The 56,630-nt window shown below is 60.1% G+C and carries 52 protein-coding genes, 1 tRNA gene and 4 pseudogenes (1 of these 57 running past the window's edge); 20 read left to right on the forward strand and 37 right to left on the reverse strand.

Annotated elements, in window-relative coordinates:
* Window positions 1–75 (forward strand): annotated as a pseudogene (locus C1A35_RS36160) (elongation factor Tu); the annotation flags it as partial.
* 15 nt (window positions 76–90) lie between these two features.
* On the opposite strand, the gene C1A35_RS32815 reads toward C1A35_RS36160, so the two are convergent.
* A complete protein-coding gene (locus C1A35_RS32815; protein ID WP_104668429.1) occupies window positions 91–627 on the reverse strand; it encodes a GrpB family protein in 537 nt (178 codons plus the stop codon).
* Window positions 628–881: 254 nt separating this feature from the next.
* Here C1A35_RS32815 and C1A35_RS32820 point away from each other — a divergent pair.
* Window positions 882–957 (forward strand) — tRNA-Trp (locus C1A35_RS32820).
* A gap of 221 nt (window positions 958–1,178) precedes the next feature.
* On the opposite strand, the gene C1A35_RS32825 is transcribed toward C1A35_RS32820, so the two are convergent.
* Entirely contained in the window at window positions 1,179–1,412 is a 234-nt protein-coding gene (locus C1A35_RS32825) for a helix-turn-helix transcriptional regulator (RefSeq protein ID WP_065376971.1), read from the reverse strand.
* A 351-nt stretch (window positions 1,413–1,763) separates the two neighbouring features.
* Window positions 1,764–2,180: a hypothetical protein gene (locus C1A35_RS36165; protein ID WP_158665227.1), complete on the reverse strand. Its 417-nt coding sequence runs from the start codon at window positions 2,178–2,180 to the stop codon at window positions 1,764–1,766.
* 577 nt (window positions 2,181–2,757) lie between these two features.
* On the opposite strand from C1A35_RS36165, the gene C1A35_RS32830 reads away from it, so the two are divergent.
* The gene (locus tag C1A35_RS32830; RefSeq protein ID WP_104668430.1) at window positions 2,758–4,617 is read left to right on the forward strand and encodes an AAA family ATPase; all 1,860 of its coding nucleotides are present in this window, start codon (window positions 2,758–2,760) and stop codon (window positions 4,615–4,617) included.
* Window positions 4,618–4,703: 86 nt separating this feature from the next.
* On the forward strand, window positions 4,704–5,330 hold the full coding sequence (locus C1A35_RS32835) for a nucleotidyltransferase domain-containing protein (RefSeq protein ID WP_104668470.1): 627 nt from the start codon (window positions 4,704–4,706) through the stop codon (window positions 5,328–5,330).
* 293 nt (window positions 5,331–5,623) lie between these two features.
* On the opposite strand, the gene C1A35_RS32840 is transcribed toward C1A35_RS32835, so the two are convergent.
* Entirely contained in the window at window positions 5,624–6,040 is a 417-nt protein-coding gene (locus C1A35_RS32840) for a RidA family protein (protein WP_234823105.1), read from the reverse strand.
* 178 nt (window positions 6,041–6,218) lie between these two features.
* On the opposite strand from C1A35_RS32840, the gene C1A35_RS32845 reads away from it, so the two are divergent.
* Both C1A35_RS32845 and C1A35_RS32850 read left to right on the forward strand, forming a co-directional pair.
* Window positions 6,219–6,995, forward strand: coding sequence for a ceramidase domain-containing protein (locus tag C1A35_RS32845; protein ID WP_104668432.1), 777 nt, complete (start codon window positions 6,219–6,221; stop codon window positions 6,993–6,995).
* A 149-nt stretch (window positions 6,996–7,144) separates the two neighbouring features.
* The gene (locus C1A35_RS32850; protein ID WP_065376968.1) at window positions 7,145–7,504 is read left to right on the forward strand and encodes a hypothetical protein; all 360 of its coding nucleotides are present in this window, start codon (window positions 7,145–7,147) and stop codon (window positions 7,502–7,504) included.
* 102 nt (window positions 7,505–7,606) lie between these two features.
* On the opposite strand, the gene C1A35_RS32855 is transcribed toward C1A35_RS32850, so the two are convergent.
* The 6 genes from C1A35_RS32855 to C1A35_RS32880 all read right to left on the reverse strand — a co-directional run bounded on the left by C1A35_RS32855 (window position 7,607) and on the right by C1A35_RS32880 (window position 11,979).
* Complete coding sequence (locus C1A35_RS32855; RefSeq protein ID WP_104668433.1) at window positions 7,607–7,891, reverse strand: copper-binding protein; 285 nt, start codon at window positions 7,889–7,891, stop codon at window positions 7,607–7,609.
* Between the two features lie 24 nt (window positions 7,892–7,915).
* Complete coding sequence (locus C1A35_RS32860) at window positions 7,916–8,395, reverse strand: cupredoxin domain-containing protein (protein ID WP_104668471.1); 480 nt, start codon at window positions 8,393–8,395, stop codon at window positions 7,916–7,918.
* Window positions 8,396–8,434: 39 nt separating this feature from the next.
* Window positions 8,435–9,784: a multicopper oxidase family protein gene (locus C1A35_RS32865; RefSeq protein WP_104668434.1), complete on the reverse strand. Its 1,350-nt coding sequence runs from the start codon at window positions 9,782–9,784 to the stop codon at window positions 8,435–8,437.
* Between the two features lie 14 nt (window positions 9,785–9,798).
* Window positions 9,799–11,262 carry a TolC family protein gene (locus C1A35_RS32870; protein WP_104668435.1) on the reverse strand — a complete coding sequence of 488 codons (1,464 nt, stop codon included), beginning with the start codon at window positions 11,260–11,262 and terminating at the stop codon, window positions 9,799–9,801.
* A complete protein-coding gene (locus tag C1A35_RS36895) occupies window positions 11,259–11,486 on the reverse strand; it encodes a hypothetical protein (protein WP_104668472.1) in 228 nt (75 codons plus the stop codon). The genes C1A35_RS32870 and C1A35_RS36895 overlap by 4 nt, the downstream gene beginning before the upstream one ends.
* An 88-nt stretch (window positions 11,487–11,574) precedes the next feature.
* Window positions 11,575–11,979 (reverse strand): hypothetical protein, encoded by a 405-nt coding sequence (locus C1A35_RS32880; RefSeq protein ID WP_104668436.1) that lies wholly within the window; start codon window positions 11,977–11,979, stop codon window positions 11,575–11,577.
* Between the two features lie 168 nt (window positions 11,980–12,147).
* On the opposite strand from C1A35_RS32880, the gene C1A35_RS32885 reads away from it, so the two are divergent.
* Window positions 12,148–12,600, forward strand: a complete 453-nt coding sequence (locus tag C1A35_RS32885; protein WP_104668473.1) for a YqaA family protein — start codon at window positions 12,148–12,150, stop codon at window positions 12,598–12,600.
* A gap of 25 nt (window positions 12,601–12,625) precedes the next feature.
* On the opposite strand, the pseudogene C1A35_RS32890 reads toward C1A35_RS32885, so the two are convergent.
* A pseudogene (locus C1A35_RS32890) lies at window positions 12,626–13,122 on the reverse strand (DUF305 domain-containing protein).
* Between the two features lie 567 nt (window positions 13,123–13,689).
* On the opposite strand from C1A35_RS32890, the gene copM reads away from it, so the two are divergent.
* The gene (gene copM, locus C1A35_RS32900) at window positions 13,690–14,106 is read left to right on the forward strand and encodes a CopM family metallochaperone (RefSeq protein WP_104668437.1); all 417 of its coding nucleotides are present in this window, start codon (window positions 13,690–13,692) and stop codon (window positions 14,104–14,106) included.
* Window positions 14,107–14,175: 69 nt separating this feature from the next.
* On the opposite strand, the gene C1A35_RS32905 is transcribed toward copM, so the two are convergent.
* Together C1A35_RS32905 and C1A35_RS32910 are read right to left on the reverse strand one after the other, a co-directional pair.
* Window positions 14,176–14,397, reverse strand: coding sequence for a DUF2933 domain-containing protein (locus C1A35_RS32905; RefSeq protein WP_104668438.1), 222 nt, complete (start codon window positions 14,395–14,397; stop codon window positions 14,176–14,178).
* Window positions 14,394–14,860, reverse strand: a pseudogene (locus C1A35_RS32910) (HAD-IC family P-type ATPase); the annotation flags it as partial. The pseudogene C1A35_RS32910 and the gene C1A35_RS32905, both read right to left, overlap by 4 nt.
* Window positions 14,861–15,259: 399 nt before the next feature.
* Between C1A35_RS32910 and C1A35_RS32915 the strand changes: the two are divergent.
* Window positions 15,260–15,766: a cytochrome c gene (locus tag C1A35_RS32915; protein ID WP_234823106.1), complete on the forward strand. Its 507-nt coding sequence runs from the start codon at window positions 15,260–15,262 to the stop codon at window positions 15,764–15,766.
* A gap of 9 nt (window positions 15,767–15,775) precedes the next feature.
* Here C1A35_RS32915 and C1A35_RS32920 read toward each other — a convergent pair whose 3' ends face one another.
* The 4 genes from C1A35_RS32920 to C1A35_RS32935 all read right to left on the reverse strand — a co-directional run bounded on the left by C1A35_RS32920 (window position 15,776) and on the right by C1A35_RS32935 (window position 18,353).
* On the reverse strand, window positions 15,776–16,294 hold the full coding sequence (locus tag C1A35_RS32920) for a hypothetical protein (protein ID WP_337442011.1): 519 nt from the start codon (window positions 16,292–16,294) through the stop codon (window positions 15,776–15,778).
* Between the two features lie 2 nt (window positions 16,295–16,296).
* Window positions 16,297–16,476 carry a hypothetical protein gene (locus C1A35_RS32925; RefSeq protein WP_234823104.1) on the reverse strand — a complete coding sequence of 60 codons (180 nt, stop codon included), beginning with the start codon at window positions 16,474–16,476 and terminating at the stop codon, window positions 16,297–16,299.
* A 307-nt stretch (window positions 16,477–16,783) separates the two neighbouring features.
* On the reverse strand, window positions 16,784–17,860 hold the full coding sequence (nirK, locus tag C1A35_RS32930; RefSeq protein WP_104668442.1) for a copper-containing nitrite reductase: 1,077 nt from the start codon (window positions 17,858–17,860) through the stop codon (window positions 16,784–16,786).
* 271 nt (window positions 17,861–18,131) lie between these two features.
* Window positions 18,132–18,353 (reverse strand): heavy-metal-associated domain-containing protein, encoded by a 222-nt coding sequence (locus C1A35_RS32935; RefSeq protein WP_104668443.1) that lies wholly within the window; start codon window positions 18,351–18,353, stop codon window positions 18,132–18,134.
* Window positions 18,354–18,562: 209 nt separating this feature from the next.
* Between C1A35_RS32935 and C1A35_RS32940 the strand changes: the two genes are divergently transcribed.
* The gene (locus tag C1A35_RS32940) at window positions 18,563–19,210 is read left to right on the forward strand and encodes a Spy/CpxP family protein refolding chaperone (protein WP_104668444.1); all 648 of its coding nucleotides are present in this window, start codon (window positions 18,563–18,565) and stop codon (window positions 19,208–19,210) included.
* A 442-nt stretch (window positions 19,211–19,652) separates the two neighbouring features.
* Here C1A35_RS32940 and C1A35_RS32950 read toward each other — a convergent pair whose 3' ends face one another.
* The 13 genes from C1A35_RS32950 to C1A35_RS36180 form a co-directional block, all read right to left on the reverse strand.
* Window positions 19,653–20,537 carry a DMT family transporter gene (locus tag C1A35_RS32950; RefSeq protein WP_104668475.1) on the reverse strand — a complete coding sequence of 295 codons (885 nt, stop codon included), beginning with the start codon at window positions 20,535–20,537 and terminating at the stop codon, window positions 19,653–19,655.
* Between the two features lie 250 nt (window positions 20,538–20,787).
* On the reverse strand, window positions 20,788–21,972 hold the full coding sequence (locus C1A35_RS32955; protein ID WP_104668445.1) for a methionine adenosyltransferase: 1,185 nt from the start codon (window positions 21,970–21,972) through the stop codon (window positions 20,788–20,790).
* Window positions 21,973–22,018: 46 nt separating this feature from the next.
* On the reverse strand, window positions 22,019–23,617 hold the full coding sequence (locus tag C1A35_RS32960) for an ABC1 kinase family protein (RefSeq protein WP_104668446.1): 1,599 nt from the start codon (window positions 23,615–23,617) through the stop codon (window positions 22,019–22,021).
* Window positions 23,618–23,644: 27 nt separating this feature from the next.
* On the reverse strand, window positions 23,645–24,187 hold the full coding sequence (locus tag C1A35_RS36905; protein WP_063891485.1) for a hypothetical protein: 543 nt from the start codon (window positions 24,185–24,187) through the stop codon (window positions 23,645–23,647).
* 47 nt (window positions 24,188–24,234) lie between these two features.
* Complete coding sequence (locus C1A35_RS32970) at window positions 24,235–24,909, reverse strand: methyltransferase family protein (protein WP_104668447.1); 675 nt, start codon at window positions 24,907–24,909, stop codon at window positions 24,235–24,237.
* A gap of 139 nt (window positions 24,910–25,048) precedes the next feature.
* Complete coding sequence (locus tag C1A35_RS32975) at window positions 25,049–26,356, reverse strand: glucoamylase family protein (protein ID WP_104668448.1); 1,308 nt, start codon at window positions 26,354–26,356, stop codon at window positions 25,049–25,051.
* 45 nt (window positions 26,357–26,401) lie between these two features.
* The gene (locus tag C1A35_RS36170) at window positions 26,402–26,548 is read right to left on the reverse strand and encodes a hypothetical protein (RefSeq protein ID WP_158665228.1); all 147 of its coding nucleotides are present in this window, start codon (window positions 26,546–26,548) and stop codon (window positions 26,402–26,404) included.
* A gap of 141 nt (window positions 26,549–26,689) precedes the next feature.
* Entirely contained in the window at window positions 26,690–28,876 is a 2,187-nt protein-coding gene (locus tag C1A35_RS32980) for a heavy metal translocating P-type ATPase (protein WP_104668449.1), read from the reverse strand.
* A gap of 156 nt (window positions 28,877–29,032) precedes the next feature.
* Entirely contained in the window at window positions 29,033–29,989 is a 957-nt protein-coding gene (locus C1A35_RS32985) for a ribose-phosphate pyrophosphokinase (protein WP_104668450.1), read from the reverse strand.
* The gene (locus tag C1A35_RS32990) at window positions 29,986–32,331 is read right to left on the reverse strand and encodes a heavy metal translocating P-type ATPase (RefSeq protein ID WP_104668451.1); all 2,346 of its coding nucleotides are present in this window, start codon (window positions 32,329–32,331) and stop codon (window positions 29,986–29,988) included. The genes C1A35_RS32985 and C1A35_RS32990 overlap by 4 nt, the downstream gene beginning before the upstream one ends.
* A gap of 80 nt (window positions 32,332–32,411) precedes the next feature.
* Window positions 32,412–33,968 carry a thymidine phosphorylase family protein gene (locus C1A35_RS32995; RefSeq protein WP_104668452.1) on the reverse strand — a complete coding sequence of 519 codons (1,557 nt, stop codon included), beginning with the start codon at window positions 33,966–33,968 and terminating at the stop codon, window positions 32,412–32,414.
* Window positions 33,965–34,141 carry an MBL fold metallo-hydrolase RNA specificity domain-containing protein gene (locus C1A35_RS37150; protein ID WP_158665229.1) on the reverse strand — a complete coding sequence of 59 codons (177 nt, stop codon included), beginning with the start codon at window positions 34,139–34,141 and terminating at the stop codon, window positions 33,965–33,967. Before C1A35_RS37150 ends, C1A35_RS32995 begins: the two co-directional genes overlap by 4 nt.
* Before the next feature lie 38 nt (window positions 34,142–34,179).
* A complete protein-coding gene (locus C1A35_RS36180; protein WP_158665230.1) occupies window positions 34,180–34,548 on the reverse strand; it encodes a YHS domain-containing protein in 369 nt (122 codons plus the stop codon).
* Window positions 34,549–35,445: 897 nt separating this feature from the next.
* Between C1A35_RS36180 and C1A35_RS33000 the strand changes: the two genes are divergently transcribed.
* From C1A35_RS33000 to C1A35_RS33015, 4 genes are read left to right on the forward strand one after another with little or no spacing between them, the layout of a single operon-like run.
* Window positions 35,446–35,724, forward strand: coding sequence for a DUF2933 domain-containing protein (locus C1A35_RS33000; RefSeq protein ID WP_104668453.1), 279 nt, complete (start codon window positions 35,446–35,448; stop codon window positions 35,722–35,724).
* A 29-nt stretch (window positions 35,725–35,753) separates the two neighbouring features.
* Window positions 35,754–36,461 carry an ABC transporter ATP-binding protein gene (locus tag C1A35_RS33005; RefSeq protein ID WP_104668454.1) on the forward strand — a complete coding sequence of 236 codons (708 nt, stop codon included), beginning with the start codon at window positions 35,754–35,756 and terminating at the stop codon, window positions 36,459–36,461.
* A 3-nt stretch (window positions 36,462–36,464) separates the two neighbouring features.
* Entirely contained in the window at window positions 36,465–38,828 is a 2,364-nt protein-coding gene (locus tag C1A35_RS33010) for an ABC transporter permease (protein WP_104668455.1), read from the forward strand.
* 4 nt (window positions 38,829–38,832) lie between these two features.
* Window positions 38,833–40,068: an efflux RND transporter periplasmic adaptor subunit gene (locus C1A35_RS33015; RefSeq protein WP_104668456.1), complete on the forward strand. Its 1,236-nt coding sequence runs from the start codon at window positions 38,833–38,835 to the stop codon at window positions 40,066–40,068.
* A gap of 123 nt (window positions 40,069–40,191) precedes the next feature.
* Here the strand turns inward: C1A35_RS33015 and C1A35_RS33020 are convergent, their stop codons facing one another.
* Window positions 40,192–40,596, reverse strand: a complete 405-nt coding sequence (locus tag C1A35_RS33020) for a MerR family transcriptional regulator (RefSeq protein WP_199773092.1) — start codon at window positions 40,594–40,596, stop codon at window positions 40,192–40,194.
* A gap of 54 nt (window positions 40,597–40,650) precedes the next feature.
* Between C1A35_RS33020 and C1A35_RS33025 the strand changes: the two genes are divergently transcribed.
* Entirely contained in the window at window positions 40,651–41,439 is a 789-nt protein-coding gene (locus C1A35_RS33025) for a MauE/DoxX family redox-associated membrane protein (protein ID WP_104668457.1), read from the forward strand.
* Window positions 41,440–41,723: 284 nt separating this feature from the next.
* Window positions 41,724–42,488, forward strand: a complete 765-nt coding sequence (locus C1A35_RS33030; RefSeq protein ID WP_104668458.1) for a competence protein CoiA — start codon at window positions 41,724–41,726, stop codon at window positions 42,486–42,488.
* Window positions 42,489–42,551: 63 nt separating this feature from the next.
* On the opposite strand, the gene C1A35_RS36185 is transcribed toward C1A35_RS33030, so the two are convergent.
* Window positions 42,552–42,689: a hypothetical protein gene (locus tag C1A35_RS36185; RefSeq protein WP_158665231.1), complete on the reverse strand. Its 138-nt coding sequence runs from the start codon at window positions 42,687–42,689 to the stop codon at window positions 42,552–42,554.
* Between the two features lie 550 nt (window positions 42,690–43,239).
* Here C1A35_RS36185 and C1A35_RS33035 point away from each other — a divergent pair.
* Complete coding sequence (locus C1A35_RS33035) at window positions 43,240–43,812, forward strand: pyridoxamine 5'-phosphate oxidase family protein (protein ID WP_104668459.1); 573 nt, start codon at window positions 43,240–43,242, stop codon at window positions 43,810–43,812.
* 144 nt (window positions 43,813–43,956) lie between these two features.
* On the opposite strand, the gene C1A35_RS33040 is transcribed toward C1A35_RS33035, so the two are convergent.
* From C1A35_RS33040 to C1A35_RS33060, 5 genes and pseudogenes are all read right to left on the reverse strand, one after another.
* Entirely contained in the window at window positions 43,957–45,432 is a 1,476-nt protein-coding gene (locus C1A35_RS33040) for a KAP family P-loop NTPase fold protein (protein ID WP_158665232.1), read from the reverse strand.
* 230 nt (window positions 45,433–45,662) lie between these two features.
* Window positions 45,663–47,003, reverse strand: a complete 1,341-nt coding sequence (locus tag C1A35_RS33045; RefSeq protein WP_104668478.1) for a type II toxin-antitoxin system HipA family toxin — start codon at window positions 47,001–47,003, stop codon at window positions 45,663–45,665.
* Window positions 46,993–47,277: a helix-turn-helix transcriptional regulator gene (locus C1A35_RS33050; protein WP_065376950.1), complete on the reverse strand. Its 285-nt coding sequence runs from the start codon at window positions 47,275–47,277 to the stop codon at window positions 46,993–46,995. Before C1A35_RS33050 ends, C1A35_RS33045 begins: the two co-directional genes overlap by 11 nt.
* 305 nt (window positions 47,278–47,582) lie before the next feature.
* A pseudogene (locus tag C1A35_RS33055) lies at window positions 47,583–47,864 on the reverse strand (thermonuclease family protein); the annotation flags it as partial.
* A 322-nt stretch (window positions 47,865–48,186) separates the two neighbouring features.
* A complete protein-coding gene (locus tag C1A35_RS33060; protein WP_065376972.1) occupies window positions 48,187–48,435 on the reverse strand; it encodes a helix-turn-helix transcriptional regulator in 249 nt (82 codons plus the stop codon).
* Between the two features lie 274 nt (window positions 48,436–48,709).
* Here C1A35_RS33060 and C1A35_RS33065 point away from each other — a divergent pair, with 274 nt between their 5' ends.
* The 3 genes from C1A35_RS33065 to C1A35_RS33075 form a co-directional block, all read left to right on the forward strand.
* Window positions 48,710–55,165, forward strand: coding sequence for a hypothetical protein (locus C1A35_RS33065; protein WP_104668461.1), 6,456 nt, complete (start codon window positions 48,710–48,712; stop codon window positions 55,163–55,165).
* 28 nt (window positions 55,166–55,193) lie between these two features.
* Window positions 55,194–55,847, forward strand: a complete 654-nt coding sequence (locus C1A35_RS33070; protein ID WP_065376948.1) for a hypothetical protein — start codon at window positions 55,194–55,196, stop codon at window positions 55,845–55,847.
* A gap of 214 nt (window positions 55,848–56,061) precedes the next feature.
* A protein-coding gene (locus tag C1A35_RS33075) for an ATP-dependent nuclease (RefSeq protein ID WP_158665233.1) crosses the window boundary here: on the forward strand, window positions 56,062–56,630 show its 5' end (the start). Its footprint extends 1,138 nt past the window's final position; only the first 569 of its 1,707 coding nucleotides appear in the window; it begins with the start codon at window positions 56,062–56,064; its stop codon lies off the right edge, out of view.

Below are 56,630 nucleotides of genomic sequence, written 5' to 3' on the forward strand. Positions count from 1 at the left end.
GAAAAGCTGCGCTTCGCGATCCGCGAAGGCGGCCGTACCGTCGGCGCAGGCATCGTTGCCTCGATCGTCGAGTAATCTGCCGACTTGAAGTCAGCAGGAAGGCCCCGCCGGCGACGGCGGGGCCTTTTTTGTTGGGGAGGATGCCAGCACGGCTTCGATGAAGGCGCGCTTGCCGCCGGTGTAAAACTCCCAGTCGCTGCCGGCTTCCGCGGCGAGCCGTCTCTTCAACGCCTCATAGTGCGCGGCGGCGTCCGGTCTTTCCCGCAGTCGATCCCGGAAGAGCAGGCGGGCCGCATGGGCGGCGTTGCCTTCTCCGCAGAGATAGAGCCGCGTGCCATAGGGGAGCGTCGCCGCCGTGAACGTCCAGAGGCCGCTTGCGTACGGGTCGCCGTGAAAGGTGTAGCCGGCTTTGCTGAGGCGAGACGTGAGCTCAGGCAGCGCCCCTTCGTCCGACATCACCGCATCGATATCGATCTTCGGCTTTGCGGCCAGTCCGGCTATCGCCGTGCTCCCGATGTGGTGGATCTCGCGGACGAAAGGCGAGAGCAGGGCGGTGATGGAAAGCGCCCGCGCCTCAAAGAGCGACGGCCAGAGAGGATCATATTCGACCAGCGTGATGCGCGACATGCGAATCGATTCCGGTGACGAGGGCTTCTGGCAGGATAGCGAATACCCGCAGCGCCGCGACCATTTCTGAGTGGCGAGGCAATGACTTGCCTTTCTTTGTGGGGCACTCCGGCCGGCAGGGTAGGGGATAGATGCAATTGAATGCGGATTTTTTCGGATCCGCGTTGAAAGGTGCTTGTCATCCTCCGGCAAACTGAATATGAAGCCGCTGACTTGAGGCGGCGACACGTTGTTGAACGGGCACGCAGCCGAATAGGGGTATAGCTCAGTTGGTAGAGCGGCGGTCTCCAAAACCGCAGGTCGGGGGTTCGAGCCCCTCTGCCCCTGCCATTCTTTCCAAGCATTTAGTTGTGATTTTTTCTGTGCCTCGGTGGTTGCTGGACGGCCTGGGCAGCGCTCTGGGCAGCGGGACGTCATTTCGACGGTCGTAGAGGGCCGTGCAAAGCGGTTGCCGGCTTTTAGGTAGGAGGAGCCTGGGCTGGCTGGTCGCGCCATCTGATGGCATCCTGCGGCCCCGTAAATTCGATCAAAACCGAGAAGTGCCCCTGTTGTCACGACGGAACCTCCGGCGGCATTTCGGGAACCCACGCGAGGCCGAGGAGTTTCGCGCGGATCCAACTGTGAACATGCGGACGATACCAGAGCGACTTCCGCCGCGTGAATTTCACCGGCGGGGGAAAGATCTTCTCCTCCACGTACCGCGACAGCGATGATCTCGAAAGGGTCGTCAGCTCGCTCACTTGGCGGCGAGTATAGAATCCCGGCGCATCTTCAAATGTAGCCATGTTGATCTCCAAACAATAAAACAATTACTTCCGAACGCGGTGGATAGCATCCCGATCGATGTTTGTTGCTGTAGATGGTTTTCTACTATAGCAGGATCTCGACAAATATCAACTGGGAGATAAAACTTTATAAGAGTAAAGAAATACTAAGAATTGTCAACAATTATACGTGGCGGTGCGGAAAAATGCCGATAATAGGCGAATCCTTGCTTGCGCAGTTCTATGAATGGCGCTCGACGCGCGGGTCCTATCGACGTTCGCTCCTTCCATTTGATCGCTCCGGCTTAACCAGCAAAGACGGGTATCGCCAACGTCAAAGATGTTGACAATTAAGCTAATGTGACATAATGATCATGTGGTGAGCAAAAAGAGTTGAAATAGAAAGTAAATGTCCATGGCAGGTTTGCGGCAATCGCCGCTGCGCGCTCGATTGGCGTCGCTCGAGTCCTTGTGGTCGATGCCGCCGAGGACGTGACGCGAATCCTTTGTGACTATGGCGGATGCATCCGATCGCGCTTCGCAGGTCGGGTGGGCACGAGCAATCCCTATGTGGCCATCGGGACTTGTGAATCCTTCCACATCGATGCCGCCGTGAGGGGGATGGCCGGACCAAGCGGAGGCCTTCGAGCTCGATTCCGCAATGGCAATTCGACGCATCGCTGCGAGGGCCACTTCACGAATCTTAAAGGAAGAACGATGAAACACTGTTTGCGGGGGGCGGTCCGTTCCAATCTCCTCAAAGATACGGCGCAGTTCATCATATGGCACGCCCTTCGCAGGGCGGCCCGCACCGCTGTACAGTTTCGGGAAAAAGCCATTCGCATCCTGATTTGTATCGCTGACGAGTCCTGGTTCGGACGCCCAAAGTCCTCCAGCGGCTATCCTGCTGACTCGGTGCCGGGGGAGAAAACTCTACGACGACCGATGGCGAGGAACGCCAAACCGAAACAGATCGACGACGTGGGACTTCCGCCGCCGGAGCATCGTTCGATCTGCCGCCGGGCCGATCCGTTCACCGCGATATTCAAATGTTTCGGTTACATCGCCTCGCGCCGCGGCGCGGTCGTCTTGGTGAGCGAGCCCGAAACGGCCACGGATGGCACTCGATCGCGAGCTGACCAGACCCATTGCCGAAAGCAATGTCAGTGGGCTCCTTCTCGACCTCAATACGCATGCACTCCATCAGCCGGACGCAGGCACACTTTCGGTGTCCAACGGATGCACCATGGATCCAATGGAGGCGTAAACGTGCCAGACTCAGTCCAACGTATCGGTGCTTGTTCTTGTGAGCGCCGAGGCGGCAGTTCATTTATCGGTAGTTCGATCGCGATGACGGGCGCGTGAAATGGAGCACCGCATCGATGAGACGACATTCTCCAAGCTACGCACGACTCCCGCGAAGTTCATGATGTACTGCGCGCTTAGGCGCGCCCTTCGGACAACGGACCAGTTTCGGAAGAACGAAAGGGGCATAATTGTCGGCATTGTCGACGAGGCGTGGATCTGGCATTGCAAGTCGGCGGCGCTGCTGCTGCTTACCGAAAACCGCGACGCCTATTCGTACGACGATTTTCGCCGGGCTGTACACGTGCTGGGACTGAAGTCGAAGAAGGCGAGAGTCAACGAGGTCGACGATGTCGCGATCATCCATCCCGACCATCAAGTGATCTACCTTGCGCCGTCGCTCGATCTCGTCCCGCGCGCACTGAGGCTCGCGGCGGACGTAATTGTTGACATCAAACCACCTTCTGCTCGTCATGTCTTGGCGGCGCGCAGGATCGGCGGCGTCGACGATTTGGACCTGTCGCTCGCAGAGCAAATTGTGCTTCAGCCGGCGGACATCGTCGTCGGTCTAGCCGCTAGACGCTCATTGACCGCGTTGGACCAATCCTTGCTGCAGGAGCCGGTGGGCGCTCGATCCCGGACCCCGACCCTCTCGGAGTTGCCGGGCTATAACGCTGCACGCCCTTGGGTGGCGAGCCTGAAGCAGGATGTCGCCGACTGGCGAAAGGACGTCATAAGCTGGACCGAGGTCGACAAAGGAATCCTCTTGGCCGGCCCTCCGGGAACGGGGAAGACCCTGTTCGCCACGGCGCTGGCGAACGAGCTTGGGTTCGACCTCATCGCGACGAGTGTGGGGGATTGGCAAGGCTCACGTAGCGGGCACCTAGGAACAACGTTGTCGGCGATGTCCAAGTCATTCGCCGACGCTGCTTCGCGCCACGGGGCGGTACTCTTCATCGACGAACTCGATGCCATCGGCGATCGGGCTCGCATGAGGGACGACCATATCTACTACGAGGGCAACGTCATCGGGCGATTGCTCGAGCTCATCACGCACCTTTTCGAGCAACCGGGTGCGATCCTCGTCGGCGCCACCAATCACCCGCTCCTCATCGACCCGGCGATCCTGAGGTCGGGCCGGCTTGAAGAGCACATTTATCTCGATCTGCCAGACGAAGTGGAGAGAGCGGAAATCCTTTCTTACCACCTTGGAAAGAGCTTATCGGCTCTTGAACTCCGCCCTCTGACCGACAAGCTGCGTATGGCGACGCCGGCAGATCTGGACAAGCTCGCCCGCCGAGCGAAGCGTGCCGCCCGGTCACGCGGAGGCGTCATCAATCTCAAGGACGTGGAAGCCGTGCTTCCCGCAAAAGTGCTGCTTCCGGAAGAGGTCGTTCACCGTATCTGCGTCCATGAATGTGGACATGCGCTCGTAGCGATGGCGTCGGGTCACGCCGACGTCATCAGCATTCGGGTGGAGTCTCATATGGTCGCGGGGGAGACCGTCCAGGACGGCGGCCGAATGCACTATCAGATGCGGGACCCCGCACTCCCCACGGAGAAGCAGCTCCTTGCTAAGATGCGGATCATGCTGGCTGGCCTCGCGGCGGAGGAGGTCGTCTTCGGTGAGAGATCCATCGGCGCTGGGGGCGTCCAAGGGAGTGATCTCGACCAGGCGACGAGGCTCGCCTATCGGCTCGCTGGCAGTTACGGACTGGGCAAATCGCTCCGGTTCCAGGTCGACGCCAGTCGGGTGGACCAATCCTTCGCTCCAACGCCGGAACTGCGCACGGAGGTCGACGGGATCCTTGCGAGAGAATTTCGCGCGACAAAGGAGTTGCTTGCAAAGGAGAAGGGTCGCCTCATGCGCATGTCTGCCGAGTTGGTGGTCGATCGGGAAACGCGCATCGAGCGTGGTTAGATTTTTTCATGGGTGCGCGACAACGTGTGCTCAGGTACCAAGGCAACCGCCCAATACAAAGGGCAAGTTATGCGAAGGCGACGACAGTGGCTCGTTCGGAACGAGAGAGCGCGATCCGGTATCCCCTGACCTGGATGCTTGGCGTCGACTCGAATTTGAGAGTTCTGCGAACGCTGGTGCGGCATGGAGGTGTACTTGCGGCATCAGATATCGTCCGCATGAGCCGACTATCACGGGAAAGCGTGCGGCTCGGACTTCTCGCCCTTGGGGCCTTGGGGATCGTTGACTCGTTGGGGTCGATAAATGCGCGGGTGCATCGTCTCAACGAGTTACATTATCTTGCACCGGTGTTGACAATGGTCTTCAAAGCCGAGGCAGAGCGGTTCGAGGCGATCTTGAGCGCTGTGTGTCAAAGTGCCATCGACAAGCCTGTTCTCAGCCTTTTCCTCTATGGCAGCGCGGCCCGCGGTGACGACATGGCGGACAGTGATCTGGACATCGGACTCGTCGCAAGACCGGGGGATCTTGCAGACGTAGTGGAAGGTTTGAGGGACGCAGTCAGAGGGCCGGCGGAGTACCTAAGCTTTCGACCGAGCGTTGTTGGGCTCGACATCGAAGACTTCCGGCGCCTCACCAACAACAGCGATCCTTGGTTGGAGAACGTAAAGCGCGAGGCAATCGTGCTTTTAGGACGCCGCCTCGAAGAGCTCTAGTCGGATTCAGTTTTCGGCCGGCCCCACATTTCATTGGCATCATTGGCGAGCGAAAATGAGTTTAGTGACTTGGTACTCCGGCAGCCCTCGTTCCCCCTTCGTACAGACCGGTGTCTCCGGTAGACCGAAGTCCGCCTTGTTGATGTCTGCCATTTCGACCTCCAATTCCTCGCGGCAAGCGGGCAGCGCGTTTCATCGAGTGCTTCGTACGCTTCGAACCTTTACGCTAGAGCGAACGGTCCAACGCGTCGTTGGCAGGAGAGTGGCGTCGTCCAGCACGGGCCATGTGGCGCTCAGCGCGCCGCAACCGCTTGCACCTTGATGCGACCGCCAAATGGAAGCATGGCCGCCTGATATATGGTCCGGGCCGGCCTCCGTCCTTCAGCGAAGAGTTCCGCGTAAAGGCGGTTCACGTCCGCTACATCGGCCAGATTGATGAAGGCCAAATCGACATAGACGATATCCGTGGCGCTGAAGCCAGCAGCTTCAGCAATTCGAAAGACATGTGCAAACGCCCGTTTGGCCTCTTCGACCGTGCTGCCGGGGATATAGACGCCATTCTCGCCGACTGACAGTTGGCCGCTGATCCAGCATTGGTTGCCGACAACGACGGCATTGCTGATGGGGGACGGCGACGGCGGAACGCCCTCAACCTCTACGATGTACCGCCTTCTCATGTCGCTCCCCCTTAAAAGATGTCCTCGCTCCACCAACGGTCGCCACCGTGGTTTCTGAGAAACAGATCGCGTGACTGTGCACGTTCCAACGCTGGCAAGGTCAAGCCGCTCAGCCTGGAGCAGTATAAGCATGGACTTGATTAGAACGTATTGACCTTCCTATCGTGGGAAGGTGCATCCTCCTTCAAGTTGATTGGAAGAGGTATGCAGAATGAGACTGATCACGATTGTAGGCGCCGCACTGGCGGCAGAAGCAAGCCTCGCTACGAGCGCGTTCGCAATGGGGTCTAGCCCAGGTGGGGATTGGTGGACACCATTGGACCATTACTGCGAACGCTTGGGGCCGGGCTTCTGGGCGGAGCCGTTCAACGCGCTCACCAACCTTGGCTTCCTCATGGCCGCGGCCGCCATATTCGTCCGCCAGCGCCGAGTGGGACGAACGGACAAGCAGCTCCTTGTCCTTGCACTACTGACGGCATCGGTCGGCATCGGCTCGTTCCTGTTCCACACGATGGCCAACCGATGGTCGCTGATCGCGGACATCGTGCCCATAGCGGTGGTCATATACTCGTTCTTCTTCGTGGCGTTGACGCGGCTTCTGCGCCTTAGCGCCACCGTCGCCGGACTTCTGACCGCGACGCTGTTGGTGCTTTCGCCCGTGCTCGAAACTCTTGCGAAGCCTCTGCTCGGAGGTTCGGCGACTTATGCTCCGGGATTGATCGCCACTTTCGGCGTGGCGGTCGCGGTACCGCTTGCAGGTCGGGGTTCGATGCCGCGGCTGCTGGTGGCGGCAGGCACGATTTTCTCCGCTGCGTTGGTCTTCCGGATCCTCGATGCGCCGCTCTGCGGATCCTGGAGCGTAGGCACGCACTTCATCTGGCATCTGCTGAACGCCGTCGCTCTTGGACTAGCGCTCCTGTCAATCGAACAACTTTCACCAGGAGGCCGTGCAGTCTCGTTGTCGAACCCGGTGCGGACTCAGTCCTGAGGCTACTGCTGCCAGCCCGCGCTGGAGTCGAGCGCTGGTACACCGGGCGCAGGTGAACATGAAGCGCCCTGCGCTCCGCGCATTTCACTCCTCCTGCATCCGGTCCTCGTGGTATAGTCCATGCATCCCAGAAACCACGGGAGGGGTGAATGCGTACTTTTGTTTCAGCCCTTGTAAGCGGCCTTACGTTGGCAACGCCTGCCGCCGCTACCGAGCCTTTTCACACAGCGAGCTTCCCCGACCACACCATCGTCAGCCTGAGCCTCGTCGGGAACCAGACGGCGGCAAGCATCGAGTATGACTACGACGTCTACATTTCGCTTTCGACCGTGAGCACGGACGGATACGGGTCCTACAGCGATCCAAGCAGGCACAAGGCGTCGGTTCGCTGCCATGCGCCCGAAGCGGTCGCGGTGAGAGGGGTCAGTTATCCCATTCCAACGTCGACTGGGGGCGCCGACTGGAAGGACGATCTCTGGCGGGCTGTGTGCATCGTTCCGGTGTCGTAGCAGTGGTCCCGCCATCGGGGAGCAGCGCCGCGACATGACTGCGCTCTACAGGCTAAGCCATGTCGCGGGCGGGGACCGGGCCTAGCGGCCGCGGACTTCGGCTTACTTGACCTCTGTCACCGTCAGCTTGCCGTCGACCCGCTCGGCGACGAATTCAACGCTCGCGCCTTCCTTGAGCTTCTCCATCACAGCGTCGTCCTTTACGCGGAAGACCATGGTCATCGCCGGCATGTCGAGGTTCTTCAGCTCCTCGTGGATGAGTGTGACCTTCTTGGCCTTGGCATCGACCTTCTTGACGGTTCCCTTGGTGAACTCGGCCGCCAGCGCCCCGCAGGCAGTGCCGAGGGCGAGGACCGAAGCGAGAGTGAGTTTGATCAACGTTTTCATGTAAACTTACCTTTCCGAATTCGATTACTTTCCGGCGACCGTAACGTCGCCATGCATGCCGGCATCGTAGTGGCCCGGTACGAGGCAGGCGATCTTGAAGGTGCCGTCGTTGGTGAACTTCCAGATGATCTCGCCCGACTCTCCGGCGGCGAGCCGGATGGCGTTCGGGTCATCGTGTTCCATCTCTGGAAACTTCTCCATCGCCGCCTTGTGCTCGATGATCTTGTCTTCCTGGTCGAGCACGAACTCGTGGTCGAGTTCGCCGGCGTTCTTGATCGCGAAGACAATGGTCTGGCCCTTGCGAACCTTGAAGGTCGACGGCGTGAAGATCATCTTGCCGTCGTCCGTCTCCTTCATGGTGACACGGATCGTCTGGGTGGCGTTTGCCTTCTTGCCCGGCTCGCCGACCGCCATGGCTTCGCCGTGGCCGCCTGCGTGGTTGCCGGAGGCGAGCGCCGGGGAGGCGAGCGCGGCGACGAGGATTCCGAAGATCGCAGCTTTCATTGTCAGGTCCTTTGGTTGATTGAACATGGGCATGCGGGATCAGCCGTGATTTCCATGCTTCGGCGTGATCTGGGTTTTCGCGTCATTGGCCTTGGTCGCGTCGGGGAGTTCGCCCGTCCACTCCCAGGCCTGTGTTCCCGGCGGGTTTTCGTACCAGCCGGGGTCGCTGTAATCGCCGGCTGAGATGCCTTCGCGCACCTTGACGACCGAGAACATGCCGCCCATTTCGATCGGGCCGTGTGGTCCCCAGCCGGTCATCATCGGCACGGTGTTTTCGGGGATCTCCATTTCCATCTCGCCCATGTCGGCCATGCCTTTGGTTCCCATCGGCATGTACTCGGGACGGATCTTCTTGATCTTGTCGGCCACCTTCTTCTTGTCCACGCCGATGAAGGTCGGGATGTCGTGTCCCATGGCGTTCATCGTGTGGTGCGACTTGTGGCAGTGGATCGCCCAGTCGCCGACGTACTTGGCGTCGAACTCGTAGGCCCGCATTGCACCGACGGGGATGTCGATCGAGACCTCGGGCCAGCGGGCCTCCGGACGCACCCAGCCGCCATCGGTGCAGGTGACCTCGAAGTCGTAACCGTGCATGTGGATCGGGTGGTTGGTCATCGTCAGGTTGCCGACCCGCACCCGAACGCGGTCGTTCTTGGAAACGACCAGCGGGCTGATGTCCGGAAACACGCGGCTGTTCCAGCACCACATGTTGAAGTCGGTCATCTCCATGATGCGCGGCACATAGGAGCCGGGATCGATGTCGTAGGCGTTGAGCAGGAACACAAAGTCGCGGTCGACCGGCATGAACTTCGGGTCCTTCGGGTGGATTACGAAGAAGCCCATCATGCCCATCGCCATCTGCACCATCTCGTCGGAATGCGGGTGGTACATGAAGGTGCCGGACTTCACGAGGTCGAACTCGTAGACGAAGGTCTTGCCGACGGGGATGTGCGGCTGCGACAGTCCGCCGACGCCGTCCATGCCCGACGGCAGGATCATGCCGTGCCAATGGATGGTCGTGTGTTCCGGCAGCTTGTTGGTGACGAAGATCCGCACGCGGTCCCCTTCGACCGCCTCGATCGTCGGGCCGGGCGACTGGCCGTTGTAGCCCCAGAGATAGGCGGTCATGCCGTCGGCCATCTCGCGTTCGACCGGTTCGGCGACGAGGTGGAATTCCTTGACGCCGTTGTTCATGCGGTGCGGCAATGTCCAGCCGTTGAGGGTGACGACCGGATTGTAGTCGGGACCGGATGTCGGTCTGACCGGGGTCTGGGTCTCGGCCGTTTCCATCACCGCAGCCTCGGGCAGGCCCATGTTGGAGGTCTTCGCCCAGGCGGCGGTCGACACCAGTGCGGCGCTCGCGCCGAGCAATTGTCTTCTGTTGAACATAGCCTGTTCCTTTCTCAGTGCGCGCCGCCGGCGCTTTCGGCAGCCGCCGCGACTTCGGTTTCACCCGAGGCCGCTCCTGCGCCGCCGCCGTAGATCGCCGGGGCGAGGTTGGCCTCGGCCAGCCAGAAGTCGCGCTTCGCATTGACCGCGAGGAGGATGGAATTGACCTTCTCACGGCTGTCAGCGAGCAGTTCGAATGTGTTGGTGATCATGCCGTTGTAGGTGAGAAGGGACTCCTCCTCGATCTTGGTGCGCAGCGGGACGACGCTGTTCCTGTAGTGCCGGGCGATATCGTAGTTGGAGCGGTAGGCCTGGTAGGCGGAGCGCGCCTCGGAGCGAACGTTGACGGCCTTCTCCGCCAGCAGGTTCGCGGACCGGATGTAGGCGAGTTCCGCCTTGCGCATCCGGGCCTTGCCGCTGTCAAAGATCGGAATCACGAACTCAAGCTCCATGATCCCGGTCGTCTCGGTCTGGACGTCGCCATCTTCCCTTTCCCGCTCCGTCTCAAAGCCGGTCAGGAGTTCGAGGTCCGTGACGTAGCGGGTGGCTTCGGTCAGTTTGTAGGATTTCGCCGTTGCGTCGAGGTCCAGCTTGGCCATCTGCAAGTCGACGCGGCGCTGCAAGGCTTCCGCCTCGATGAGGTCGCGCTTCATCACGGCCTTCGGCAGGGCGGGCAGGCGGTTCGGCACCTGGTAGTCGACATCCGACCCCCAGAGCCCCATCAGCCGCGTCAGCTCCTCCTTGGCGAGCCGAGCCTCCAGCCGGGCCTTCGCCGATTGCCCGACCAACTCCGCGTAGAAGACGTGTTCGCGGGCCTGCGAGCCCTTCGTCATCGCGCCTGTCTCGCCAAGTTTCTGGGCAAGCTCGGACGCGGCATCGGAGGCCGCCTGAGCCTGATTGAGCTGTGCGACGGTCTCCCACGCGGCAACAGCGTTGATCCAGGCGCGGCGGGTGTCCGCGGCGAGCTGAAGGCTCCGCAAAGCCGCGTTCAACTGTGCCTGGCGGAACCGAGTGTCGGCGATGGCGATATCCCGGTCGCGGGTGGCGAGCGCCAGGATGTTCGATGTGATCGCTCCCTCGATTGACCTGAATGCTTCGATGCCAGGCGCGCCAACGCCGTTGAAGCCGACGGAGACCGTTGGGTTGACGAACATCGTCGACTGCCACGCGTCGGCGGCCGAATCTCCGAGGTCGGCATAGGCGGCCTGCAGGCCCTTGTTGTTCAAGAGCGCGACCTGGACCGCCGTGTCCACGTCAAGGGTCCTCTTGGCGATGAGCGTCCTGACGCGGTCGGAGACGACACGTGCCTGCTGCTGGTTCTGGACCCAGACGGTCTGTTTGCCCGTCGCTTCGGAGGTCCTGGCTTCGACCGAAGGGAAACCCGCGTCCTTGGCCGCATACTCGGTGGCTGACACGCAGCCTCCGACGACCAGCGGCAGGGCGAGCGTCGCAGCCAGCTTCAACGTGCGTGGGGTCATGACGCGTCTCCTTCTGGAGCCTGCGCGTCATTCTGGTTGCGCCATGGCTTGGGATCGACCGGAGCGCGGTGGGTGTAGCCCGAAACCGGGCTCGTATATCTGAGGGGGCGGACTTCAGCCGGCGATGCCGCGAGGTCGCCCGATGCAATGACGTCGGGAGGCAGTGTGGCTGCGCATCCGCTTGCGATAAGCGGCAAGGCGGCCACCAGATATAGGGGTTTCATGATCGTGTCCGAACAGGAGATGGCATCGGCGCTGCGAGGCATGACGCTCGCAACGCGCGGTGAGACCCGTAGAACGGGTGCGGCCTGTTCAGATATTCGGAGGGCGGTGGAGCGACGGGAACTCGCCCATGACATGGGCGTCATCGATGAATTCCCGGATGATGGCCAGACGCTCGCCGCCGACGGGAACGCTGCTGGCTACGATGGCCATGCTGGCACAAAAGCTGCCGCAGCATTCCTGCTTGGCGATTTTCAGCGTAGCGTCATCAGGCGAGGACGCGTGGTCACCGTCCGAATGGTGGCCCGCCGCCGCTTCGTGGTGGTCATCCACCTGGCCATGGTGATCGTGGGACTGCAAGACCTCCGACCCGGACCATGACGCGTGCATGGCAGCCGACGCGGTCGGCAGGGAGTATCCCGCCAGTGACACGATGATCACCAAGCGGAGCAGAACCAGCATCTTTGAAAATGTGATTCGATACATCTTGCCCATGTCGGAGGACTAGCAGCAGCCCGGAAGTTGTCAATTGTCAGGTCCTATCCTTGATGCGATTCGCGTCTATTATGTGGCACTGAAGTACGTTGCCGCCTTTCGAGCAGACGGAGACACGGTTGCATGGCCCGCGGCGCGCCGCTTGTCCCGCCCTCCGAGCGAGCTTGCATGGCTAGCCTGACCGCGTATCTCGGATTGTTTCTCGTCGCGTTCGGCGCCGCGACGGTGCTGCCTTTTCAATCAGAGCCCCTGCTTGTCGGCATGCTCGTGTCTGGGCAATTCTCGACGGTGTGGCTCCTCGTCGTCGCAAGCATCGGCAACGTGCTGGGGGCGGTTCTGAACGGGGTGCTCGGGCGATTCATCGACCGGTTTCACGACCGGTCCTGGTTCCCGGTGAAGGTCTCCTCGCTGGAAAGAACCGCCCTATTGTACCGGCGCTACGGGCGGTGGTCACTGCTGCTCTCCTGGATGCCGCTCTTCGGAGACGCGCTCACCGTGCTCGCTGGAGTTTTCCGCGAGCCCTGGTGGTCCTTTCTTCTGCTGGTCGCTGTCGGAAAGACGGCGCGATATCTAGTGCTGGCCGCAGCAACGCTCGGCACACAGGCGGCGCTCGGGAATTGATCGGACGGGCCGGTCCTCACGAGTCTTATCCGGAGGTATTCAATCTCGCTCGAATCCCGTCCATCTGCTCGATTTCCTTGCGCTGCCCTCGGAGATCCGATTGCAGAGATCGATCAGCTCGGCGTCCGTCAGACGCGCTTCGCGACACATGAGAATTGCTCCCGAGTGGTGCGGGATCATGGAAGCGATGAACTGACGGTCGTCGATGAGCGCCTGGGTGCGTGTTCCTGCGAATGCCACAACGAAGAGGGCGGCCAGCCCGAGGTAGAAGGCTGTGTTCAGATCCTTCCACTTGTACATGCCCCCCATGGTCGCGAGCATGAGGATCCCCATTGAAGCCACCATGGCCAGGGCCATGCAGGCGGTGTTGAGGTTGTTGCGGAGATCGCTCCAGCCGTCGATCATCGAGAACATCACGAGGTACATGACCACCAGGCTGAGCACCATGTTTATCCCGAACATGAGGTAGTGATGCCCCGTCGCGGCTTCGTGGGAGAGCGGCTGTTCGTCGTGTTCCTTCATGGCGGGCCTCCTTCGATCGGCCATCGTCCGACAGCCAAAGCGTGTGAGATGCAGCTTGCGCACCCTAGGAACCGGCTGTCTGATGGTAGCTTCCGAGAAAAACCGCTTTCCCGGCGCGTGGCTAGACCTTCAAGCCGAATCCGGTCGGCCGTGGAACGGAACTTTCACCCGGACGGCTAGTTTATGCCGCGAAGGAATGGCGCCCATGCCGGATTTGAGAGCGTTTCCCCGATTGATCGGAATTGCGGTCCTGTGCGTCCTGCTCGTGGGTCTTCACGGCGTGGCCGCCGCGGCATACGGCGCGGATCCGCATTGTCCCTCGATCTCGGAGCCGCACCAGACGTTTCCCGGTGCGTGTCACCGCGTCGGTTGCTGCACGAAACTGCAGTGCTGCCCGGTCCTGCTCGAAGCGGCATCCCACACAGCTCCGGATGCCGACTCACTACGCCGCACCACGTTTCTCGACGAACACCACCCGTTCCTGCTCGTTCGTGCGCTCTATCCTCCCCCTAAGCCCAGACTCTCCTGAAATCGAACGCAGCCCACATTCAAGATAGGAGAACCCAGATGAACATCGTGCTGAAGTTTGCGATCGCAGCGGCGGCCGTGCCGATCTCATTTTCCGTTTCCATCGCGCCCGCCGCTGCACAGATGGCCATGCCGGACGGCTGCAAGTCGGAGATGCACGCCGCCGGCGACATGAAGATGCCGCAGATGGGGCAGATGGCTGACCATCAGAAAGCGATGATGGAGTCGATGCAGAAGATGCACCCGGCCATGATGCAGGGAATGATGGCCAAGGACCCGGATGTCGCGTTCGTCTGCGGCATGATCGGCCATCACATGGGCGCGATCAGCATGTCAGAGGTCGAGCTGAAGTACGGCGATGACGAGCAGGCCAAGACCATGGCCAAGAACATCATCGATGCCCAGAAGAAGGAAATCGAAGAGATGAGCAAATGGGTCAACGAGCACGCGAAGTGATTCCTCGGCAGCTCGATGACCTCGTTCGGCGGAGGCGGCATTCGCGACCGCTTCCGCCGAGCGAGCGTGTCATGTGATGTCGCCCGGTTTCGTCGGGTGGTCTCCACCGTCATGGCGATGTCCGCCATGGCCACCGTGACCGCCATGAAAGGAGTGCATCAAAGGGCAGGCAAGCAGTATTAGGTAGGGCGTGAAGCCCAGGGCGTGCTGCCAGTGCTCGCGAAGGAAGAAGAACGCGGCGATCACCGCGAGCGACATTGCAAACAAGGTCCATCTCCGATCCCAGTTCATATCCGGACACTCCTCAATCTTAGAGAATTCCCGATCACGCTGACCGACGAGAGGGCCATCGCCGCCGCCGCGATGATCGGGGACAGCCGCGACGGGCACTCCGGCGGCGTTGTAGATGAAGGCGAAGAACAGGTTCTGCCGGATGTTCTTCATCGTCGCATGGCTCATCTGCCGCGCCCGCGCGATCCCTTGGAGGTCGCCCTTGAGCAGGGTCACCCGCGCTCTCGATCGCAACGTCGGTTCCGATGCCCATGGCGATGCCGACATCGGCGGCGGCGAGCGCAGGCGCGTCGTTCACGGCGTCTCCCGCCATGGCGACGATGCGGCCTTCCTTGCGCAGGCGCGCGACGATCTCGCTCTTGTGTTCCGGCAAGATTTCCGCATCGACTTCCGTGATGCCGAGCTTGCGGGCGACAGCGTCAGCCGTGGTCTTGTTGTCCCCGGTCAGCATCACCACCCGGACGCATTAGTTGAGCAACGTCTGCAAGCCTTCATGGAGTGTTGGTCGCTGTCGGCATGAAGATCGGGCTCAACCTAGGAGGAGACGGCAGCTTGACTGCCGCCAGTGTGCGTACCGCATTCGACAGGGTTGGCCTCAGCCATCGGCACGAACAGAAACAGAATTGCGACGACGGCGGCCAGCAGAGACCCTGCACGTTTCGGGACGATGTGACTGGCGGCGACATGGTTTCGTTCGCACCCCATGCTGTCTTCGAGCATAATGTGCCTTGCATGCGGGCATCGCCTCGACCTTGATCAATCGACGCTGCCTGCGAAGACTTTGTGACGCCGCATCGGACCAAACTGGGAGAGCATGAGATTGAAGGCGAGACCACTGGTACTGTCAGCAGCCGTCTTCACCATGGCAATCTCCGCAGCGACGGGCCAATCGACGTCACCGAAGGTGGCCGAGCGGCAGCAGGACATGAAGGCGATGGCAGGTGCGGCCAAGATCATCGACGCCATGTTCAAAGGCACCTCGCCATACGATTCAAGAGCTTTCAAAGCGGCCGCCGAATCCATCCGGGTCCATTCCGGAAATAAGCTCTCGGCCCTGTTCGGAGCTCCGGTTGTCGCCGAAGGCACCAAAGCCAGCGCCAGCATCGAGGCAGATCGGCCAACGTTCGACAGGCTGGCGGCGGAGCTCGCCGCTTATGCTGCCGCGCTTTCCATCGCGGCAGATCGGAACCCGGATGTTCTTTCGCCCGGAATGCGCATGCCGGGTGGTGACGCGATGATGGGCGGGCCGCTCGCCAAGAGGAAGGCGGCGGCTCCAGATCCGATGAAGATGCCTGCCGAACACGCCTTCCACATGATGCTGCAGACGTGCACCTCCTGCCACGCCAAGTTTCGAGTGAAGGGCGAGTAGCAGCCGTCTCTACAGCAGTTTCCCGAGCTGCCCCTGCTGTTTGCGCCAACCGTGCCGCGTCAATCCGCGCGGTTTGAAAATAGAGAGCACCGTCGTCGTGATCAGAGTGATAATGCCGCCCGCAGCATGAAGCACGAGTGAGCGTCGCAAGCTGAGAAGGTCGGCTTTTGCCAACGCCCCTTCGACTGCTGCTGCCGCGACATAGTCGATGATCTCCAATTGCAGCAGCAGAACGACAGCGGTGAGAACCGTCAGCAGGAATTTCGCCAGCACCCAATAGTGTCGGAACAGGCCCCAGGCGGTACCCAGTGCTTGAACCAGTCCGGTCAGGAGCGAGGCGAAAACAAGTGGAACTATGACGAGCCGGGCCACTGATTGCATCGCGACGTACGAACTCAGTGCCGTGCCAAAATCCTCCCTGCCGAGCGCGACAAGGGCAAGCACGAGGAAGCAGGCGACCGCGCCGAGCGAACTGACCGAGGACGTGACGTGGCAAACGAGCATGAGCTTTCGCAGGAAAGGCGGCATCGTCACGGTCGGTCACCTGTCGCCGGAATTTCACTGTCGGACAGCATGTGGCGGCCTGGTCCGTGCGGGCCGCCGATATCAAAGGCAATGACAACCGCCGCCAGCAAAATCAGCACGGCGACCACGATCCCGGAGAGTTTCACCCAGCGCGGCGCTCCGGGGTAAGGGGACTGGTCTGCCATCTTCGCTCGCCTCGTGGCCATGCCTTTTTCGATACCGAAATTCTACCGAGGGATAGCTGAAGTTAGCACTCAACTGTCGACTTCCAAAACAAGGATGCAGATTTGATGTTGGGACGTTGCTAGCAGGCAGTAAAAGCCGACCCACGAGGCGTGTATAGCTCCTGCCACAGACAAATGCTGTTTGACGCACCTTATGGGCGCAGCCCCTGGTCTCGCTAAACAGCCTGACCACAGAGGGGATTCTGGCCTGGAGCCAGCGCCTCGATCGCGGCTGCTAAACGCGTCCGAGGCAATCTGAGCGTTGATATTAGTGAGAGCTATGTTCGCTGTGCTCCACTTCGGCCTTTGGGGGCGTGGCGCTCTGGAACACCTCGGCGCGGTTCTCGCCGTTCACGACCAGCTTGCCCACCAGCCCGCGTGCCGCCCGCGACAAGGCGTGATCCACGAGGACGTATTCGCCGGGAACCTCCGGCTTCATGTCGACCGCGGCGGCGCCTCCAGGAGGCACGGTGATCGTCTGGACGTCGGATAGTGGCTCCGTCGTCAACGAGGCCAACTGGTAGACCTTGTCGAAGATTTCTCCGATCACATGGAAGCTGGATGTCTTGTTCGGGCCGCCGACACCGAAGTAAATGCGGACTGTCTCGCCGACCTTCGCCGTCAGTGCATTGTCGCCCGTAAGCGCGTTGGCGGCCCCGTTGAAGACGTAGTATTCCGGGTCTTCATCGAGCAGCCGTTCGACGCTCTCCGTCAGCTTCCCCTTGGAGCCGTATGGCTGCGACGTGTAGACCTCGCCCTGCATCACGTAGAACTCCCGATCAACGGGCGGCAGGCCGCCTGTCGGTTCGACGAGGATCAGGCCATACATGCCGTTGGCGATGTGATGGGCGGCCATTGGCACTGCGCAGTGATAGACGTACAGCCCCGGTTTCAGCGCCTTGAATGAAAAGCCCTTCGTTTCTCCCGGTGCGGTATCGGTCGCGACCGCTCCGCCGCCAGGTCCGGTCACGGCGTGGAAATCGACGCTGTGGCGTTCGCTGCTGTCGGCCCGGTTGGACAGTTCCACCTGGATTGTGTCGCCAACGCGGGCACGCACGAACGGGCCTGGGATCTTCTTGTTGAACGTCCAGTAGTGGTACGTCGCGCCGTCTGCGAGCTTTCCCGTCACCTCGACCGTGTCGAGTTTCACCGTGACCGTCGCAGGCTCGCTTCTTGCAATCGGGGGCACTAGGTCAGTGGCAGGACGGACAATGTCCAGTGGAGCCTTGGCACTGCCATTTTCCGCCGGATGCTCGTGGGAGCCGGCTGCGAGGGCTGATGTTCCGGTCGCCGCCAGAAATGCGAGTGTCAGGGCTGCATACGAGGGTCGGGAAGGGCATTTCATGGCGGGCTCCTGAGCAATACTTGTTACTCAGGTATTCAAGACCTCGCCGGCGCTGCGATCTTTGACCTACCACAAGGACGGCAAGTCCTCGCGAAATCGTGATTGCCGGGCGAGTTCCGGTGCGCGAGGGGTCAGGATTGCCGCAAGCCGCTCTGCTTCGATCTTAGGCGTAGGATGGACCAGCGCCCGACGGGTTCGAGGATCGCATCGGCGCGATTCACGACATTGGCAGCGGGCGCGCTCAGCAAAAAGTACGCCCGCCGCTGTGACGTCACGCGACGTGGCCGCAGCAGGACTTCTTGAAGGAGGCCTGGTAGCCCGCTTCCTCGATCGCGGAAACAAATGCATCGGAGGCCACCGGAGAATCGATCGATGCGGTCTTGGCATCGAGATCGACGGCGACCTTGGCGTTGGAGTCGACCGACTTCACCGCCTTTTCGACGGCTCCGGCGCAGTGTCCGCAGGTCATGTCGGGGATGTTGAGATGGTACATTCGAGTTGCCTCCATGGAGTTCTGGTAGCCCGAATGTGGTGCTTCCAACGATGGGTAGGTCAAGAGGCATCCGACAGAATCTGCACGTTGCTCATCTTCGTCTTCGAGCCTTGGCGACTTCTGATCCGAGCTTGATCTGCGTCAATGTGAACTGTCGCGACCGTCGTACCCTCATATCCAGTCGTTTATCGGAGCTTAGGAGAAGCGCAATGACGACACTGCGGACGATCCTGCTGGCGGGTACGGTGCTCATGCTCTCGACGCCAGTCTTTGCGGAAGACGCGCATCATCCCGAGACCTCTGTGGAGCAGACGAGCGAGCAGGCAGCCCAGCCGTCGGATTCCGCGGCGGACCCGAATTCCATGATGTCCTGCGGCATGATGTCGGGTGACATGATGGGCAACATGATGCGGATGATGGCCGGCGGGCCCGGACGAATGAGACCGCCGGGCATGGGGCCGATGGCCGAGATGATGGCCCCTGAACATGTCGAGGGACGGATCGCGTTCCTGAAGACAGAGCTCAAGATAACGTCGGAGCAGGAGGCGTCGTGGAACGCCTTCGCGGACGTTCTGCGTGCGAATGCTGGCGGCATGAAGGATGGCATGATGCAAATGCCAGACGCGATGGGAATGCCGGGCGGGGCCGCGGCTACCCCGCTGCAGCGTCTCGAACGGCGGGAGAGCGTGTTGAACAGCCGTCTCGAAGGCGTGCGGAAATTGAAAGCCGCCCTTGAGCCTCTCTATCAATCGTTCGGGGCAGAGCAGAAGCAGATGGCCGACAAGCTGCTCCTGCCTCCAATGATGGGGATGATGTTGGGAGAGCCGGGGTCGCGCATGGCATCCGAGCCGCGCTGAACTGTGCACCAGCGCAGTTTGGCGCGAGCAAGGATTGAGAAAGCCCTCTGCGCTTGGAGGAGACGATGTTTCGTGCCCGGTCCCTCACCAGAACATACCTGACCGGCGAACACCGAGCTGACTTCCCTTGGAGAGCGCGGGTTTACGCTACCCACGTCAGCACGTCGGGGTAGTCTTCCACAATCTCATACCGAGCCTGACCGCCTATGAGAACGTCGCGTCGGTCACAGAAATGTCGGCCAATCCATGCGGCCCGCCGAGGCGCTAGTAGCCGATCATCCGGCACGCTGCGTTTTAGGCCCATCTCCGCAGATTGGTTGCTTTTCTCATGGAGGTCGAGGCCCACCTCTTGCTGAGGTTCTCGAGGCAAGCGGTTAATGCTGGTTTCCGGCCGACATGATTTGCGTTTTAGGCTGGGTCAAGGGAATGCACAACCTCTGTCTCAGGTGGAAACCTTCGAGGGATCAAGCTGCACCAGAACCACGCCGGCGACAACAGCCCCGACGCCGGTGAACTGGATCCAATCGAGGTGTTCAGCGAAAAAGGCGCCGCCTATTGCAAGTCCAATCGAGGGAGTCAGTAAAGCAAAAGCGTTAGCTTGGTTCAGACTGACGTGCTCCAATGTTGTGAACCAGAGCCAATGGGGCAGCGCGGTGCCAAACAAAGCAAGAGTTGCTGCAACCGCTAGGAATTCCCCTGACCACACGATGGATGAAACGTCTTCGGTCAGCATTGAAAGCAGCACGAGTGGCAATGCGCCGAAGAGGACCAGGAAACCCATTGCCATCGCGGCGTCAACTCGGCCCGATAGGCGTTTCATAACTACATTGCCACTAGCTACCCCACTGGCGGCGAGCAGAATGTAGCCTATTCCCAGATCGAACTTAGGCATATCGCCGGAAAGAATACCGGGCCAGGCAATAGCCACTATGCCCGTGAATCCAATAGTAAATCCGAGCTGGCCCAACCTATTGAGCCGCTCGCCAAGGACAATGCGTCCAAGCAATGCCGCCAAAAGCGGCTGCGCGTTCGCAATAACCGTGGCTATTCCTGGCGAAACGAACTCGGCTGCATGAAACATGCCAATGAAGCCGAGCGTCGTCGTGCCGAGCCCAGCTACGGCGATCAACGACCATGTGACGACGCCGTGCGGTACTGGTCGTCCGAGAAGGAAGGCTACGACCAAGAGTCCGGCGCCCGCCATGGACGCGCGTGTCGCAGCAAAAGCAAGGTGCGGCGCGAGACCAAGGCCAACCGTAATCAACGGGAAGCAGGAAGCTGAAAGCGCCATCACGGCTATGAGGCGGAGTACAGTGCTTAATGTCATGCCCTTCCCCCATGCTTCGGTCCCTGCGATGCCGCACGCGGGCATGTGCTGTCCGGTTTTCAGTCTATCGCTTCTGGCAAACAAGTTTTCCGAAGCAAACCGGCCGTAAAACACTGATGCACGGCCATCGTTTCGGTGAATCGTGTTCACTTGCGCAGCGAGGAAGGATGCAGGTTGCCGTTCGTCCTCCCTGCCTGCGCTGCTGTAGTTCGACCGAACGCCGGCACAGCTTGCATGTGAGAAACAAGCGTCAGAACACGGCTATCGTGCCGTCTACGAATTCGTCAATCAGGCCCGGCAACCTGTTGAGGTGGTCTTCCGCGACACTTGCCACCTGCTGCCTGACGTCGGAGACGGCCAATTCCTTGTGCGTCGCGACCTTCAGGTGCAGCACCGACGGCCGATTTACGGGGTCGCCGATGCGGCTTACCATCAGGCAGTTGGCGGCATCGACGCCTGGGACCCTGCGGACGATGGCCTCCGCGATCCGCTGCGCGACGACATTGTAGATTTTTCCGATATGCGTGACTGGATTCTTGCCCGCCGCCGCCTCAAGGCTCATCGGCCGGAAGGGTGTGATCAGGCCGTTGACCCGGTTGCCTCGGCCCACCTGACCGTCGTCGCCTGCCTCGGCGGAGGTTCCGGTAACGGTGAGAAACAACATTCCGGCGGCGTCGGCAGTGTTGATCCCAACGTCGCATTCGTGAAAGCCGTGGCGCTGGGCAAGTTCTCGCACAGCGTCGCCGAGTGCGGACTTTTCCCCCACGTAATCGCCGATGTGGGCAACATGACGGTCGATCATCGCGCACGCGACCGTCAAACGGACTGACCGGTGATGGCGCACGCCCATCACCTTGACGTCCTCGCCCCAGGCCGGGTGGTCGTCACTGCGGTCGCGGCCGTTGATCTGGTGCTCCACCGCAAGCACGAGTCTTTCGAGTGCACTCGCCGGAGCATAGCCGGTGCCGAACGAGGTGTCATTAGCGAGTGGCGTCCGATCGTTGCGGGAGAACAGATCACGCAAGTCTTGCGAACCCGGCTGGACGAGCGCGTGAATTCGCACGTGACGGTCGACGTCGAGCGCATGCAGGTTGGCTTGCAGCCACGACCGCGACCCTTCGATCGCGATGTCTTCAATCGGGATGACCTCGTCGCCGAGCCGCGATGTCGCCCGTCCGGCCAGATAAATATTGATCGGCGCATCAACTGAGCCGCCGCCGAAAGCAGGGGTGGAGCGGCCTGCGCACAAGAGCGCCTTATCGACGTTGTGATGGAGAATGCGGCCGAAACGCTGCTGATAGATGCGGCAGAGATTCCGGGAAAGCGTCTCGGCGAGGGCGTCGCAGATCGTATCCGGATGGCCCAGACCTTTGCGTTCCACGACCTCGACCGGATCATCCGTGGCGATGAGGTCCGATATCGTCAGCGCAAGCATTGCTAATCTCCTTTCGTAAAGCCCGCTGGCTCTTGCCCTCCGGGTTTCAGAGCCTGCCGGAGCGGGAGATCGCCCGCAGGAGGCGAAGCGTGAACCATAGCGCGAGAGCAAAGGCGAACGCTGCGAATACCGGAACCTCGCCGAAAATACGTGGTCCTGCTGCTTCCATCAGCAGCGCCCCGGACACGAAGAGACCGGCAGCCATCAGGGCGAGCACGAGGCGATTGCTGCTCTTGTCGAGGTGTTCATGCAGACCCTTGAGTTCGCGCACATGCAGACTGAGCACCAGGCCACTGCCTTCCCGCGCAAGCTGCTGGACCCATGTGCTGAGCAGCGACGGCAGGTCGTGCGCGGTATCCGCGGCATCGAGCCTCGTGCGACTGATCGTGGTTGCCCAATCGGTCCGCTTCATCGCCGCTTCCAGGATGCCAGGGGCCTTTGACTGCAGGGTTTCGAGAAGCTGGAAATCAGGATCGAGGATGCGCACGGTGTGCTCGGCGAGAAACATCGCACGCATCAGAACAAGAAGATCCAGCGGGACAAAGACATTTTGTGCCTGCCCGAGCCGCGTCACGCGCAAGAACGCTTCCGCCAGTGACCAATCCTTGAGCGGCAGCGCCGCATAGTCGCCGATGATCTCCACTAGGCCGCGACGAAACTCGCTCCGGTCCAGTTCTCCGCCCAAAATTCCGAGATCAATCGCGGCCTGGAGGAGCCAATCGGCGTCCTGACGAACGAAGGCCGTGGCAAAGGCGGCGAGCTTGTGTCGCATGCCCCGATCGAGAAACCCGACGATTCCGAAATCATGGAGGCAAAGCCGGCCGTCTTTGGTGACGAAGAGATTGCCCGGATGCGGGTCGGCATGAAACACTCCCAACACGAAAATCTGATGAAGGTAGGCGTCGACGAAGTTTCCAGCGAGGCGAGGACCGTCCGATCTCAAGGATGCGTCATCGATCCGCAACCCGCTGCTTCGCTCCTGGACGATCACGGTCTCTGAGACGAGATCATCGACCACATCCGGAATCTTGAGGGTCGGCCAATCGGCGAAGGCCGTCACGAAGCTCCTGATGCTTCTTGCCTCGCGGCAGAAATCGATCTCCTTTAAGAGATTGGTCCATATCTCCGAGACGATGCGCAGCGGCTGATAGTGGCGCAGGCGCGGCATGATGACCGTCGCCACGCGCGCAAGCCAGAACAGGGAACGCATGTCCTGATTGATCTGACGCTTCAGGCCTGGCCGGCGAACCTTGACGATGACACTTCTTCCGTCCCGAAGGCGTGCGCCATGCACCTGCGCGACGGAGGCCGCGGCAAGCGGCGTTTTCTCTAAGTCGACAAACAACTCCGGTACGGGCCTGCCAAGGCCGCGCTCGATCTCCTCGATGGCGACGCTCGTGGGGAAGGGCGAAACATGGTCCTGCAGCTTCTGCAAGGCGACGACGTAGTCATCGGGCAAGATGTCTCGGCGTATGCTGAGCGCCTGGCCAAACTTGATGAACGTCGTACCAAGGCTTTCGAGACTAACGCGAAATCGCTCGGACGAGGGCGGTTTCGAGGGGAGGAAATGAAGGCGCCGCAGGGCGCTTCCCAGCGCGAACGCCGTGGCCACGTAGACGATGTGAAAGATACGGAATATCGGCATCTAACATGTCAATCGGTTGCCCGTGCCTCATCTCGTGTGCTGATACGCGAAACCGACCCGAACAGGATGCTCCCGGCCGGGGACGCTGATCCGGAGTTGGATATCGTACCGGTCGGTGCCGAGCAGCGTGACGAAGTTGCCGTAAGTGACTGTTTCGGCGATCGCCATTGGCTGCAATTCGATCGTTTTCATGCCGACATGGCCCAGGCCCGACACGGTCGCCGTCACTCCGGCGTTTTCGATCCGCGCTCCGCTCAGCGCGTCGAAGATCGCGACCACGATATGGTACTGGTGCGCTCCACTGGTCGCGCCATCGTGCATGCTCGTTTCGCGATGCTCCTTCGGATGGCCCCGTATCATGGCGGCGGGCAGGATCCCGAGGTAGACGGCGAGATCATCGACGACCCGGTAGTTCTCGCCTTCGGACGCGGCCGAGGCATGAGATGTCGCGAACGCGGTCATGAAGGCGATGGCGAGGAGCGTCAGCAGGCATTGCCGCCAAACCGACCGATACTCGCGCGCCAGAGCAACTGCGGTCGCTTCAGACCTATACCTTCCTGAATGCAACATGGCCGTCCTCCCATTCGAAAGACCTGGCTTATTGCGTGTCGTCTCTGCTAGTTCCGCCCCTCGGCATCCGGTTTCGAGACGCGCGTGAATCTGCCTAGACGCGGAATGAAGGCCGGCACCTCGCGCATGTATTGTTCGTATGCGGGTCCGAATTCTGCGAGGGTTTCACGTTCTTCCATGCGCGCCAGCCGCACGTACATGAAAACCAGAATCGGGAACATCGCGAGGGTCAGCAACGTCGGCCATTGCAGCAGAAAGCCCAGCATTACCAGTACGAAGCCGACGTACTGCGGATGGCGGACGTGCGCGTAGACCCCGGTCGTGGCTAGGGCCCGTCGGCTCTGGGCTTCGTAAAGCACCTTCCAGCCGGCGGATATCAGCAGGAATCCTCCACCGATGAAGACGAAGCTCAGGAGGTGGAATGGGCCGAAATGCGGGTTGGTCCTCCAGCCGAACAGCTCCTCGAGAAGGTGTCCTGCATCGTGCGAGAACCAGTCGATGCCGGGATAGCGGCTCTGCAGCCAGCCGGAGAGCAGATAGATCGTCAGGGGAAAGCCGTACATTTCCGTGAACAGTGCGACGAGGAAAGCGCTGAATGCACCGAACGACCGCCAGTCACGCTTTGTCTGCGGGCGGAAGAAGGAGAAGGCGAAGATGATGAAGATCGCGGAATTGACGATCACCAATGACCAAAGGCCGTAGGCAGGAGCACTGTCATGCATAGTAGCCTCCATCTTGTCAGGTGCAGTCTCGCGGATCGTTTAAGATCTGCGCTTCAAGCGTCATTGTTAATGCTACCGAACTTTGTTGCGGCCAGCTTTGATGCCGATCAAGAAAATGCCCGATCGGCGGGGGCGACGATCACGTCGCTGATAGCCAGCCGCCGCTGAAGCCAGCGCGACGCAGGCCCGCGGTAATGTGGGGGCATCTGCGCATCAGGTTCCACGGCAAGCCGCTTTGGTAGTTCTCTATCATCAGCACGATCGGGCCCTGGTTCAGCCCAAAATGCCATGGCGACACCCACCAGCCATACGGGTTGCCGGGCTCGCCCGGATGGGTGGGGTTGAAGGCGGCCTTGAAACCGTATCGGTTCAACGTCTTCAGCTTGGCCTGATGGATGCAATAGTCGATCGCCTGCAGGACGATTTCCGGGGCGAACGGCAAGGAGGCGACGACAGCCCAAGGGGCAAGCGTGCCGTCGTCCGGTCCATAGGGAACGCCGCGGCCGATGTAGTCGTAGAACTCTCGCTCAATGCCCTTCGACTTGAGCGTTGCGGGGCCAGGCCCCTCGCTTGCAGTTATCCCCCAACAGCATTCGCGATAGCCCTCGAACTTGCGGGGGTTCTCGATCGCATAAGCCCGCTGCACGTAACTTGCCCGCCGGCTGTTTTCGAAATAGTCGATTCCCTTACCATGCATGTAGGCGTCCTGAATCCCGCGAAAGTCGATCCAGACGTGAGACAGTTGATGCGTGAAGAGTGGTCCCGCGTAGAGATACTCATAGCCGTAGCAACTCTCCCACCGATAGGAGGAGGTCCAAGCGTCGTAGCACGATTCCGGGAGTGGATGGGTTGGCGATCCGAGCCCAAGAACGTAGAGCAGCAGCGCCTCGTTGTAGCCCTCCCAGCGGTATTCCAGGAAGCCGCTCTCGGGTTTCCAGCCATGCGTCACCGTCGCGCCACCGTTCAGTGCCCATTGCCAGTCCGCCCGGCGGTAGAGCGCGTCGGCGATCTCGGATATCTCCCGTTCGCGAGCATCCGCCGCATCAAAATACGCAGCCGCGGCCAGGGCCCCGGCATATAGGAGGGCGCTGTCTATCGTCGACAGCTCGCATTGCCAAGCGCGACGGCCGGTCGTCATGTCGAGAAAGTGATAGTAGAAACCCTTATATCCCGTGGCGTCGGGCTCCGGGCCTTGCGGGCTCTGCCAGAAAAAGCGGAGTGTGGCCAGCGTTCGTGCCATGGCCGCCTCGCGGGTCATCAGACCGCGCTCCACCGCGACGGGGTAGCAGGCGAGCGCGAGACCTGTGGCCGCGATGCTGGCCGGCCAATTCGGGGCCGTCTTGTCGAGGATTAGGCCATTCGCGGGGTTCACTTCGTTGAGAAAGTAGTCAAACGTCTCCTGCTGAAGTTGGCGAAGCTCGTCGATCGAGTTGTTCCCCATCCTCATGAGAGGCCTCTTCATTGCGGGCGCAGTGTGCACGATCAACGGCAGTCACCCGTTGGAGTCGCCGCGATCGCCTTTCTGCTCGGGTGTTGGCAGCGGCTGCAGGCTGAGATAGGTGACCGTCGCCATCACCGCCGGACATGCAAGCAGTAGTACGAGGGTCAGCAGCGTCCACCACGAGACACCGAACAGCACGAGGACCACTCCTCCGAGCGCCAACATTACGGGCAGGCACGCCCATGCAAGACGGTACGGACCCGTCCGTGGCCGCGTGCCGGATGCGGGGCGGGATTCCGGGGAGTGTTGAAGGGGTTTTGTACTCATTTCACTTCTCCATCAACGTACCAACGAGATTTTCGCTCGTTTCAGCAGTGCGGAATTGACGATCACCGACAACGAGCTGAGCGCCATGGCCGCCGCGGCTATGATGGGATTGAGGAAGCCGAGGGCGGCGACGGGTATGCCGATGCTGTTGTAGATGAAGGCCCAGAAAAGGTTCTGCTTGATCTTGCGGAGGGTCGCGCGTGACAGCCGGATCGCCATCACGACCTCACGCACGTCGTCCTTGATCAAAACGATCCCGCCAGTTTCCTTGGCGACGTCCGAACCCGAGCCGATCGCGATGCCGATGTCGGCGGTGGCGAGCGCCGGAGCGTCGTTGACGCCGTCACCGACCATTGCCACCATCTTGCCGCCCGCTTGCAGGTCCTTGATGATGCGGGCCTTGTCTCCGGGCAGGACCTCGGCGATGACCCGGTTGATGCCGAGCTGCCGGGCGACCGCCGTCGCGGTGCGCTCATTGTCGCCGGTGAGCAGGATCACCTCGATCCCCTCGCTGCGAAGCGCCACAATCGCCTCCTTCGCCTCGGGCTTGAGTGTGTCGGCGACGGCGATGACACCGATGGCGGCACCGTCCACGGCGACGAGCATCGCGGTTTTGCCTTCTTCCTCAAGAGGCCTCATCGCCTGTTCGGCTTCGGTGATCGCTATGCCTTCATCGCGGAAGAATTGCCGGTTGCCGAGGGCAACACGCCGCCCGTCGACATTTCCTCTGATGCCCTTTCCGGGCACAGCCTCGAAGCCGGCAACGACGGGGTAGATCAACTGGCTATGGCTCGCGGCACGTACGATCGCTTCGCCAAGCGGGTGCTCGGAGCCAACCTCGACCGCGGCGGCAATGCGCAGCACGTCGGCTGCGCTGTTGCCAGCAAGCGGAATGATGTCGGTCACATCCGGTTCGCCGCGCGTCAGCGTGCCTGTCTTGTCGAAGACGACGACCTCGAGCTTTCTGGCCCGTTCGAGCACCTCGGCACCGCGAATGAGGATGCCAGCCTCAGCGCCCTTGCCGACACCGACCATCAGCGCGGCGGGCGTGGCGACGCCGAGCGCGCAGGGGCAAGAGATGATGAGGACGGCAATGAAGGCGAGCAGCGCCTGTGGGAAGTTGCCGGCGGCCCACCAGCCGGCGAAGGCAAGGAACGCCACGCCGACGACCGCCGGCACGAAGTAGCGCGTTACCTGATCGGCCAGCCGTTGCACCTGCGCCGTGCTGGCCTGAGCCTGCTCGACCATCCGGATGATCTGCGAAAGCGCCGTGTCCTTGCCCACGTGCGTGGCCCGGAAGTGCAACATGCCGCTGCGATTGAGCGTCGCTCCGATCACCTTCGAACCTTCAGATTTTTCCACCGGCATGGATTCGCCGGTGAGCATGGATTCGTCCACCGAGGATTGCCCCTCCAACACCTCGCCGTCGGTCGGGATTCGCTCGCCGGGGCGGACGACGACGGTCTCCCCAACCATGATCGACTCGGCGGGTATCTCGGCCTCGGTTCCATCGCGCAGCACATGGGCGACGGCAGGCCTGAGGTCCAGCAGCCGGCGGACGGCGGCCGACGACCGTTTCTTGATGATCTCCTCCATGTACTTGCCAAGTAGGACAAACGCGATAATGACCGCCGAGACTTCGAAATAGACGTCGCGTTCTTCGACTTTGACCGGGAGAAGGTTGGGCGCGAAGACGACCACGACGCTGTAGAGGTAAGCGACGGTCGTCCCGAGCGCGATCAGGAAATCCATGTTGATCATGCGGCTGCGGATGGCCTGCCAGGCACCGACGTAGAAGCTCCAGCCGCCGATGAACTGCACCGGCGTCACCAGGATGAACAGCCAGACGCCCCAGGTGAACCAGGGCAGTGCTGGGATCGGAACCCAGGTCAGAAGGGTGGCGCCGGCGGCGAGCGCGATAAAGGCTCCAGCCCGCAGGATGGCGAGCGCGAGTACCCCGGTGAGTGCGATCGCGACCCTCGTGCGCATGGACTTGAGCTCGCGCTCCGGGTCCTCGAAGGTTCGCAAACAATTCTGGCTGCAGAAATAGTATTTGCGTCCGCCGCGCTCCAAGGTCAGCGCCGTCGCCTTGGCGACCATCATTCCGCAGATCGGGTCCTTGGCGAGCGCGTCGCTGGTGGCCGCGGCCGTCTGGCCGGTATGTAGGTGGTGGGACGCTGTAGTTTGCTCATGCTGCATTGGAGCGAACTCCCAAGCTATTGCGCCTCTTCAGCGGACGATTTCGAGCCCAACCTGGATACCTTGCGATGATGCGCCAACCGAAAGGGCAGTGCATTGATTCCCGTCAATTTGCACTCTTGCATGGGTGCACTCAGCACGTGTCATTGCCGCGCCCTATTGGAACCCTCGATATCGGCGTCTTATCTGCTTCTGGCGACCCGGTTCGGAGCCTTGGAGAAACTCCGCTACTGCGGCTGCCAGCGGCTCCGAAATGTCGATCGCATTCGAGAGATGGACGACCGTATTCGTGGTGGCGATGCGAGCTGAGCTTTCCTTCAGGTTGGCGAAGCTGTCACCAGCGAAGAGTGCATGGACCGCAACACATATGGGCCGCGGGAGACCGCTTGCATGAAGCTGGCGCGCGGTTTCGAGCATGGTCTGCGCCGAGGAGACGATATCGTCCACGAGCACCGGCGTTCGGTCGCCGAAGCCTTTGGTGTCCGGCAGGGATATTCTGACGTCCCGGTCCCCGAAGCGCTCTTTGCGCAGCACCTGATAAGGCGCGCCCACCAGTTCCGCCACGTTCGAGACCCACTGTTCGCTCTCGATGTCGGGTCCGACCAGGAGCGGCTGCTCGACCGTCTCCCTGATCCATTGCGCCACCGCCGCGGCCGCTGCAATGGCTCTCGTCGGAATTGAATAAATGGCGTCGAGCGACGCATAGCGGTGCAAATGCGGGTCGACCGTCGCCAGCCAATCGACCTCGCGTGACAGCGAACGGGCGAAGGTCGCGGAGGTGATTGCTTCCCCCGGCTGAAAACTTTTGTCCTGGCGCATGTAGCAGAGATACGGCGCGATTAGCCCGACCCGGCTCGCTCCGAGGCACCGCGCAGAGCAGGCGGCAAAGATCAGCGGGAGGAATTTGGGATCCGGACGATCGAGTGTGCAGACAAGCCCAACGGAGCGACCTGCCGGAGAGGTGTCGAACCGCAGATAGGTTTCCTCGTCTGGGAACCGGCGTGTCTCGATTTTTCCAAGCTCTGCACCGAGCCGGTTGGCGACTTTTTCCGCCATTTTGTCATTGCCAGGAAGCGGGATGAGCAGCGGCGGGAGATTTTCGAGCCCGGTCATTGTGCCGTCCTCATCTGAGGCGTCGCCGCCGCGACAACCTCTTTGTGCGGCAGCCGGATGCCTTCCAGCTTGGTCCGCTTCAGGAGAAGGGCGTTGATGGCGACAAGTGCCGAGCTGCCGGACATCGCAAGCGCGGCGATCTGCGGGCTGAGAACGAATGGATAGAGCACTCCGGCTGCCAGCGGAAAGGCGAGCACATTATATCCAACCGCCCACCAGAGATTCTGATGCATCTTGCGCAGCGTTGCCTTGGACAGGGCCATTGCCCCGACGACGTCGTAGGGCTCACTCTTCATCAATACGATGTCGGCGCTTTCGATCGCGACGTCCGTCCCAGCGCCGATCGCGAAGCCGACATCGGCCTGGGTCAATGCTGGCGCATCATTGACGCCGTCGCCAACCATCCCGACCTTCAGGCCTTGGGCCTGTAGTTCCTTGATCTTTTCCGCCTTCTGACCGGGCAGCACATCGGCAAGGACGATGTCGATCCCCAGTTGTCCCGCGATCCGTTTGGCTGTGCCAGTGTTGTCTCCGGTCAGCATGGCGACGCGGACGCCCTGCTCGTGCAACCTGGCGATCGTCGCTGCGGAATTTGGTCGCGGCGCGTCGGCGACCGTGATGAGGCCGATGAGCTTTCCCGCTCGGGCGACGTAGGTGACCGTGCGACCCTGGCCCTTGAGCGCCTCCGCCCGCTCTCCCAGCGCGCCGTAGTCGACGGCGTTTTCGTCCATGAGGCGACGATTGCCGACCAGGACAGCCGCGCCGGCGACCTCGGCGCTCGCTCCCCTGCCGTCCATGTAGTGGAAATGCGCGACATCCGGTTTCGATATGCCTTCGGCGCGGTCGAGGATCGCCAATGCAATCGGGTGATCGGAGCTCCGTTCAATGGCAGCAGCGATGCCGAGGAGTTCGTCGGGCGACGTTGCCTCATCGGGAATAATGTCGATCACCTTCGGCTGGCCCATCGTCAGCGTGCCAGTCTTGTCGAAGACGATGACGTTGAGCTTCGTCGCCTCCTCCAGGGCCGCCGCATTCTTGAAGAGGATGCCGTTGGCTGCCCCCAGACCCGTTCCGACCATGACGGCCATCGGCGTCGCGAGCCCAAGCGCGTCGGGGCAGGCGATGACAAAGACGGTGATTGTCAGCGTCAAAGCAAAGAGGAGGGGCTGCCCCAGCAACCAGAACCATACGGCGAAGGTCAGGAGGCCGACGAGGATCGCGGCGAGAACCAGCCACTGCGAGGCGCGGTCGGCGAGCAGTTGCGCCGGCGCTTTCGAGTTCTGCGCCTCCTGGACGAGGTTGACGATCTGCGCGAGCGCCGTGTCCGCCCCGACCTTCGTCGACCGGTATTTGAGTGTTCCACTCTTGTTGATGGTTGCACCGATCACTGGATCGCCGACCTTCTTGCTGACAGGCATGGACTCGCCCGTCAGCATGGATTCATCGATCGTGGACTCGCCCTCGATCACCTCGCCGTCGACCGGCAGCTTGTTTCCGGGGCGGAGTACGACGATATCGCCGAGCACGACATCGGCCGTCGGAATTTCAAGCTCCCGGCCGTCGCGCAATACGGTGGCCTTCGGAGGCGCAAGGTCGAGGAGCGCGCGTATCGCAGCGGACGCGCCGGTTCGCGCCCGCATTTCGAGCCAGTGCCCGAGAAGGATGAAGACGAGCAGAACGGAGGCCGCTTCGTAAAACTGCGGGCCGTCGAAGACGAACGTCGTGCCCACACTGAAGAGGTAACCCGTACCGACACTGAGGATCACCAGTACCGCCATGTTCAGTATGCCGTTGCGCAACGCCCGCCACGACGCGACGAGAAACGGCCACACGGGATAGAGTATGGCTCCGCTGGCAAGCAGGAACATGGTGAGATCCATGCCGAGTCCGAACGGTGGATGAAAAAGCGGTTCGGCAAGCCCCATCGGGTCGAGTGCAAAAACCGGGAGGGTGAAGAGCAGGCTGACGAGGAAGCGGTTTCGCATGTCGCGCACCATGTCCTGCATGTCCATGCCGGCCCCATGTCCCATTTCGTGCGCCATCGCATCATGCGGGGGAGCTGGCTCGGCCCGGCGCTCTCCTATCCTCTCATGTCGCCCGGCGGGCGGCGCGTGGATGTGATGCGGCGTGGCTTCGCCACGGCAATGGAAACCGCACGCCTCGATCTCTCGCGCGAGCTTGGTTGGATGGGTCAGACGTTCATCGAAGGTGATGCTGGCTGTGCTCGAACCCGCATTCATCGCGACCGTTTCGACCCCATGCAGGGACTGCAGCCGCTTCACCACGGCATTGAAGTCGAGGACGCTCAGCAGATCTCGGACTTCCAGTGTCACGGTCTTCATATCTTCATTCCTTCGATGGTGCGGTCCGGTGGCTGATGCCCATGGGGCCGTCGTCGCACGACAATCCGCAGCACACATGCTCAAATCTCCTTCGGCCTGCCTTCGTCGATCTGGATCGCTTCCGGATTGGCATCGGCGTAAGCGAGGGCATATTCCAGTTCCCCGGAGGTCTCCGCATGAACGGAAAACATCGGCTGGCCCGCAGTGATGCGGTCGCCGACGCGCGCATGCATTTCCACGCCAGCCGCCTTGGATCCCGGTGCGCCCGCGAGCTTGGCGATCCTTGCGATCCTGCGGTTATCGATGGCGGTGACATGGCCGCTGCTTTCCGCCAGCCGAGGTCGCCGATGCTTCGCGCTTGGTGGAACGCGCATGCCGCCCTGCGCCTCGCAGATGCGCTGGAACTTCGCCCAGGCCTCGCCGTTCACAACGGTTCGGGCGGCGAGGGCGGCACCTTGGCCGACTGCCGCCTTTCCCGACAGTTCCAGCAGAGCGCCGGCGAGCGCGCAGGCTCGCGCGTGCAGGTCCTCCGGGAAGCCGGGCGTCTGTTGGAGGACGGCGAGCACGTCACGGGCCTCGAGGGCAGGTCCGACACCGACGCCGACGGGCTGGCTGCCGTCGGTGATAACCACACTGGTGGCGATGCCAAACCGCGCGGCGACGCTGGCAAGTTGGACGGAAAGGGCTTCTCCCGCGGCAGAGGTCCGAAGCTTGGCCGTTGGCCCCACCGGAATATCGAGAACCAGATGGCTTGCGCCAGCGGCAACCTTTTTCGACAGAACCGACGCGACGAGCTGCCCCTCGGAATCGAGATCGAGGACTCGCTCGACTCTGATCAGCAGATCGTCGGCCGGGCTGAGGCGAACCGCGCCACCCCAGACAATACAGCCGCCTTCCAGATCGACTACTCTGCGGATTGCAGGAAGGTCGAGATCAACTGGTGCAAGCGTTTCCATCGCGTCGGCCGTTCCGGCGGGCGACGTTATGGCGCGAGAGGACGTCTTCGGCATCGTCAGCCCGAGCGCGGCGGCAATCGCGACAATGATGGGGGTGGTGCGGTTGCCGGGCAGTCCGCCGACGCAATGCTTGTCCACCACGGGCGATTGCTGCCATGTCAAGGTCTCACCGATATCGACCATCACTCGCGTGAGAGCGACCATTTCCTCCCGGTCGAGCGGAAAGGAAGAGCCCGAGACGAGGTAGGCGGCGGTTTCTATTCCGGAGTATCGCCGTGCCGCGATGTCATCCAGTATTTCGCGGAATTGCGCGGCACCCAACCTGTTGCCGAATATTCTGGCGCGGACCTGGCTGAAGGATGTCAGAGGATCAGGGTGCTGGACCGTTATCGGAACATCTTCCTGGACATCCAGCAGTTCCCAGGCGGCGTCCGAAAGTCCGGCCTGTCCAATATCCAGCCAGTCGGCGGACACCTGGAAGAGGGTGGCGATGACGCTCTTTTCGCCGGCTCGAAGCAGAACGCGCGAACGCGACGACAGGCCCTCGGAGCGGCACGCAGGGCAGTCCGAGCGCATGAAGACGACAGGTTCGTCTGAGGTCAACACACCCAGCCGTTTCGCCCTGAGTCGGTGCGGAACCGAATCGCGATCCGGCGTCTTCGGTCCAATTGCCTCGCTCATGCCACCACCACCTTTTCAAGATGCTCGGGGACGCGGCAGGTCCAACCGAGTTCGCCCTCGATACGTTTGCTGAGGGCCTGGGATGCCTCGGGCTCGCCGTGCGAGATGAACGTCCGTTGCGGCGCGGTCTTAAAGCCGCCGAACCATTTCTGAAATGTCGTCCGCCTCCGCATGCGGAAAGCGTGAGATCTTCGGCTGGCGGCCTCAAGGCTTAGCAGCCGCGTCGCCGATGTCGCCTATCGTCTCTAGCGTCAATCGGCAGTCCCGATTCGGGCATTGCCGCAAGATATTTGTCAGGGTCACTCTCAAAAGCGTCACGGTTCGGGCGGTTCTCGAAATAGTAGGCTCGTCCATCATATGCCGACGAGATGGTCGTGCCGCCTGGCAAAATCCGATTGCGGCTAACCGGATCGAACACGGCGCGTGGCTCCTGCGTTCGGTTGTGCGATGAATCATCATAACCCCTGGCGGATCGATAGCCCCTGCGATGTCCCATTCCATGCCCGTGCATACGCTGCATCAAAAAGAAGAGGGCAAGCCCGATCACGATCCAGAACCAGTTCTCGGATAGCCATTGCATTTGTGCCTCCCGCATCGATTGGAGAACTACGTTAGCTTTGCAGTCTCCAAGGGCGTACGCATTGAGGCACATCAAACTGGAGCTTGCATTTTTGATCCAGCCATCGGTTTCTGCCGACCCGACTGGTCGGCGCGTCCGCCAGGCGCTCTGGTTGCCTCGCCGGTTCCGCCGATCTTCCATCACAAGATGGATCGCAGGTTGTGCGAGTATCAATGTAGCTCGTTCGGTGAGGATTGCGGGTGCTACTGTTCCTTTGAGCCTTTTTGGCAGGAGACGCAGCATTGATTTTTCTGCATTGCTGATTGCCGAAGATCGGCTCAACTAATTTGGGACGCTGCTCCAGGCCTGCAGTGGCGTACGTCCTCAGAGAAAGTCCTCGTACCATTTCAGCCACGTGAACGAGGGTGAGAGAACCGTGTTGCGGCGTCCTATCGTCCGGTTCTCCGGTCAGACGGCGTTTTTAGAAACCGGCCGCTATCGCGACATCTCGTCTCATAAAGGCAATGCATGGACTCGCGCAAAGTCTGACAAGTTGGATACATCCGCGAGTATGGAAAGGACTTGCTGCGACGGATGGCGCAGCGCCCCATGACGACGGTTGACGGCTTCGAGCTTGACTTGCGTCAACGTTGTCTTTCTCAGACGTGGTATTCTTAATGTTTGCTGTTTAGCGAAAGTGAGGAGTGACGAGATGGCGGGGCGACGGTGCAACCCCGTTGCAACGTCTTGAACAGAGGGAAAATGTACTGGCCGGCCGGCTTGAAAACGTACGAAGGCTAAAGGCGGCGCTAGTCCCTCTCTAGCAGTCGCTAGAGGGAGCGCAGAAGCCAATGGCTGACCGGCTGCTCGTGCCTCCCCTGATGGAAATGATGTAACCTAAGGGAATGGGGCTTTCCGATGAAAAACGAAGATCAAAAGGCGCATGCAAGTTTGCACCACGACCACAGCACGGGGGAGTCAAGAGGCTTTTGGCGCTCAAGAACTGCTATCGCGCTGACCGGCTTTCTCTTGATCGGCGGATTTCTGCTCGTTTCAGAGCATCGTCTTCACGTACTCGGTTACCTTCCGTTCCTACTCGTGCTCGCTTGCCCACTCCTACATATGTTTCACGGGCACGGCAGCCATGGCGCGCATAGACACCGCTCGAAGCGCGACGAGCGAGCGCCCGAGGCATAGGATAGGATGTCGCCCATGTGGAGGCTGAGATGGCGGAAACGATATTTCGTGCCCGGTCCCTCACGAGAACCTACCTGACCGGCGAAGTCGCCGTGCATGCCCTGCGCGATGTCAGTCTCGACATACAAGCGGGTGAACTGGTCGTCATGCTGGGGCCGTCAGGGAGCGGCAAGTCGACATTGCTGAACATCATGGGCGGTCTCGATCGCCCGACGAGCGGGGAGCTCTTCTTCAAGGGGATTGAACTGACGGCGCTCTCCGAGCGTGAACTCACTCTCTACCGGCGTGAGCACGTCGGCGTTGTCTTCCAGTTCTACAATCTCATACCGAGCCTGACCGCCTACGAGAACGTGGCGTTGGTCACAGAAATATCTGCCAGTCCCATGCGGCCCGACGAGGCGCTGGCGCTTGTCGGGCTTGAGGCTCGGCGAAACCATTTCCCCGCCCAGCTCTCGGGCGGAGAACAGCAGCGAGTGGCCATCGCTCGGGCGATTGCCAAACGGCCGGAGGTGTTGCTCTGCGACGAGCCGACGGGAGCGCTGGACTCCAAGACGGGCATCCGCGTGATCGACGCGCTGGTCAACGTCAACACCCAGCTTGGAACCACGACGCTGATCATCACCCACAACGCCAGCATCCACGCGGTCGCCGACCGCGTGCTCTTCTTTGCCGACGGAACGATTTCGAAGATTCAGGTGAATGAACGGCGGCTCTCAGCCGCGGCGCTGACCTGGTGACACATGACCACGCTGGACACCAAACTGAAGCGGGATCTGCGGCGGCTCTGGGGGCAGGTCCTTGCCATCGCCCTGGTGATCGCCGGCGGCGTCGCATCCCTCGTTCTGTCGACCGGATCCTTCAGGTCGCTGGATGAGACCCGTATCGCCTATTACGAACGGTACCAATTCGCTGACGTCTTCGCGGAGGTGACACGGGCGCCGAAGACGCTCGTCACGCGCATCGCCGAGATTTCCGGCGTCGCCGCCGTCGAAGCCCGGATCGCCAAACTCGCGCTTCTCGACATCCCGGAGTTCCCCGAACCCGCGACCGGGCGGTTCATCTCGCTTCCCGAAACCGGCTCCCCGCTGCTCAATCGGCTCTACATGCGAGCCGGACGTCTGCCTGGCGCGAACGACCTGGACGAGGTGGTGGTCAACGAGAGCTTCGCGAAGGCGCATGGCTTCGGACCAGGTGACCGCTTCTCCGCCACCCTCAACGGCCGCAAGCGTGAGCTGACGATCGTCGGCATCGCATTGTCTCCGGAGTATGTCTATGCGATCGGCCCCGGCGACCGGATGCCCGACGATCGCCGCTTTGCGATCATCTGGATGTCGGAGCGCGCTCTGGCCGAGGTCTTCGGTTTGGAGGGCGCGTTCTCCTGGGTGAGCCTCAAGCTGATGCCGGATGCCGTGGAGACGGAAGTCATCGATGCGCTCGATGATCTGCTCGAGCCATACGGCGGCGGCGCAGCCTACGGACGGAAGTACCAGACCTCGCATGCCTATCTCGAGCACGGGCTCGACATGCTGCGGAACATGAGCCGCACGCTTCCGCCGATCTTCCTCGTCGTCAGCGCATTCCTCGTGAACCTGACGCTCAGCCGACTCGTCGCACTTGAACGCGAGCAGATCGGCCTGCTCAAGGCGCTCGGGTACTTCGACACCAGCATTGTCGCCCACTACGCAAAATTCGTCGCCGTCGTCGCCCTGATCGGCATCGTCATCGGCAGCGCGGCGGGAACCTTGCTCGGCGTGTACGTGACAAGGCTGTTCGGTGATTTCTACCGGTTCCCGTTCCTCGTCTTCGCCGACAGCCCCGACGTCTATCTCCTCGCTGCGCTCCTCAGCCTGTTCGCTGCGCTCGGAGGCGCTTTCCGATCCCTTCGAGAGATCGTCTCGCTGGCCGCGGCGGTCGCGATGCAGCCTCCGGCTCCTCCGTCGTTCCAGCGCGCATTGTTCGGTCGGATGGAGCTTGGCTCTCTGCTGTCTCAACGCATGATGATGATGGTCAGGGGCATGGCGCGGAAGCCGATCCGGGCGGCACTGGCGACCCTCGGCATGGCGTTTGCGACAGCTATTCTCGTGGTCTCGCTGTTCATCGGCAATGCCATGGAGGAGCTGGTCGACGTGACGTATTTCATGGCCGACCGCCAGGATGCGACGATCAGCTTTGCGGAGAAGCGCCCGGAGACGGTTGTGTTCGACGTGAGCAGGCTGCCCGGCGTGCTTGCCGCCGAGCCTTATCGGCAGGTCCCCATCCGGATCCGAAAGGGAAGCCTGGAACGCAGGACGCTGCTCTCAGGCAGGCCACCCGGAGCCGATCTCAGCCGGATCATCGACATCGATCTGCGCACGGTCAGCCTGCCGGAGACCGGAGTGGCGATTTCCGCGTATCTCGGGCGGCTTCTCGATGCGCGCGTGGGTGACACGGTCGAGGTGGACCTGCTCGACGGCCGGCGGCGGACCGTCGAATTGACGGTAGCTGCCCTGGTGGAGGACTACTTCGGTATTGCCGCAATGATGGACGCTGGGGCCCTGTCCCGGCTGCTGCGCGAGGCTCCGACCGCGAACGGCGTCCATCTCAGCGTGGACGACGGCAAGCTTGATCTGCTCTACGAGGCTATCAAACAGATGCCGACCGTTGCCGGCGTGGCGTTGCAGCGTGTGTCCCTCGTGAACTTCCGCCAGAGCCTCGCGATCATCGTGACGACAATGGCGGGCATCTACACAGGGCTGTCCATCGTGATCGCCTTCGGCGTCGTCTACAACAGCGCACGCATCTCGCTTTCGGAGCATGCACGGGAACTCGCGACGCTGCGGGTCCTTGGCTTCAGCCAGGGCGAGACGATGCGCATCCTGCTTCTCGAACTGTCAGTCATCGTCGCCCTCGCACAGCCGCCGGGCTGGGCGATCGGCTATGGCCTCTCATGGCTCATGAACAAGCAGCTCGCCGGAGAGCTCATGCGCGTACCTCTCGTTGTCGAGAACCTCACCTACGTGCTGGCGACCACGATCATTTTTGTTGCGGCGCTGATCTCGGCGCTTGTCGTCGGACGCCGGGTCTACGCGCTCGACCTTGTGGCAGTCCTCAAAACTCGGGAATAGGACCATGCAGCGGAACTGGTTGAAACGGGTCGGGTGGCTTGGAGCGATGGGGGCGGCGGCGGTCGCTGTCGCGTGGTTCGCCTGGCCGCGGCCGGTCCCCGTCGACACGGCGCAGGCGGCGAGGGGGCCGATGGCGGTTACGGTCGATGAGGAGGCAAGAACACGCGTCCGGCACGTCTACACCGTGTCCGCTCCGGTTGCCGGAAAGGTTCTGCGGATATCCAGGCCTGATGGCCATGATGGGACTTCCCTCCACGTCGGCGACGCAGTGGTCGAGGGGAGGACGACCGTCGCGGTCATGCAGCCGATGCCCCCTGGTCTACTCGATGTCCGTTCCCGCGCGGAACTGGAGGCCGCTCTCGTCGCTGCAAACGCTGTCGTGACCCTGGCTGAGGCGGAGATCCACCGCATCGATGCAGCGGTCAGCTTCGCTCGCACCGAGCTTGCACGTGCGGAGGGACTCGCACGCAGCAACACGATCCCTGCACGGGATCTGGAAAAGGCGAGATTCGATCTCGAGACCATCGAAGCGCAACTCGCGACGGCGAAGGCACAGCTCGAGGTGCGACGTCGGGAGCAGGCGGTGGCGTCGGCGCGCCTTCTCGAGTCCGGAACGGATGCCGGCACCAATCTGGACTGCTGCGTCAAAGTCAGCGCGCCCGAAAGCGGCCGTGTGCTCAGGATCGTCCAGCAGGACGAAGCAGTTGTTCAAGTCGGAGCGCCACTTGTCCAGATCGGCGACCCGAGAGATCTCGAGATCGTCGCGGATTTCCTCTCGACCGAGGCCGTCCAGATCAGGAGCGGCGCCACGGTGACCGTTGACGGCTGGGGTGGACCGGTGCTGCGCGGCCGCGTGGTGCGCGTCGACCCGGCAGGCTTCGCCAAAGTCTCCGCCCTCGGGATCGAGGAACAGCGCGTCGGCACTGTCATCGATCTCGTCGATCCGCCCGAATCCTGGGAACGGCTGGGTCACGACTTCCGCGTCATCGTTCATGTGGCCATCTGGGAGTCAAAAGATGCCCTTACATTACCTGTTAGTGCCCTGTTCCGGCGAGGAGACGACTGGGCCGTCTTTGCGGTCAAGGACGGTCGTGCCCGTGCCACGGTCGTGCGCACTGGACAGCGAAACAGCAAACTGGTGGAAGTGCTATCCGGGCTTTCGCCGGGTGATCGGGTCGTGTTGCATCCGAGCGACCGCGTAGTCGACGGCACGGCGGTCGCGGAGCGGGAGCCGCGCTGACGGCACTGGGTCCGCACCGCTCCAGAGCGCTCGGGTCCGAGCTGGTCACTTCGGTGAATTGAGGATGGAAACCTTGATGAACGATATGATGGGCAGCGGCATGATGCGGGGCAGGGCTCGGCTCTACAAATCGAAGGATGCTAGGATCGGACAAGGACCTGACTTGTCCGTGGCGCATTCCCCTACGAGCCGCTGCAACGCTTCCCGCGCCCGCTGAAGTTCGGCGATCCTGGCGTCCAGAGCATCGATGCGGTTCCTCGCGAGGTTCCGCGCTCTCTCCCGGTCTTGCCCGGAGTCCAGATCGAGAAGCTCCTTGATCTCCTCGAGAGTGAAACCAGCCGTCTGCGCCTGCCTGATAAACAGCAGCCGCCGCACGTCCTCGTTGCCGTAGCGGCGCGCTCCCTCAGACCGTCGTGGCGTGTCCAGTATCCCCCGCCGCTGATAGTAGCGGATCGTCTCTACCCCGACATTTCCGGCTGCTGCAAGTTTTCCGATCGTCATCCGCATGGGCTCTTGACTCCGTACCATGGTACGGAACGTATTGTCTTGCCAACGGTTTCACAAGATTGAAGGAGACGTGAAATGTTGGACAAGCCGAACCCAGGACACCTGTCGAAGAAGGCGGTTCTCTACCGCATGGTGATGGCCGAGCATACGTGCCCCTACGGCTTGAAGGCGAAGGACCTGCTGAAGCGGTCGGGTTATGAAGTCGAGGACCGTCACTTGACGACCCGCGCGGAGACGGACGCCTTCAAGGCACAACACGGAGTGGCGACGACACCGCAGGTGTTCATCGGCGAACACAGGGTCGGAGGGTACGACGACCTTCGCAGGTTCCTTGGGAAGCCCGTCGCGGACCCCAATGCCACGAGCTACCGCCCTGTGATCGTCCTGTTCGCTTTGACCGCCCTGATGGCAATGGCCGCCAGCTACGCAGCCGACGGCAGCCCGTTCACACTGCGCGCGGCTGAATGGTTCATCGCCTTCTCGATGGTCGTCCTTGCCTTGCTGAAGCTCCAGAACGTCGAGAGTTTCGCAACGATGTTCCTGAACTATGACTTGCTGGCGAAGCGCTGGATTCCTTACAGCTACATCTACCCCTATGCCGAAGGCCTGGCCGGGGTCCTGATGATAGCGGGAGCACTGAACGGGCTGTCGGTTCCGGTTGCGCTTTTCATCGGCACGGTGGGAGCCGCATCGGTCTTCAAGGCGGTCTACATCGACAAGCGGGAGCTGAAGTGCGCGTGCGTCGGCGGGTCTAGCAACGTTCCTCTCGGCTTCATCTCGCTCACGGAGAACCTGATGATGATCGCCATGGCCATCTGGATGGCGGCAGCTTCGCTCGGCATCGCTGTCGGGCACGCCATGTAGTCTCCCAGCGCTCAATACCGATCGGTGCCACTTCACACGAGGAAGCAGTACCGATCGGTAGATGTCCCGCAGCGGCCCAGCAACCTCGCTGGCCGCGGCATTGCATTGTCGGAAACAAGCCTCTAGTCTTTGATTAGTCGTCAGGCGGACCGGACGGCTAAGAAGATGAGGCAGCCGAAACTGCCCGAAGAATCTCCAAGCGGTATCCAAGCCGCCCGCCATTTTCCCTTGTGAACCGAGCGAGCGTCGTTTCTGGCGCGGCTCATGGCTATTTGGAGATGACAATGAAATATGCCCTCGTAGAAGGAATCCGTCTGGAGGCGACGGCAGGCGTTCGCGGCACTTGCCCCGGATGCTCCTCGCCCATGATCCCCAAGTGCGGTCACAAACGACTGCACCATTGGGCTCATAAAAGTACCGTCGCCTGTGACCACTGGTGGGAGCCGGAAACGGAATGGCATCGCGGCTGGAAGAACCAGTTCCCTGCGGAGTGGCAGGAGATTAGACATGCAGCGAGCAACGCCGACGTTCACATAGCCGACGTCAAAACGACGAGTGGTAGCGTGCTTGAGTTCCAGTATTCAGCTATCTCTCCGGAGGAAAGGGCCTCTCGCGAGGCCTTCTATGGCCGCATGGTGTGGATCGTGAACGGCAATCGGCTGAAACGCGATCTGCCGTCATTCCAAGAGGCGCTGACCTATGCTCCATCAGCGGAGACTAAGGCACGCGCATGGCTTCTGTCGGATCAGACCTCGGCGATCATCGGACGCTGGAGGGGAGGCAGTCACCCCGTGTTCCTGGATTTCGGCGATGCTGACTTTTCGTCGCCTTGGCTGCCTTCCACGGGATTGATTTGGTGGCTGGCCTACATTCCCCGCGGGCGCGTCATCGCGACGCCTGTCCACCGCCAGAGTGTCATCGACCATTTCCTCTCCGGCGCGCCTATACGCGGCTTTGCCAAGCCCACGCCGCCTCCGTCTCGGCGATCGGGATTGCCAGGTTTCCAGGCATATCGCGCGAGGAATGATGCCCGCCGGTGGAGGTTCTGACCAAGCGCCGGCAATCAAGAGGCAATGCCTTGGCGGATTTCGATCCGCCAAGGCAGCGTCGCATCACCGAACCTTACGAAGCTTGGCAATGGTGCCATAGGCATCGGTCAAGGCTTCACGACAACAGGGCAGTTCGGCGCGGTTATACTTTTCGCTGGATACGTCGAGTGCTCGCAACAGGTGTTCGGCGACGTCCAACACGGGCGGCCTTTTTCCTAGCGCGGCAATCGACCTATCAGCACGACATTGTCGGTGCGGTTGCCACAGTCACAGCGGAGCCGGCTGCGCAGATTCATCAGGTATTGATCGCCCCAACGTGCCATCACAGCGTCTTTGTTAACCCAGCCTATGCGACCGCATGCGGCGCAACGCGCACCCAACACTTCCCATTCCTGTAGGCCCTTGATTGTATTGTACATCGCCGGGTTATGCTCGACGTACGACGACGGCGGGAATGGTGCTTTCAGTCTCATTGCTCTTGCTCTGTCTCGGCAAGAACAAAAATAGGAACATATTCCCACGTTAGTCAAGCGGCTTGCTGATCGTAGTCGCAAGATCCTGACGAACTGTCGGTGCACGGTTCGATGCGGAAGCCGCGCGAACTTCTGGACACCATGGCCGTGGCGCCGGAATTCGCACAGTTCCGCTTAAGCTTCGAGGCAGCCAAGCCTACTATGAGACTCGAACTCGCGGCACGGGCATATTCCCGCGACTCGTGAATCCTCGAAGGATCGGAGCAAGAGGTCGTGCAATGAACCTTGAAGAAGTGGATGCCTCGGCGTGGTCGAGCCTAGAATCCGCGGCGAAAGACCCGCAGTCGGGGTTTAGGTTCATCAACCTGTGCTCTGTGGATGTGGCAGGCCGTCCGCAGGCGCGCATGGTCGTGCTCCGGCGCGCGGACACGGCGGCTCGCCTTCTCGACGTTCATACCGATACACGTAGCCCGAAATGGCTCGAATTGTCCCGAAATCCCTTCGTCACCATTCTCGGCTTCTGCGCATCGACGCGAATCCAACTCCGCCTTGCTGGAACCACGCGACTTCATTCCCCTGGCAGCGATCTCGCCGAAAAGGCATGGAGTGAGCTTTCCGCCTGGACGCGACGCACCTACGCGGGCGGCCCGCCGGGAGATGAGCTCAGTGACGATGAAACGGTTCCGGTCGTGGCGGGGGATGAAGCGTCCGGGAAGGCCTTCTTCGGCGTTGTAAGCTTCCGCGCCGAGTCCCTGGACTGGTTCGAGCTACGGCGCGCTGACAACCGTCGCGCCGGTTTCGAATATAGCCATCTCGGCGCGCTGGTGGCCTCCCGATGGATCAATCCCTGAGCCTGAACTATGCTTGAGCAACGGGCCGAGCTCAAAGACGGTGACCCTGACGATTACGAAGACTTACAACTTTTTGAAGATTAAATGAAATCACCAGTTTAAATAGTGGTTTTTCAACTGAAAGTCCTATTTTATATTTCAGTACTAAGTCTGCGTTAGAAATCCAGCATGTTTTATCATTTTCCCATACTGGGTTATAATGGACTTCTCGTTCAATGACGAATTTGCAAATATCTTATCATACTCGTCTCGAATTTGCGCATGAGCCCAAATCACCCATGGCTGCCGATCTTCTCTGGCGTGATATTGCGATTCCTCATGCATATAGGTGGGAACAGTTCTTCTAATAATATTCAGAAGGGTGTGAATGTAATGCGTAACTGCGGCAGTTTCTCCACCACCAACGTCGACGTTGATATCGTGAAACTTTTTAACTTCATTCCACAGCCATCCTGATTCTGTTAGATTTTCTATATCAACACCTTTGATGTACCCGAATATAAGAGGATACATCACATACAGATGGATCTTGCAAACGGATGACCAGACAGTCGTCGTACTCATCAAAATATCGAGCGCCATTTGGACTTCTCTGATACTCATGCCCATCCGGTTAGAGGCAAGAGCTAGAAAGGCGCGTGGTTCCTTTGTTTTTCCAGCGACATTCCATAATTCTTCTCTCGTTCCACTCACGTCTAGCAACGCGTTAATGATCTGCCCGTTGTTTGCAGATGGCAGTGTATAAGTTCGGTTAAAAAACCTTTGAAGGTATCTCTGACTGTCAAACGAAGCTCCATATACTCCATTGATCGAATGAGCCAATTGCTTCGTATCAGTCGAGATTAAGAACACCACGTTATCAACGTCAAAGAGGTGCTTAATTCGTTCGAGCATTGCAATGGCGTATGGCGGTCTGCATCGGTCTAGTTCGTCAACGAAAATGAAAAGTGGAAGGGTTTTATCGAAGGTATTTTCGTAGACCTTGAGCATCGCTGACATGCTATCTCTGAAGTTATCCAGACTTTCCTTGGCCTCAAGGAAGTCCATTATTCGTTTTTCAGCGAATGCATCGATGATTACGTCCGTCACTTCGGTGAGTTGCGCCTCTGCACCTTCCGCTACCGTCGCCGCTGCTTCGGCATGCTCTGGGGCGTGCTTCTCTACGAGTTCTACTATTTCGTCGGCCGCTTCTCCAACCGCCCATCGAGCGCCGCGCTTAAGTCCGCCCTTGAGGCCCATCCAGAATATCTTTGCGGCATTCTTCTTGACGGCGCCCAGCGTTGCTTTGAAGGCGCCAATATCCGTTTTTTGGGATTGCGTCGCTGCACTAAAGTAGCACTCAATTTCACTTACTACGGCGGTGTACGGGTCGTCAGTGAAGTCACTTTTCCAAGCGTTAATGAAGACGGCGGGATGATCTTGTGACACTTGAGTGAAGAACCGTTCCATGAAGAACGTTTTTCCGAATCCCCACTCGGCTTCCACGTTAACGACGTAAGCGCCCTTGATCCCTGCTTTCTGTCGCTCTTGAACGCGACCGATGAGAAAGGCGCGTAAGTACTCGGCTTTCTCTCGCCGATCCAGTTTATCGTCGGCCCAAATTTCAGCGATATCAGTCACTTTGGGTCTCCCAGCGGCCACGTACTGAGATTACGGCTATATTCGTCGGAGAGTTGCAAGAGACTCGGGAGTCTAATCACAACCTGTAAAAGGGCCATCGATGGCGAGCTACCCGGTGGCAGCAATGACACCGGGGCGATGCTGAGTTTCCTCAGCTCTACAGGCCGGCTCCGGGCAATGAAGCTCGACCGGTGGAAAAGGCCTCCACGAAGAGCAGGAAGACAGCAAAATCAGGCGCGGCTGACGAGACCAGTGCCTCCGCTTGCGATCAGCGCCTCCCGTGCGGAACGAAACGCCTCTTGCAGCGCCTTCTGGCCACTCAGCCCCTCGAGCGCGTAGCTATTGAGAAACTGACGCCCAGCGAACAGCTTGCGATCGACCGGGCTCAGTTCGCATTCATCGCACACGGCCTGCCAGCGCTCAGCGATCGTTGCGACCTGATGTTCGATCAGTGCCGCGGCTTCCGCTTCCTTTAGGTGATAGTCCGGCGCGGCCGCAAGCAAGGTGGCCAGCCTGCTAGCGCGGCTTTCGCCCTTGATGAGCATAGCCTGGGTGGCTTCGTTACCGGTACGGGCTTGCGGGCAAATGTCGTAGGCCGGCGTCAAGGCCAGCAACTTGCCGTCCCAGAACGCTGCATGGTTGCGCGCATGATCGTCGGTGTTGGAGCACAGCACGTTGAAGCACATCCGCCCGTAGAGCTCCCTGAGCATGTCCTTCGGATCACTGAAACGATGGCGGATCAGCTCGGCCAAGTCCTCGTACGAAGCATAGAGGGCCAACGTTTCATCAAGACCCAACATGGTGAGGGCCGAGATCATTGCGCGCCTCGTCCAGCCATCTTTTGTGTGCGTGCGGTCGAATCGCTCGATCAAGAGGACGTCCTTTTGGGCGGCGCGGGTCAACGAGACTGCCGCAGCGTTCAGGCCGCAGGCTGCCGCCAGCTTCATGGCGATGAATTCAGCTTTCACGACGCTGTATGTGTCGCTGTTGGCCGGGAACTTGGCGATGAACTTCTTTGCACCGTCTTCGATCAGCGCCTTCGGTCGCGCGCCGCCTATGGCAGTACGGTGACTGAGAACCTGGTTGAGCGCCGGGGGCGAGGGGACGCCTTTTTCGATGAAAGCGGCTGCTTCCAGGAACTCGTCGAGGGAGGCTTGCGCGGCAAGGCGGGGGACGTACTCTGTGGACGACGCTTGGAAGTCGAAGGCGCCAATCCGGTCGGATCCCGACAGGAGCAGAAAGGTCAGTTCGCTGATTTCCGGCGGGCCGGCGGCGTCAGGCTTCTTGCCTGTCAGCCTATTGATGATGACGCGGCGACCCCAGGCATCGGGCGAGCCGTCGCGAATGCAGCTCGCCATGGATAGGCCGTCGATGGGCGCGATGACGCCCTCCCGAACTGGCAGTTCCGGTTCATAAATGGAAATGGCGTTCTCGCGGCGCCTGTAGCTGGCGCCGTAGGTGAAGAGCAACTGCTCGCCGTCCTTATCGAGGCGGCCCGCGACCACCGGTTCCGTGGCGCCTGGCAGCCACATCCAGACAAAGGCTTGTCTAGCGTTTGCTCTAGAAATCATCATCGACCTTCTTCTGCCTCTGGCGGACGCTCTTGGGCAGCAGGGTGAGTTTTTCGTCGAGGTGGGCGTTGTGAAGTTGTAGGATTCGCTCGTCGTATTCGAACAGGCGCACGCCGACGAGCGAGGATACTTCGAAGACGATCCCTATCTCCGGCCCCGGCGCACCCTTTTCGATGCTGGATAGCGTTGTCCGGCTGATGCCCGCGCGGTCAGCCAGTTCCTGGGCGGTAAGGCCGCGCTCGGCTCGTCCGATGCGGATCAGCTTGCCGAGCATGACGAGCGCTTGGCGCGTGACTCTTGAATAGCTTCTCTGACGTGGCATGTTTATAACCGCATTGTCCATTTGGTTGCACGTAAATGAGGATAGTGTACAATACTTTGTTCATCTGACGGCTCCAAATACAGCACCTCAGTTAGATGAACGTGAGATTTATTGACAGAATTTGAGCCCGGCAGCGAAGTTGCCGCTAATTGGCAGCTCGGTAATATCGCATGGAGGGAACGTGCCGCGCCAGATCTGCGAGGATCGGGCTTCGGCAGCGGGCTGTTTAGTAGGTGGATCGTTCGTTGATCGGTGGTTCAACAAGCAGGCGCGTGTCCAAAACGCTCAGCTCGTACTTTGCAGGGCAACTGAAAATTGCCACGCCATATGCCGCGATTGGATGAACGGGCTATCCGCTCGGCGTCCGCATAAGCCCCACGACTGTACCGAGCCCAGTCTAAACCGTTGCCGCTTTCAACCAGCCATCGGTTTACTTCACTGCCATCGGTTCGAAAGCAAACTCCGACGAACCGCTGGTACCGATCGCGCTCTATAATGTCGCAGCGGATCGGCCGTGAAGTGGCAAGAAATCGATCAAGCGAGGTAACACTTCTGCTTCTGTGCTTCTGTCATTGAAGCTGATCACGGATTGCTTCGCCGTGTAGCCGGGTCCCATGGGATCGGAGGTGACCACATCGACGTTGCCCGGTCGCTCGCGCGACCGGGCAAGTGACGCGCGCCCAGGTGACGCATCTCGATTGGCAACAGGATGCTTGTTTTTGCCCAGATCCACGACGACGTTTCGCCCGGCCATTAATCCAGGGCAACGCTCAGCGAGACGCGGCTTGCCTTCTCGGTTTTTGCAAGCTGCGGAGCGCCAACCTCGTATAGCAGATCCCTCCAGTGCGTTCGTGGAACGCTTCAATCCGGTTGCCCCACAACGCGAGGCCGCCGGACCAGTGCAACTCCCGGCCCCCGCTCCGCCGCCCCGTCTATAAAGGCCACACCGCCGGCTTCCAGCGCGGCCCGCACCTTCTCGATCGACTCGACGAGGACGTTGCCTTCGCACTTTTCGATGCGCACGACGATTTGTCGGCTAACGCCGGCTAAACCCGCCAATTCCTCCTGGCTCAGTCCAAGTAGCGCGCGACCCGCCCTCAGGACGACCATGATCTCCAACGTCGAATCCATAGACGTATGGAGATGACAATCGGGCAAATTGTCAACAATTAGCGCAAGGATTCGTCCTGTGGACCTGGACATTAAACATCGGCACTGTCGCGCTCGCATGCACTGTGCGCTGCTCGTTCAGAGTCATCCCTTCTGTGTACATACGAGAGAATCGAAACATTGAACGTTGTGCCACAATACCACGCACCTTAAGTTGCAAGGGCGAATGAATCGGTAATCGACCGAGTTCCTCGGCAAGAACGGAGCGTGGACATTGGCATCGAGACAGGCCGCCGACTATGGCGGTGCTCGCGGATCGAATGCGGGTGATCAATTTCACGAACTTTGGGCGCTTCAGCAAATCCTTGGACTCCTGAAACCAAAGAGCACGCTAGCGGCGGTTACAATCGAAGGAATTCAGTATGCGGAGCCTCCGACAACAGTCGACGCCCCCACCTGGGACGGCGTCGACTGCGCTCTCTTCCATGGCCATCCATCGCTCGACCGTGCCGACCGCGTCGAGCTGGTTCAACTGAAATACTCGGGATCGTCTCCTGACCTTCACTGGACGATTGCCCGCCTCGCTGCCAACACCAAGAAGACGGGAAACAACTCCGTAATTCGGAGACTCGCCAACGATTTTGCGGCTGCGCGCGCGCGCATGAAACCTGGCGCTGAGCTTGTGGTGAGGCTTGTCAGCAACCAGCCGGCCGGATCGGACGTACGCAACCTTCTGGCCCACGCAGACTCCACCGCGCAATCTGAGAACCGGCGAAAAGTTCAACAAGCCACCGGACTTAAAGATGAAGAATTTGACAAGTTTCTAAGCAGCCTGGATGTCGGCGGCTGCGGATCATTTTCGCGCTTCGCACTCAACGAAGCGGTGGCCGGAGAGGTTATTTCTCTGTTAGGCGACGACGTCCGCGGCGAGATCGAGCATCTTCAAAGCCAAGTTCGAACCCTGATGCTTCCGGAACGCTCCCGAGAAGTCGTCGACGAACGAAAGCTCCTCGTGTGGTTCGGACTCGGAGGGCGCAAGGGCTTGTTTCCTTGCCCGCCTGCCATCGAGATCCCCGAAATGTCGATAGAGCGGGTCGGGACAGACGAGGTTCTTAGCCAACTCGATAGGGGAATGAGGATCGTTGTGCTGCATGGCGACGGCGGCTGCGGGAAGACGACGTTAACTCAGCAGCTTCCGCCAAAGCTTCCCTTTGGCTCGATCGCCGTGACCTTCGACTGTTATGGGGCCGGAAGCTACATGCATTCGGAGGATAAGCGGCATCTTTCCGAGCGCGCGCTCCTGCAGATTATCAACGATGTCGCGGTTGCTATCGATCTTCCCCTTTTGCTGCCAAGAAGCGGGTCACACCCGGTGACGATCGAGACTTTCCTCCAGCGGATGACGATAGCCGGAAAGGCGCTCGAGCTCGCCTCGCCTGGGGCAATCCTGCTAGTCATCATCGACGCGGCGGACAATGCCGTTACGGCGGCTGCAGCGGCCGTGCCTGTGGTTCGCCCCTTCATTCACGACATTGCCGAGGCGGACCTTTCCAAGCTTCCCGGAAACGTCCGCTTTGTGGTTTCTGCGCGAACAGCAAGAAAAGAGGGGCTGGGCTTTCCGCACACGACTGCGGAGGTTTTATGCCCTCCGTTCTCGGCAGCGGAGACGGGCATACATTTAAGAACCGTCTTCCCAGAGGCATCCGACACTTCCATCGCGTCGTTTCATGACCTCTCGGGAGGCATTCCTCGAGTCCAGTCCTATGCCTTGAAGGCTTCTGAGGGCAGCTTCGATGATCTGTTCACCTCGTTGCTTCCCAACGGTCGGTCCTTGGCCCAGGTCCTCGACGCATCGTTTTCCCACGCCTTGGCCAAACTTGGACGGCAGGCGGAACTGGACAACTTGACGGCCGCCCTTGCATTCCTGCCAATGCCGGCGACCGTGGTTGCCGTGGCTGCCGTAGCCGGTACAAGCGAACAGCTCGTTCGGGATTTTGCGGCAGATCTCGCTCCTGGCATTCGCCTCAGCGGTTATGAACTGACCGTCTCGGACGAAGATTTTGAAGACCATATTGCTACACGCAGCAAGCACGCTCGTTCGGAGACGATCGCACGGATCGCCAATCACTTCCGGGAAAACTATCGCGGAGACCGCTACGCCAGCACCTATGTAGTGGACTTCTTGTTGAGCGCCGGTCGCGTGGCCGACATTTTCGTCATTCTTGAAACGGACCGCAACGTAGCCGCTGTTGGAGACCCACTCCTTCGCCGCGAAATTCAGCTACGGCGCCTTACAATCGCTTTAGCAACCTGCCGCGACGTTGACGACAAGGTCAAGGCTGTGCAGACGGTTCTGATCGGCGCCGAAGCCCAGCACGATGAAAGTGCGTTCTTTAATCTAGTCGACCGTGAACTCGATCTGTCCGTCGAGTTCAGCGGGCCATCGCTGATAAGACGCACACTGCTGGATCGTGATCGCGCGCACATGCACGGATCGGTGCTTTCACATTGCGCGCTCAGTGCAAGCCTGAAGGGCGATCGCACCGGGGTATTTCATTTCCTCCGGATGTACGACGCGTGGTTGGCTAAGCGACCACGACGAGAAGACGGTTACGTTCGCGGATCACGGAACGAGCACTGGAAAGTTGACGATAATGATATTGCGGCGTGCATAGAGGCGGTTTTCCGAGTGGCCGGCGCGAACGCCGCCAATCGCGAACTCGATCGCTGGTCCCCGCGGTCCGCCAGGCTTCGTATCGCGCTTCTTGTGATTCCGCGCCTCATCGCCGATGGATACGGCCAAGAGCTGATGGATTTCGCGAATGCCTTTTCGCCGCGTGGGCCATGGCGATTGCTGGTCACGGTTCCCTTGGCGTTGGCGGGGTTCGACGTTGACTCGAGAATGCTTGCTTCAGACCTTGGCAAGCTGCGCAAGATATTTATGCCTGGAAGAGACCTAGGTAGTGCCTCTGCGTCCTTCAGTTGGACGGCCGAGTGGCTTCGACTTCTCTTAACAGCCATGGAAATTCTATTCGTAGCCGGCGGCCACGCCGAAGTTCTACAACGGGCCGTCGGCCTCCTTCTTCGCGCAGTGACCAACGATGTCGCAGCACTTTACCCGTCGGATCCGAACCGCGTCGACGCCGTTATGCGCTTGTGGATTTTACGTGAAAGCGTCGCCGGCAGAACGATCGACAAGCAAACCTTTCTCGCATTCGCCAACCAGATCGGCCCGCGACTTGAGAACAAGACAGCCTCAACGAAGCGCAATCGCAAAAGTGCCGCGACCGAAGATTACGAGGCTAAACAAGAACGAGAAAAGCGAAGCCGCAAACTATCGGCTGTCTTTGACGTCTACCGGCGTCGCATCGGCGTCATGCATAACGCGGCCAAGGCGTCCCTTGACGCTGAAGACCTGCAAGGGCTCGGCAACTTGGTCGAGCCCCATGAGATTGATCTCGATTACGACGCCAATTACGCACGTCGAGCTATAGCCCGTAGCATTTCCGACCTGCTTTTCCTCACAGGGATATCGATCGCGGATCTATGTGACGCCACGCTTCGTTCGGCGGCGAAGAAGTTCGGCACATACCAGGATCGTGATGTCTCAATCTTATCAGCCTTTCGCTTACGTGTAGAATTTCACGCTGCTTTGCTGAAAAAGATCGGTGACGCGGCGGAAGAGATCACGCAACGCCGCACGCGCGCCACGGAGAAGATGACAGAGCTTGTTGCCCTCGCTCGCTTCGTATTCCCGTTAAGCAGACCGGATGCCGAAGTCTTTTTCAACGACGCGGTCGACATTGCAAAGGAGATAGATGAGGAGGCCATTGACCAGATAGACTTTCTTGCACGGGCCGCGGTTGCGGCACGGGCGTCGAGCGAACCTGGCGATGCCGAAGCTGCGTCGAAGCTGGCAGTCTTCGCAGCGGCGGCGTCGATCAGATTGGAGGGCCACGACGACTTTAGTTGGGACGATGTCCTTCGCGGCCTGGTACACGTCCATTCCGCCACCGCCTTCGCCTGTACCGGCCGGTGGATGGACGACGGTACAGCCATGTTGCGTGACACGCTGTTGCCATTGCTTCTTGAATCCCTGTCGATCAACGACATTTCGCAGGGCCGTGCGGCAGCTCTTTCGTTGTTGGTTGCTGGCCCTAACACCGCATTCTTGGAAACTCTTGCGCGCGGCACAAATACAGCAGCGAACGACGACAAGCTTGTTGAAGAACTGGCCCGAGCCATTCTCCTTAGCGACGGGCAGGGCGCACGCATCAACCGCGCGAGAACGCTTCTCAACGTAGTTGGCGAGCGGGTGGATGGACCTTGGCTAGCTCAGGTTCGGAAAATGATATCCTTCGACGCCACCAAGCCGGATCGAAAGGTCGTGGAGACGCCGAAAGACCCTGTTGCCGATCTGGTGTTGGGGGTGGCTAGCCCAGCCAACAGCCAACAATTCACGCCCACCAGTGGATCCACTTGGCGGGTAGCCCTTGAGAATGAAATTCAAAATAGATCAAGAACCGCAGAGTACACCTTTCCCGGCACCATTCTGAGGGGAATTAGTAAAAGACTTCGATCTCCGGCGGATCGAGTTCCCTTTCTTGATGCTATGACGTCGATCGATGAGGAGATCGCCAGCGCGTTTGATTGGTCGCAGCTTCTCTCGGATCTGCTCGAAAATTGGAAGGACACCCCTTCCGTCCAACGTTGGTGTCGGGACAGGCTTCCGGGCGTAATCTCGGAGCATTTGTCTGTGTTCAGTCGGTACCTACGGCATGGCCAAAGCAATCTCGATCAGCTTCTTGCATTCGCGCGTGTCGACACGGACTGCGGAGCATCGGTTCTCCTCGATGGCATTGCCGAATCTGGAATGGTTATGGGAAGCGGTGCGCTCTTCGGTCTCGCCTCTCGTCTCGTAGCGATGATGGAGGGCGGCGATGCAAAACGCATACTTGACTGGTATCTCGACCGCCTCTTCTCCCGCTTACCGAAGGATGACCGGGAATCATTGCGGCCTGTCGACGTTCCGTCGTCCATCGCTGAGGCACTCCCTCGTTTCCTGTACGCGTTGCTATCCGACATCGATACTCGCGTAAGATGGCGAGCCGCGCACGCGGTTCGATCTCTTGCCCGCTTGGGAGATACGACCGTACTGAGGGACTTGTTCTGCGAGCATGGCAAAGACGTCGACCAAGCCTTTCGGGATCCGAATTCTCCCTTCTACGGACTGGGTGCGCGTCTCTGGCTAGCGTTGATCGCGTATCGGTTGAGTGACGAAAGCCCCGCCGCTCTTGTCGCCGCTAAGGACTTTCTTCTCGTGGCCGCTCTGGACCCGGAGCTTCCGCACGTAGTTGTTCGCGAATACGCAAAGCGTGCATTGTTGCTGGCCTCGGACAGAGGCGCAATCACGCTGTCCGAGTATGAAAACCGCCTGCTCGTTGAGCTCAATGTGCCGAAAAAGCGTGTGCAAGCAGCGGAGACCAACCGCGTCTTTGAGCGGCGCGAGGATCGAGGGTCGCGTCGGTTCAGTTTCGACGAAACGGACACAATACCGTATTGGTACAGCGACCTTTTCAGCATGTTCCCCGAGATTCCCGCCGCAGAAATTCTCTCCATGGCCGAACGGTGGATCCTCGACGTGTGGAAAGCTCCGACCGACATCTACAAATGGGTGAAAGAGCCTCGTCGCGACCGCCGGCTGAGCGACCACAGCTATGATCTTTGGGCCCATCGCCACGGATCTCTTCCGACTGTCGAGCGCTACAGCACCTATCTGGAGTGGCACGCCATGCTCTGCGTCGCCGGCGAACTTCTTCAAACGTCGGCTGTGGCAAAGGAAGAGTCCGGCGAAGATCGATTTGCCGACTGGCTGAAAGACTTCCTTCCGACTCACCCCCCGCTGTGGCTTTCTGACCTGCGAGGACCAACGCCGCTAATTCCCGAACTATGGTGGCTGGATGATCGAAAGGACGCGCGCTGGTTTGGTCACGTCCGCAACAGCGAGTACATCGAAGCGCTGGGCCTTTTCGGGGCAGCTCCCGAAGGATGGATCGTTGCGGGGGCGAGTGTGTCGAACGATCACCCGACCCGAGAGCAACACCTAAGGATCCACTCAGCTCTCGTTTCACCGGAGACCGCAGCAGCGCTAACCAGGGCGCTTCAATCAGTTCGTGACCCATGGGACTTTCGAATACCCGACGAGGACGATGACGAAATCGACCAGCCCCCCTATCGCATGACCGGTTGGTTGGCTTCATTGAGGGGCGACAGACGGTTTGACGATCACGATCCACTACGATTTGGAGGGCGCGGCATTCAATGCCAACCCGGTCGAGAAATCACAAAGTTTATGCAGCTACTGCGTGAACCGCATCCTTCGGTACAGTGGACTGCGGCAGGACGTAGCAGTCCTTCGTTCATCTACGAATCGTGGAGCGACGAAGCGCCTGAGGAACGTGCCCAGTACCGTCGTACGAAGTCTGAAGGGTGGCGCCTTCTCGTGAGAGTTGAAGATCTTGCTGACTTTCTAGAGGAAAGAGGCGAGGATCTAATTTGCGAAGTCAATATCGAGCGCGCGCTCCGGAACGAATACAGGCAGTCCTATGAGCCCGAGGCACAACAAAAAAAGCACTTCAAAATCCTCGTACTCGCGAGGGACGGTTCCATTCGCGACATCCGAGGACACGCTGGAGTTTGGAAAAAGGCTCGTCGCCGAGTACAACCTTGAACCCAGTGTCGACACCCTTGGTAGATGGATGATCCATCACCTTGCGGAGCTGATTGAGGAGGCCGAGAGGGCGACGGGGACAGATCGGCCCTCCAAGGTCGCCGCAGCGATCGAGACGATCCTCATATTCTGGGACCACCGGTCTACCGTCGATAGAATTGACCCACTTCGTGATCTGAAGCCAATTCTGCGTGTGATCAAGACCCTTGATCCGGATGAAAATCGATGGGCTTGGCGTTATCCTGGTGATGGGCATCGCCCAATCGCCGATGTCTATTCTGCCCTTCGTGAACTCGTGATTGTCGAACTGGTTCGGCAGACTGAGGATGAAATCAACATCGTCGAGGCATCGCGCTTCTGTGGAGACACTGAAGTTGCAATTGTAGATGGGCTCAATCTGTGGCTGGCCGATTATCAAAAGCAGATGATGGTCGACAACGATGGCAAACAAAAAAAATCCGCGAGGAAGATCGACCCGAAATCGCTGCTCCTCGAGAAGATCGAGTCTGCGCGACATGCTCTGGATGCATTAGCCGACGAGATCAACGGCATTGAACGACCAGCGACACGTATCTCTGTCGACCGGTTTCCATACGTTGTCGCCGCCGTGGAAGAAGCTTCCTCGCTGGCCGAAGTGCTTGAGGCGGAAGACGTCTCCAATCCGACTGCAACCGATGAATGAGCGCATGTCACCGGGTTCCGCGGCGCCCAGAGTGAAATAGAGGCGGCCGTGAACGACCAAGCGAACATCGTCAAAGATGGCCGAAGGGTATTGGCGAGGGCGTCCCAGGCGAGAGCATCGAAAATTCTTGCAATATGTGTCGTCGGAGACTTGCGAATCACAAGTTCGCAGCGCGAACTCTGCCGGTTGCCGAGCTTTTTTTGACGAGGATACTTTGAAGTTAGTTAAAATCCGCCTCGATAAATTCAGAGGAATTCGCGAAGCTGAAATTGATGTTGGATCAGAGCTCGCGCTTGTCGGTCAAAATAGCGGGGGGAAGTCCTCTATCCTTCGAGCCCTCAATGCGTTCTTTAACTTCTCTAGAGAGCGTGAACACTTCGAAGCGGGGCGGCATGCCTTTCAGAAGACCTCTACCGCAATCATCGACCTAGAATTCTCAGGCGCTCCTGTTGATTGCAATTTGCCTCGGACCGCCGCGGGCGGCGCCAATGTGCGCCTGCGTTTGAAATACAGGAAGTCTGCAATCTGGGAAGTATCAAACAATGGGGTATGGCAGGTTGCTCCAACAGGACTTCACGACACCTTGCAGCAATTTGTTCGATACGTGTACATCCCCGTAGCGCGGACAGAGAATGTACTGAGTTGGGGGCAAGATAGCATTCTTCAAGCCGCTATTATGTCTTGGGTAAAGAATCACACTAAGAACAGAGACCGTATCTCTCCGAAGGTTGCTGAAGCGACCAACATGATCAAAGATAGAACATTTAAGGGGTTAAGTAAGTA

Origin of the sequence: Ensifer adhaerens (assembly GCF_002940685.1) — a bacterium.
Lineage (GTDB): Bacteria > Pseudomonadota > Alphaproteobacteria > Rhizobiales > Rhizobiaceae > Ensifer > Ensifer adhaerens_E.

Bases quoted from the DNA above. Each gene is read 5' to 3' on its own strand.
- C1A35_RS33000 (WP_104668453.1), top strand. From the start codon at position 35,446: ATGAAAAACGAAGATCAAAAGGCGCATGCAAGTTTGCACCACGACCAC.
- C1A35_RS32935 (WP_104668443.1), bottom strand. From the start codon at position 18,353: ATGTACCATCTCAACATCCCCGACATGACCTGCGGACACTGCGCCGGA.
- C1A35_RS32865 (WP_104668434.1), bottom strand. From the start codon at position 9,784: ATGTTCAACAGAAGACAATTGCTCGGCGCGAGCGCCGCACTGGTGTCG.
- C1A35_RS32940 (WP_104668444.1), top strand. From the start codon at position 18,563: ATGACGACACTGCGGACGATCCTGCTGGCGGGTACGGTGCTCATGCTC.
- C1A35_RS36905 (WP_063891485.1), bottom strand. From the start codon at position 24,187: ATGTTGCATTCAGGAAGGTATAGGTCTGAAGCGACCGCAGTTGCTCTG.
- C1A35_RS32925 (WP_234823104.1), bottom strand. From the start codon at position 16,476: ATGGCAGACCAGTCCCCTTACCCCGGAGCGCCGCGCTGGGTGAAACTC.
- C1A35_RS32995 (WP_104668452.1), bottom strand. From the start codon at position 33,968: ATGAGCGAGGCAATTGGACCGAAGACGCCGGATCGCGATTCGGTTCCG.
- C1A35_RS33045 (WP_104668478.1), bottom strand. From the start codon at position 47,003: ATGATTTCTAGAGCAAACGCTAGACAAGCCTTTGTCTGGATGTGGCTG.
- C1A35_RS36895 (WP_104668472.1), bottom strand. From the start codon at position 11,486: ATGAAACCCCTATATCTGGTGGCCGCCTTGCCGCTTATCGCAAGCGGA.
- C1A35_RS36180 (WP_158665230.1), bottom strand. From the start codon at position 34,548: ATGCAATGGCTATCCGAGAACTGGTTCTGGATCGTGATCGGGCTTGCC.
- C1A35_RS32860 (WP_104668471.1), bottom strand. From the start codon at position 8,395: ATGAAAGCTGCGATCTTCGGAATCCTCGTCGCCGCGCTCGCCTCCCCG.
- C1A35_RS32850 (WP_065376968.1), top strand. From the start codon at position 7,145: ATGCGTACTTTTGTTTCAGCCCTTGTAAGCGGCCTTACGTTGGCAACG.
- C1A35_RS32990 (WP_104668451.1), bottom strand. From the start codon at position 32,331: ATGAAGACCGTGACACTGGAAGTCCGAGATCTGCTGAGCGTCCTCGAC.
- C1A35_RS37150 (WP_158665229.1), bottom strand. From the start codon at position 34,141: ATGCGGAGGCGGACGACATTTCAGAAATGGTTCGGCGGCTTTAAGACC.
- C1A35_RS32905 (WP_104668438.1), bottom strand. From the start codon at position 14,397: ATGAACTGGGATCGGAGATGGACCTTGTTTGCAATGTCGCTCGCGGTG.
- C1A35_RS32975 (WP_104668448.1), bottom strand. From the start codon at position 26,356: ATGAGGATGGGGAACAACTCGATCGACGAGCTTCGCCAACTTCAGCAG.
- C1A35_RS32960 (WP_104668446.1), bottom strand. From the start codon at position 23,617: ATGCCGATATTCCGTATCTTTCACATCGTCTACGTGGCCACGGCGTTC.
- C1A35_RS33050 (WP_065376950.1), bottom strand. From the start codon at position 47,277: ATGCTCGGCAAGCTGATCCGCATCGGACGAGCCGAGCGCGGCCTTACC.
- C1A35_RS33020 (WP_199773092.1), bottom strand. From the start codon at position 40,596: ATGGTACGGAGTCAAGAGCCCATGCGGATGACGATCGGAAAACTTGCA.
- C1A35_RS32985 (WP_104668450.1), bottom strand. From the start codon at position 29,989: ATGACCGGGCTCGAAAATCTCCCGCCGCTGCTCATCCCGCTTCCTGGC.
- C1A35_RS32950 (WP_104668475.1), bottom strand. From the start codon at position 20,537: ATGACATTAAGCACTGTACTCCGCCTCATAGCCGTGATGGCGCTTTCA.
- C1A35_RS33005 (WP_104668454.1), top strand. From the start codon at position 35,754: ATGGCGGAAACGATATTTCGTGCCCGGTCCCTCACGAGAACCTACCTG.
- C1A35_RS32915 (WP_234823106.1), top strand. From the start codon at position 15,260: ATGGCAATCTCCGCAGCGACGGGCCAATCGACGTCACCGAAGGTGGCC.
- C1A35_RS33070 (WP_065376948.1), top strand. From the start codon at position 55,194: ATGATCCATCACCTTGCGGAGCTGATTGAGGAGGCCGAGAGGGCGACG.
- C1A35_RS32870 (WP_104668435.1), bottom strand. From the start codon at position 11,262: ATGACCCCACGCACGTTGAAGCTGGCTGCGACGCTCGCCCTGCCGCTG.
- C1A35_RS33060 (WP_065376972.1), bottom strand. From the start codon at position 48,435: ATGGTCGTCCTGAGGGCGGGTCGCGCGCTACTTGGACTGAGCCAGGAG.
- C1A35_RS32815 (WP_104668429.1), bottom strand. From the start codon at position 627: ATGTCGCGCATCACGCTGGTCGAATATGATCCTCTCTGGCCGTCGCTC.
- C1A35_RS32885 (WP_104668473.1), top strand. From the start codon at position 12,148: ATGGCTAGCCTGACCGCGTATCTCGGATTGTTTCTCGTCGCGTTCGGC.
- C1A35_RS33015 (WP_104668456.1), top strand. From the start codon at position 38,833: ATGCAGCGGAACTGGTTGAAACGGGTCGGGTGGCTTGGAGCGATGGGG.
- copM (WP_104668437.1), top strand. From the start codon at position 13,690: ATGAACATCGTGCTGAAGTTTGCGATCGCAGCGGCGGCCGTGCCGATC.
- C1A35_RS32980 (WP_104668449.1), bottom strand. From the start codon at position 28,876: ATGCAGCATGAGCAAACTACAGCGTCCCACCACCTACATACCGGCCAG.
- C1A35_RS33010 (WP_104668455.1), top strand. From the start codon at position 36,465: ATGACCACGCTGGACACCAAACTGAAGCGGGATCTGCGGCGGCTCTGG.
- C1A35_RS33035 (WP_104668459.1), top strand. From the start codon at position 43,240: ATGAACCTTGAAGAAGTGGATGCCTCGGCGTGGTCGAGCCTAGAATCC.
- C1A35_RS32920 (WP_337442011.1), bottom strand. From the start codon at position 16,294: ATGCCGCCTTTCCTGCGAAAGCTCATGCTCGTTTGCCACGTCACGTCC.
- C1A35_RS33025 (WP_104668457.1), top strand. From the start codon at position 40,651: ATGTTGGACAAGCCGAACCCAGGACACCTGTCGAAGAAGGCGGTTCTC.
- C1A35_RS32830 (WP_104668430.1), top strand. From the start codon at position 2,758: ATGGAGCACCGCATCGATGAGACGACATTCTCCAAGCTACGCACGACT.
- C1A35_RS32845 (WP_104668432.1), top strand. From the start codon at position 6,219: ATGAGACTGATCACGATTGTAGGCGCCGCACTGGCGGCAGAAGCAAGC.
- C1A35_RS32880 (WP_104668436.1), bottom strand. From the start codon at position 11,979: ATGGGCAAGATGTATCGAATCACATTTTCAAAGATGCTGGTTCTGCTC.
- C1A35_RS32955 (WP_104668445.1), bottom strand. From the start codon at position 21,972: ATGCTTGCGCTGACGATATCGGACCTCATCGCCACGGATGATCCGGTC.
- nirK (WP_104668442.1), bottom strand. From the start codon at position 17,860: ATGAAATGCCCTTCCCGACCCTCGTATGCAGCCCTGACACTCGCATTT.
- C1A35_RS33030 (WP_104668458.1), top strand. From the start codon at position 41,724: ATGAAATATGCCCTCGTAGAAGGAATCCGTCTGGAGGCGACGGCAGGC.
- C1A35_RS32855 (WP_104668433.1), bottom strand. From the start codon at position 7,891: ATGAAAACGTTGATCAAACTCACTCTCGCTTCGGTCCTCGCCCTCGGC.
- C1A35_RS32825 (WP_065376971.1), bottom strand. From the start codon at position 1,412: ATGGCTACATTTGAAGATGCGCCGGGATTCTATACTCGCCGCCAAGTG.
- C1A35_RS32970 (WP_104668447.1), bottom strand. From the start codon at position 24,909: ATGCATGACAGTGCTCCTGCCTACGGCCTTTGGTCATTGGTGATCGTC.